This window comes from Ruegeria sp. EL01, assembly GCF_900313035.1.
In the GTDB taxonomy this organism is placed as follows: Bacteria; Pseudomonadota; Alphaproteobacteria; order Rhodobacterales; family Rhodobacteraceae; genus Ruegeria.
Map to the genome: position 1 here is coordinate 1 of NZ_OMPS01000046.1, position 55,790 is coordinate 55,790.

58 protein-coding genes, 1 pseudogene and 1 riboswitch (1 of these 60 running past the window's edge) are annotated in these 55,790 nt (G+C 56.7%); of the genes and pseudogenes, 27 read left to right on the plus strand and 32 right to left on the minus strand.

The genetic code is table 11. The features are described 5' to 3' along the window. The 4 genes and pseudogenes from D9K61_RS20430 to D9K61_RS20445 all read right to left on the minus strand — a co-directional run. Positions 1-221: pseudogene (locus D9K61_RS20430) on the minus strand (IS21 family transposase); the annotation flags it as partial. A 119-nt stretch (positions 222-340) separates the two neighbouring features. Beyond that, the gene (locus D9K61_RS20435) at positions 341-1,555 is read right to left on the minus strand and encodes an MFS transporter (protein WP_120635063.1); all 1,215 of its coding nucleotides are present in this window, start codon (positions 1,553-1,555) and stop codon (positions 341-343) included. Positions 1,556-1,579: 24 nt separating this feature from the next. Next, positions 1,580-1,972, minus strand: coding sequence for a carboxymuconolactone decarboxylase family protein (locus D9K61_RS20440; protein ID WP_120635064.1), 393 nt, complete (start codon positions 1,970-1,972; stop codon positions 1,580-1,582). Beyond that, positions 1,969-2,952: an aldo/keto reductase gene (locus tag D9K61_RS20445; RefSeq protein ID WP_120635065.1), complete on the minus strand. Its 984-nt coding sequence runs from the start codon at positions 2,950-2,952 to the stop codon at positions 1,969-1,971. Before D9K61_RS20445 ends, D9K61_RS20440 begins: the two co-directional genes overlap by 4 nt. A 47-nt stretch (positions 2,953-2,999) precedes the next feature. Between D9K61_RS20445 and D9K61_RS20450 the strand changes: the two genes are divergently transcribed. The 6 genes from D9K61_RS20450 (at position 3,000) to D9K61_RS20475 (ending at position 7,435) form a co-directional block, all read left to right on the plus strand. Further along, positions 3,000-3,944, plus strand: a complete 945-nt coding sequence (locus D9K61_RS20450) for a LysR family transcriptional regulator (RefSeq protein ID WP_120635066.1) — start codon at positions 3,000-3,002, stop codon at positions 3,942-3,944. 189 nt (positions 3,945-4,133) lie between these two features. After that, positions 4,134-4,745 carry a hypothetical protein gene (locus D9K61_RS20455; RefSeq protein ID WP_120635621.1) on the plus strand — a complete coding sequence of 204 codons (612 nt, stop codon included), beginning with the start codon at positions 4,134-4,136 and terminating at the stop codon, positions 4,743-4,745. A 46-nt stretch (positions 4,746-4,791) separates the two neighbouring features. Next, the gene (locus tag D9K61_RS20460; RefSeq protein ID WP_120635067.1) at positions 4,792-5,577 is read left to right on the plus strand and encodes an AfsA-related hotdog domain-containing protein; all 786 of its coding nucleotides are present in this window, start codon (positions 4,792-4,794) and stop codon (positions 5,575-5,577) included. A 126-nt stretch (positions 5,578-5,703) separates the two neighbouring features. Continuing rightward, a complete protein-coding gene (locus D9K61_RS20465; RefSeq protein WP_216825838.1) occupies positions 5,704-6,483 on the plus strand; it encodes a hypothetical protein in 780 nt (259 codons plus the stop codon). Between the two features lie 29 nt (positions 6,484-6,512). Beyond that, a complete protein-coding gene (locus tag D9K61_RS20470; protein WP_120635069.1) occupies positions 6,513-6,746 on the plus strand; it encodes a tautomerase family protein in 234 nt (77 codons plus the stop codon). After that, positions 6,743-7,435: an HAD family phosphatase gene (locus D9K61_RS20475; RefSeq protein ID WP_120635070.1), complete on the plus strand. Its 693-nt coding sequence runs from the start codon at positions 6,743-6,745 to the stop codon at positions 7,433-7,435. Before D9K61_RS20470 ends, D9K61_RS20475 begins: the two co-directional genes overlap by 4 nt. A gap of 806 nt (positions 7,436-8,241) precedes the next feature. Here the strand turns inward: D9K61_RS20475 and D9K61_RS20480 are convergent. The 9 genes from D9K61_RS20480 to secG all read right to left on the minus strand — a co-directional run bounded on the left by D9K61_RS20480 (position 8,242) and on the right by secG (position 15,010). Next, a complete protein-coding gene (locus tag D9K61_RS20480; protein WP_120635071.1) occupies positions 8,242-8,967 on the minus strand; it encodes a transporter substrate-binding domain-containing protein in 726 nt (241 codons plus the stop codon). Positions 8,968-8,999: 32 nt separating this feature from the next. Beyond that, entirely contained in the window at positions 9,000-9,776 is a 777-nt protein-coding gene (locus tag D9K61_RS20485) for an ABC transporter ATP-binding protein (protein ID WP_120635072.1), read from the minus strand. Positions 9,777-9,901: 125 nt separating this feature from the next. Next, positions 9,902-10,654: a phosphate/phosphite/phosphonate ABC transporter substrate-binding protein gene (locus D9K61_RS20490; protein WP_254055836.1), complete on the minus strand. Its 753-nt coding sequence runs from the start codon at positions 10,652-10,654 to the stop codon at positions 9,902-9,904. Continuing rightward, a complete protein-coding gene (locus D9K61_RS20495) occupies positions 10,651-11,088 on the minus strand; it encodes a TerB family tellurite resistance protein (RefSeq protein ID WP_120635073.1) in 438 nt (145 codons plus the stop codon). Before D9K61_RS20495 ends, D9K61_RS20490 begins: the two co-directional genes overlap by 4 nt. A 20-nt stretch (positions 11,089-11,108) precedes the next feature. Then, entirely contained in the window at positions 11,109-11,558 is a 450-nt protein-coding gene (locus tag D9K61_RS20500; protein WP_120635074.1) for a TerB family tellurite resistance protein, read from the minus strand. 42 nt (positions 11,559-11,600) lie between these two features. After that, entirely contained in the window at positions 11,601-11,894 is a 294-nt protein-coding gene (locus D9K61_RS20505) for a DUF1330 domain-containing protein (RefSeq protein ID WP_120635075.1), read from the minus strand. A gap of 70 nt (positions 11,895-11,964) precedes the next feature. Then, on the minus strand, positions 11,965-12,741 hold the full coding sequence (locus tag D9K61_RS20510) for an isocitrate lyase/phosphoenolpyruvate mutase family protein (protein WP_120635076.1): 777 nt from the start codon (positions 12,739-12,741) through the stop codon (positions 11,965-11,967). A 100-nt stretch (positions 12,742-12,841) separates the two neighbouring features. Then, positions 12,842-14,485, minus strand: coding sequence for a CTP synthase (locus D9K61_RS20515; RefSeq protein WP_120635077.1), 1,644 nt, complete (start codon positions 14,483-14,485; stop codon positions 12,842-12,844). Between the two features lie 159 nt (positions 14,486-14,644). Continuing rightward, positions 14,645-15,010, minus strand: a complete 366-nt coding sequence (gene secG, locus D9K61_RS20520; RefSeq protein ID WP_120635078.1) for a preprotein translocase subunit SecG — start codon at positions 15,008-15,010, stop codon at positions 14,645-14,647. Positions 15,011-15,160: 150 nt separating this feature from the next. On the opposite strand from secG, the gene nthA reads away from it, so the two are divergent. The 5 genes from nthA to D9K61_RS20545 all read left to right on the plus strand — a co-directional run bounded on the left by nthA (position 15,161) and on the right by D9K61_RS20545 (position 18,522). Beyond that, the gene (gene nthA / locus D9K61_RS20525; RefSeq protein ID WP_120635079.1) at positions 15,161-15,775 is read left to right on the plus strand and encodes a nitrile hydratase subunit alpha; all 615 of its coding nucleotides are present in this window, start codon (positions 15,161-15,163) and stop codon (positions 15,773-15,775) included. Then, positions 15,772-16,446, plus strand: a complete 675-nt coding sequence (gene nthB, locus D9K61_RS20530) for a nitrile hydratase subunit beta (RefSeq protein ID WP_120635080.1) — start codon at positions 15,772-15,774, stop codon at positions 16,444-16,446. The genes nthA and nthB overlap by 4 nt, the downstream gene beginning before the upstream one ends. Then, positions 16,443-16,778 (plus strand): nitrile hydratase accessory protein, encoded by a 336-nt coding sequence (locus D9K61_RS20535; RefSeq protein ID WP_120635081.1) that lies wholly within the window; start codon positions 16,443-16,445, stop codon positions 16,776-16,778. Before nthB ends, D9K61_RS20535 begins: the two co-directional genes overlap by 4 nt. 212 nt (positions 16,779-16,990) lie before the next feature. Next, positions 16,991-18,286 carry an adenylosuccinate synthase gene (locus D9K61_RS20540; RefSeq protein WP_120635082.1) on the plus strand — a complete coding sequence of 432 codons (1,296 nt, stop codon included), beginning with the start codon at positions 16,991-16,993 and terminating at the stop codon, positions 18,284-18,286. Then, positions 18,286-18,522: a DUF2842 domain-containing protein gene (locus tag D9K61_RS20545; RefSeq protein ID WP_120635083.1), complete on the plus strand. Its 237-nt coding sequence runs from the start codon at positions 18,286-18,288 to the stop codon at positions 18,520-18,522. Before D9K61_RS20540 ends, D9K61_RS20545 begins: the two co-directional genes overlap by 1 nt. Before the next feature lie 494 nt (positions 18,523-19,016). Here D9K61_RS20545 and D9K61_RS20550 read toward each other — a convergent pair whose 3' ends face one another. Beyond that, entirely contained in the window at positions 19,017-20,570 is a 1,554-nt protein-coding gene (locus tag D9K61_RS20550) for a hypothetical protein (RefSeq protein WP_120635084.1), read from the minus strand. 122 nt (positions 20,571-20,692) lie between these two features. On the opposite strand from D9K61_RS20550, the gene D9K61_RS20555 reads away from it, so the two are divergent. Then, positions 20,693-21,400 carry a thiamine diphosphokinase gene (locus tag D9K61_RS20555; RefSeq protein ID WP_120635085.1) on the plus strand — a complete coding sequence of 236 codons (708 nt, stop codon included), beginning with the start codon at positions 20,693-20,695 and terminating at the stop codon, positions 21,398-21,400. On the opposite strand, the gene D9K61_RS20560 is transcribed toward D9K61_RS20555, so the two are convergent. Genes D9K61_RS20560 through D9K61_RS20570 form a run of 3 tightly spaced genes read right to left on the minus strand, consistent with a single transcriptional unit; the run spans position 21,345 to position 24,386 of the window. Then, positions 21,345-22,259, minus strand: a complete 915-nt coding sequence (locus D9K61_RS20560) for a DMT family transporter (protein ID WP_120635086.1) — start codon at positions 22,257-22,259, stop codon at positions 21,345-21,347. The two genes, D9K61_RS20555 and D9K61_RS20560, sit on opposite strands and share 56 nt — an antisense overlap. Before the next feature lie 50 nt (positions 22,260-22,309). Beyond that, positions 22,310-23,683 carry an L-serine ammonia-lyase gene (locus D9K61_RS20565; protein WP_120635087.1) on the minus strand — a complete coding sequence of 458 codons (1,374 nt, stop codon included), beginning with the start codon at positions 23,681-23,683 and terminating at the stop codon, positions 22,310-22,312. Between the two features lies 1 nt (position 23,684). Then, positions 23,685-24,386 (minus strand): glutathione S-transferase family protein, encoded by a 702-nt coding sequence (locus D9K61_RS20570; protein WP_120635088.1) that lies wholly within the window; start codon positions 24,384-24,386, stop codon positions 23,685-23,687. Between the two features lie 166 nt (positions 24,387-24,552). Between D9K61_RS20570 and rpiA the strand changes: the two genes are divergently transcribed. From rpiA to D9K61_RS20600, 6 genes are all read left to right on the plus strand, one after another. Beyond that, positions 24,553-25,341: a ribose-5-phosphate isomerase RpiA gene (gene rpiA, locus D9K61_RS20575; RefSeq protein WP_120635089.1), complete on the plus strand. Its 789-nt coding sequence runs from the start codon at positions 24,553-24,555 to the stop codon at positions 25,339-25,341. Between the two features lie 128 nt (positions 25,342-25,469). Then, positions 25,470-26,828, plus strand: coding sequence for a glutathione-disulfide reductase (gene gor, locus D9K61_RS20580; RefSeq protein ID WP_120635090.1), 1,359 nt, complete (start codon positions 25,470-25,472; stop codon positions 26,826-26,828). Positions 26,829-26,900: 72 nt separating this feature from the next. Continuing rightward, a complete protein-coding gene (hflK, locus tag D9K61_RS20585) occupies positions 26,901-28,046 on the plus strand; it encodes an FtsH protease activity modulator HflK (RefSeq protein ID WP_120635623.1) in 1,146 nt (381 codons plus the stop codon). Then, positions 28,046-28,942, plus strand: coding sequence for a protease modulator HflC (gene hflC / locus D9K61_RS20590; protein WP_120635091.1), 897 nt, complete (start codon positions 28,046-28,048; stop codon positions 28,940-28,942). The genes hflK and hflC overlap by 1 nt, the downstream gene beginning before the upstream one ends. After that, complete coding sequence (locus tag D9K61_RS20595; protein ID WP_120635092.1) at positions 28,942-29,136, plus strand: DUF2065 domain-containing protein; 195 nt, start codon at positions 28,942-28,944, stop codon at positions 29,134-29,136. The genes hflC and D9K61_RS20595 overlap by 1 nt, the downstream gene beginning before the upstream one ends. A 175-nt stretch (positions 29,137-29,311) precedes the next feature. Further along, positions 29,312-30,751, plus strand: coding sequence for a Do family serine endopeptidase (locus D9K61_RS20600; RefSeq protein ID WP_120635093.1), 1,440 nt, complete (start codon positions 29,312-29,314; stop codon positions 30,749-30,751). 405 nt (positions 30,752-31,156) lie between these two features. On the opposite strand, the gene D9K61_RS20605 is transcribed toward D9K61_RS20600, so the two are convergent. The 5 genes from D9K61_RS20605 to D9K61_RS20625 form a co-directional block, all read right to left on the minus strand. Beyond that, positions 31,157-31,825, minus strand: a complete 669-nt coding sequence (locus D9K61_RS20605) for a Crp/Fnr family transcriptional regulator (protein ID WP_120635094.1) — start codon at positions 31,823-31,825, stop codon at positions 31,157-31,159. 140 nt (positions 31,826-31,965) lie between these two features. Further along, on the minus strand, positions 31,966-32,571 hold the full coding sequence (locus tag D9K61_RS20610; RefSeq protein ID WP_120635624.1) for an inner membrane-spanning protein YciB: 606 nt from the start codon (positions 32,569-32,571) through the stop codon (positions 31,966-31,968). Between the two features lie 16 nt (positions 32,572-32,587). Continuing rightward, the gene (locus D9K61_RS20615) at positions 32,588-33,490 is read right to left on the minus strand and encodes an EamA family transporter (RefSeq protein WP_120635095.1); all 903 of its coding nucleotides are present in this window, start codon (positions 33,488-33,490) and stop codon (positions 32,588-32,590) included. An 87-nt stretch (positions 33,491-33,577) separates the two neighbouring features. Next, a complete protein-coding gene (gene ftsY / locus D9K61_RS20620) occupies positions 33,578-34,720 on the minus strand; it encodes a signal recognition particle-docking protein FtsY (protein WP_120635096.1) in 1,143 nt (380 codons plus the stop codon). 58 nt (positions 34,721-34,778) lie between these two features. Beyond that, positions 34,779-35,417, minus strand: coding sequence for a lysoplasmalogenase (locus D9K61_RS20625; protein ID WP_120635625.1), 639 nt, complete (start codon positions 35,415-35,417; stop codon positions 34,779-34,781). A gap of 161 nt (positions 35,418-35,578) precedes the next feature. Between D9K61_RS20625 and D9K61_RS20630 the strand changes: the two genes are divergently transcribed. Next, a complete protein-coding gene (locus tag D9K61_RS20630) occupies positions 35,579-35,959 on the plus strand; it encodes a hypothetical protein (RefSeq protein WP_120635097.1) in 381 nt (126 codons plus the stop codon). Between the two features lie 7 nt (positions 35,960-35,966). Here D9K61_RS20630 and D9K61_RS20635 read toward each other — a convergent pair whose 3' ends face one another. Then, positions 35,967-36,608 carry a glutathione S-transferase family protein gene (locus tag D9K61_RS20635; protein WP_120635098.1) on the minus strand — a complete coding sequence of 214 codons (642 nt, stop codon included), beginning with the start codon at positions 36,606-36,608 and terminating at the stop codon, positions 35,967-35,969. 3 nt (positions 36,609-36,611) lie between these two features. Continuing rightward, positions 36,612-38,096: an exodeoxyribonuclease VII large subunit gene (gene xseA / locus D9K61_RS20640; protein ID WP_120635099.1), complete on the minus strand. Its 1,485-nt coding sequence runs from the start codon at positions 38,094-38,096 to the stop codon at positions 36,612-36,614. 75 nt (positions 38,097-38,171) lie between these two features. Between xseA and purD the strand changes: the two genes are divergently transcribed. Continuing rightward, a complete protein-coding gene (gene purD / locus D9K61_RS20645; protein ID WP_120635626.1) occupies positions 38,172-39,434 on the plus strand; it encodes a phosphoribosylamine--glycine ligase in 1,263 nt (420 codons plus the stop codon). A gap of 106 nt (positions 39,435-39,540) precedes the next feature. On the opposite strand, the gene D9K61_RS20650 is transcribed toward purD, so the two are convergent. From D9K61_RS20650 to D9K61_RS20670, 5 genes are all read right to left on the minus strand, one after another. After that, a complete protein-coding gene (locus D9K61_RS20650; RefSeq protein ID WP_371688489.1) occupies positions 39,541-40,302 on the minus strand; it encodes an FG-GAP repeat domain-containing protein in 762 nt (253 codons plus the stop codon). A gap of 20 nt (positions 40,303-40,322) precedes the next feature. Continuing rightward, positions 40,323-40,646, minus strand: a complete 324-nt coding sequence (locus D9K61_RS20655; protein ID WP_120635101.1) for a 2Fe-2S iron-sulfur cluster-binding protein — start codon at positions 40,644-40,646, stop codon at positions 40,323-40,325. Between the two features lie 304 nt (positions 40,647-40,950). Further along, positions 40,951-41,655, minus strand: a complete 705-nt coding sequence (locus tag D9K61_RS20660; RefSeq protein ID WP_162946981.1) for a creatininase family protein — start codon at positions 41,653-41,655, stop codon at positions 40,951-40,953. A gap of 306 nt (positions 41,656-41,961) precedes the next feature. Continuing rightward, on the minus strand, positions 41,962-43,140 hold the full coding sequence (locus D9K61_RS20665; protein WP_120635103.1) for a peptidase S41: 1,179 nt from the start codon (positions 43,138-43,140) through the stop codon (positions 41,962-41,964). A 69-nt stretch (positions 43,141-43,209) separates the two neighbouring features. Further along, positions 43,210-43,908 carry a glutathione S-transferase N-terminal domain-containing protein gene (locus D9K61_RS20670; RefSeq protein ID WP_120635627.1) on the minus strand — a complete coding sequence of 233 codons (699 nt, stop codon included), beginning with the start codon at positions 43,906-43,908 and terminating at the stop codon, positions 43,210-43,212. 121 nt (positions 43,909-44,029) lie between these two features. Then, positions 44,030-44,107, plus strand: a riboswitch (SAM riboswitch). 61 nt (positions 44,108-44,168) lie between these two features. Between D9K61_RS20670 and metZ the strand changes: the two genes are divergently transcribed. Both metZ and folE2 read left to right on the plus strand, forming a co-directional pair. Continuing rightward, positions 44,169-45,359, plus strand: a complete 1,191-nt coding sequence (gene metZ, locus D9K61_RS20675) for an O-succinylhomoserine sulfhydrylase (protein ID WP_120635104.1) — start codon at positions 44,169-44,171, stop codon at positions 45,357-45,359. A gap of 223 nt (positions 45,360-45,582) precedes the next feature. Beyond that, a complete protein-coding gene (gene folE2, locus D9K61_RS20680) occupies positions 45,583-46,686 on the plus strand; it encodes a GTP cyclohydrolase FolE2 (protein WP_120635105.1) in 1,104 nt (367 codons plus the stop codon). A 310-nt stretch (positions 46,687-46,996) separates the two neighbouring features. Here folE2 and D9K61_RS20685 read toward each other — a convergent pair whose 3' ends face one another. Further along, entirely contained in the window at positions 46,997-47,524 is a 528-nt protein-coding gene (locus D9K61_RS20685) for a hypothetical protein (RefSeq protein ID WP_120635106.1), read from the minus strand. Between the two features lie 209 nt (positions 47,525-47,733). Between D9K61_RS20685 and D9K61_RS20690 the strand changes: the two genes are divergently transcribed. Beyond that, a complete protein-coding gene (locus tag D9K61_RS20690) occupies positions 47,734-49,182 on the plus strand; it encodes a TrkH family potassium uptake protein (protein WP_120635107.1) in 1,449 nt (482 codons plus the stop codon). Continuing rightward, positions 49,182-50,756 (plus strand): thiamine pyrophosphate-binding protein, encoded by a 1,575-nt coding sequence (locus D9K61_RS20695; RefSeq protein WP_120635108.1) that lies wholly within the window; start codon positions 49,182-49,184, stop codon positions 50,754-50,756. Before D9K61_RS20690 ends, D9K61_RS20695 begins: the two co-directional genes overlap by 1 nt. A gap of 58 nt (positions 50,757-50,814) precedes the next feature. On the opposite strand, the gene D9K61_RS20700 is transcribed toward D9K61_RS20695, so the two are convergent. Beyond that, positions 50,815-52,554 (minus strand): serine protease, encoded by a 1,740-nt coding sequence (locus D9K61_RS20700; RefSeq protein WP_120635109.1) that lies wholly within the window; start codon positions 52,552-52,554, stop codon positions 50,815-50,817. A 206-nt stretch (positions 52,555-52,760) separates the two neighbouring features. On the opposite strand from D9K61_RS20700, the gene D9K61_RS20705 reads away from it, so the two are divergent. Beyond that, positions 52,761-53,690 carry a glycine--tRNA ligase subunit alpha gene (locus D9K61_RS20705; protein WP_120635110.1) on the plus strand — a complete coding sequence of 310 codons (930 nt, stop codon included), beginning with the start codon at positions 52,761-52,763 and terminating at the stop codon, positions 53,688-53,690. Between the two features lie 8 nt (positions 53,691-53,698). Here the strand turns inward: D9K61_RS20705 and D9K61_RS20710 are convergent, their stop codons facing one another. Further along, positions 53,699-54,331 (minus strand): MarC family protein, encoded by a 633-nt coding sequence (locus tag D9K61_RS20710; RefSeq protein WP_120635111.1) that lies wholly within the window; start codon positions 54,329-54,331, stop codon positions 53,699-53,701. A gap of 91 nt (positions 54,332-54,422) precedes the next feature. On the opposite strand from D9K61_RS20710, the gene D9K61_RS20715 reads away from it, so the two are divergent. Further along, positions 54,423-54,947, plus strand: a complete 525-nt coding sequence (locus D9K61_RS20715) for a DUF6446 family protein (RefSeq protein WP_120635112.1) — start codon at positions 54,423-54,425, stop codon at positions 54,945-54,947. A gap of 7 nt (positions 54,948-54,954) precedes the next feature. Continuing rightward, positions 54,955-55,790, plus strand: the 5' portion of a protein-coding gene (gene gltS, locus D9K61_RS20720; protein ID WP_120635628.1) for a sodium/glutamate symporter. 379 nt of this gene lie beyond the right edge of the window; 836 of the gene's 1,215 nt are visible here — the first part of the coding sequence; it begins with the start codon at positions 54,955-54,957; its stop codon lies off the right edge, out of view.

Sequence of the window (55,790 nt, forward strand, 5' to 3'; positions counted from 1 at the left end):
TCACGCAGTCGCTCGCAGATCCGCTTGGCAGTATGCCGCTGTTTGCGCGGTCGTTGCCGATCTTCCGACAACCATTGATCAATGATCCCGGTGAACCCATCCAGCTTGGGCCGCCGGATCGGTGCTGACCGCCGGTAGCCGGGCGGGACCGAAAACGCCAAAATCTTGCGAACGCTGTCACGAGATATCCCGAAATGCCGGGCCGCTTCTCGCTGGCTCATGCCCTCGGCACAGGCCAGACGAACTTTACGATACAAATCCACGGAAAAGATCCTCCCGCCCCCCTCCGTTACGAAAAGAAGGGCAAAGATGGACGACTTTTACGCCGCCCGCAGCAGGGTCATCCCGCCGCTTCCGTGGTCGACTTTCTCACCGCCGTTCTCACCTGAGGTTCGCGCAGCGCAGCGATCGATATGAACCCAATGCAAACCAACACCGCAGAGCAGAGAAATAGGCTGGATAGGCCAGTGGTCTCTAGCAAGCCTGCTCCGAGCGCCGCGCCAAGGCCAATTGCACCATTGAAGAGCGCCACATAGATTGCGGATGCTTGGAGGGCGTCTGCGCCCGCTTCCTTCAATACCCAGGTTTGCAGGCCGACAAGGATCGCTGCGATGGCTCCGCCCCATATGATTAGTACCAAGGCGATGCCCATTACGCCGATGCTGGCTCCGAGTAGGGTCAGCGCACTCAGCGCTCCGCAGGCCAGAAGCAGTGAGACCATCACAATCGTCTTGAGCCAGGAATCGATCAGTGCACCGGTCACCATGTTCGCTGCGATTCCAGCGGCTCCGAATGTGAATAGCAAAGGCGCGACTGCGCGGATCGAAACCTCCTCTGCTCCCGTGAGGAAAGGTTCGATGTAAGTGTATGCCATGAAATGTGCCGTGACGGCAAAAAGCGTGGCCGCAAATATTCGCTGGAAACGACTATTTGACAAGATGCGGATCAGCGGTCGCACTCCGACGTTACCGGTGCCTTGCACGACTGGCACGGTGATCCACATCGCGAAGGCTACGCCCAATGATAGCACCCCAATGGCCAGAAATGCGATGCGCCAGCCCGCCCCGACTCCGATCAGGTTGGCAAATGGTACGCCCAGCACGCTAGCGACTGACACGCCGCCAAAGATGATGGAGGTCGCCAGGCCTACTTGCCGAGCGGGCACAATCTGGGCTCCGAGTGTTCCGATCATCGCCCAGAATGCGCCATGGGCGATGGCCCCCAGAACCCGAGCGCCCATGAGCCAGGCAAAACTCTCCGACAGGCCTGCAGCAAAGCCGGATGCCGCGAGAACAACCATTAGCCCGATCAGCAGTGGTCGCCGCGGCACGGCGCCAAGCCAGACTGCCGAGGAAATTGCTGCTGCTGCGGCAATCCAGGCATAGAGTGTCACGATCAGGCCGACCTGTCCGGTGGGTACCCCCAGATCGCCGCCGATCTGGGAAAGAAGCCCAATCGGCGCGAGCTCAGCGGTAACAATGGAAAAGCTGCCGGTGCCGAGTGCGGCAATAGCCAGCCAGGCGCGGTAGTCGGCGCGCTGAACATCTTGGGACATAAGTTGGGGACTCCGTTTCTAGGATCAAGTTTCGGTGGTCTCAAACGCTTTTCTGGCCGAAGCGATGGCGTTCATCGCTGCAGGTACTCCGGCGTAAACAGCGATTTGATAAATGATCTCGACAATTTCCTGTCGGCTCACGCCGCAGTTCAACGCAGCGCGTATGTGAAAATCGAGCTGACTGGGTGCGGTGCCTTTGGCGCCGAGCATCGCCACCGTCAGCATCTCACGCGTCTTCAGATCTATTCCATCCCGACCAACCACATCGGCGAAGGAAAACCCGAGGATTAGCTCGACCGCATCTGCATCGAACGCATCGAGATTGCTGGCCACACGTTGAGCTGCGCTGGGTTCCAACCGCTCGAGCAGGGCCAACGCACTGGATCGGCGGCTGGCATCATGGGTGCTGTGGGTCATGCGTCCACCCCCTTCATGCCTTCGGGAGTGTACCGCTCACCGACCACTGGCACCTGTTCGATCGCTGTTTCGAGCCGGATGCAGTCCCGGGCTGTAAGATCAACCGATGTGGCGCTTGCATTCTCGCTAAGGTATTTGCGGCGTTTGGTCCCCGGGATTGGGACGATGTCGTCACCTTTCACCAACAGCCAGGCAAGCGAGAGTTGCGCCGAAGTACAGCCCTTTTCGGCGGCCATATCAGCGATCACATCGGCAACGCGGCGGTTTTGATCGATCGCTCTTTCTGCAAAGCGCGGCAGCGAGGCGCGAAAATCGCCCTCTTCCAGTTCGTTGGTTGACTGGAAGCGGCCGGTCAGGAAACCGCGGCCAAGCGGCGAATAGGGCACGAAGCCCACACCCAACTCACGGCATGTTGGCAGAACTGAAGCTTCAGCTTGTCGCGACCAGAGGGAATACTCGGTCTGGACAGCCGTGACGGGATGAACCCCATGCGCTTTGCGCAAGGTTTCTGCGCTGACTTCGCAGAGGCCGATATGGGAAATCTTGCCCTCTTTGATCAGCGTCGCCAAACCTTCCATCGTTGCCTCAATCGGCTGTTTCGCGTTGACCCGGTGCACATAGTAAAGGTCTATGCAATCAACCCCCAGCCGTCGTAGCGACGCTTCACAGGCAGCACGAGCGTAGTCCGCACCGCTGTTCAGGCTGCGCTTGTATTCACCGGGATTGCGAACGATCCCGAACTTCGTGGCCACACGGACATCCGCACCGCTTTCATGTAGGAATGTTCCGATAAGTTCTTCGTTATGATGCGGCCCGTACATGTCGGCTGTGTCGAAGAAATTGATGCCCAGTTCGACGGCCCGCGCCAGAACATTCAGCGATTCAACGTCATCGCGCGGCCCGTAGAACTCGCTCATCCCCATACAACCGAGCCCGATGGCCGACACCTCAAGGCCTTGACCAAGTTTACGTTTCTGCATGATAGACCTCCTTGAATGTCAGGGAATGAGCATGGCATACCCCTTAGATGGAAAAACTAGAGAATAATGAGAACACGATTTCCATAATCGGAAAGCTCGATGTAAAGGGATTGGTTTGGGACGACGCGCGGGCGTTTCTGGCCGTGGCCCGACATGGCACGCTAAGTATGGCAGCCAACGCTCTGAACATTGGCATCGCCACACTTTCGCGTCGGATCAACCGGCTGGAAGAAGCTCTGGATGTACCCTTGTTTGTACGGCACCAGACGGGCTACCAGCTGACCGAAGATGGCAGCGATCTTATCGAGAAAGCCGAAGCGATGGAGGCGGCGGCGCTGGCTTTGAGCAGTGGTGCGAGACAGCAGGCGCAGTTGACCGGCAAGATCCGTTTGGCGACGGCGGAAAACCTTGCAAGCGGGTTGATCATTCCGGCGTTGCCCGAATTCCAATCCAAACATCCTGGCCTGATGGTCGAGATCGTGACCGACATTACGACTGTAAACGTGCATCGTCGTGACGCCGATCTGGCGCTGCGTATGGTCAAGCCGCAACGCGGCAATGTTACACTCAAACGTTTAGGCACTCTTGGTTATGGGCTCTATGCAAGCAAAGACTATGTCAAACGTCGTCAGGTCGGTGCCGACCACGGCAGCTATGAGACGGATGCGTTCGTTGCTTGGGGCGAAGTGCAAGCACATTTGCCCGCCGCGCAATGGGTTGAGCGCGTGCTTCGCGGTCGATCACCGGCGATCATCACAACGTCGCTCTCAACGCAGGTATCGGCCACAGCAGCCGGATTGGGTCTTGCTGTCCTGCCGCATTTCCTGGCGACGGATGCAAATCTGACCTGTGTCTCTTCTGACATTGGAATCGATCAACCAATCTATCTGGTAATTCAATCTGATCTGGCGCAATCCCGACGAACGCGGGCCCTAGCCGATTTTCTAAGCGAACTGGTGGTTTCCAATCGGGCACGCCTTCGCGGGTACTGACGTTCAAGTCCAACCAATCGCGCAGCTTTATGTTTTCCGATTCCGGAAAACATGTTTGCATTTTTCTCCAATGATTCCGATTCAGGAAAACGCTATCCCCGTCTATACAACGTTGAGATGTAGACTGGCTGCATGGCTCCCCTCAATTCTGGCCAGCTCGCTCCAGCGTTATGAAACAAGGAGATGGATATGCCAACTGAACTTCTATTGATTTCCCGTTACCCCACGAAACCCGGTGCTGCATCGAGCCTTGCGGCCGTATTGAAACCAACAGTTGACGGCCGCACTTTGGTTGCGCTTGACGCTGATGAAGTCGTAACCTTGGAACAATTGGATGCGGCTGAAGCACTCGATGCCCTTCGCGAGCGGCTGGGCCCCGTGGCAGCTGATTTCGCCCATCATTTGAGCGGCGACATTCGCCGTGAAATTCTTGATTTTGTAGAGGCCCCTAAAACAGGTGGCAGCATGCTGCCGGACACGCCTTACATCCAATTGCGACATGTAGAGGTGAACCCCGACGAACACGCCGCCTACCTCATCTGGCGCGACGAGACGATCTTCGAAGTTGTCCGCAACGCGGACGCTGTAGAGAGTTTCGTTGCCTTTCACTCGGTAGTCAGCGGCCAACCCGGGGTTATGTTTGTGTCGGGTTTCTCGGTTGATCCCGCAACCTATAGCGCAGTCTTTTCCTCTGAGCGCTACAGCACCATCGTGCAGCAGGCCGGTGATCGCTTTATCACTGGCGGAACCAGCGGTCTCTACACAAAGATTTACGCGGAGACCACCAGACTCGCGGCCTGATTCGGGCGAGCAGACACTTTATCACAACTCATTTTGGAGACTTGCAATGACCGATAAATTTTTGACCTTCGATACACTGATCGTTGTTGCCGACAAATTCGCTGAGTTCACATCAGGCAAACCCGCGGTGACGTTGAGCCAACTTCGCGCGATGTTGGTGTTGCCCGAACATATGGTGTCCGGCCCGGTGCAATTACTGCCCGGCCAGGGTCTTTCGGACCTTGAGATTGCCGATCTCCTCAAACAGATTGCGGCACTCGACCCGACTGGCAGCCGATGGGATCTGACTTTGTTTCAAAATCTGTCAGATCGCGCCGACGCAGAGTTTTCACACAAGCGAAAGTCCTGCAATACACTGATCGGTAGCCCGACAAAGGTCGCGAAGGATACCTATTTTCTTGATCTTCGGATCGACCAAGAATGTGAATTGATGGGCGATCACCAGACCGGACAGCACGTACAGGGGATGTTGTTGGTCGAAGCCGCGCGGCAGTCTTTCCTCGCCGTGACCGAAAAATACCTGCTGACCAGCATGGCGGAGAAGACGTATTTCGTCATCACGTCCATAACAACCGAGTTCAAGGGATTCGTTTTTCCGCTGCCGGCGCACATTGAGTATCGAGTCTTGTCGAGTAACGTGAACGAGCGGCGTCACAAGTATCAGGTCGAAATGGATTTCGTCCAGGGTGGCGAATCACGAACACGCGTTGGCTGTGCCTTCACGGTCTATCCGCATCAGGTCATTACACAAAAAGAAGCCACGCTGGCGCTGGACGCAGCAAAATGTGCCCTCGCGAGCACAAGCGCCAAAGTGCCCGCACGTGCTGCCTAAACCGTTCATTTGCTCGGCGCCTCCTCCGAGAGCGCCGAGCAACGATCAGGCTGAACCGATATGATTCAAACAACCTATGACCTTTCAGTGACCACGCAAGGGCCACTTTACCCTCCAAGCGAAGTCATGGACGAAGATGGCAATTTCATTGTCATCGGCGCTGTAAACCAAGCGTTCGGCGACCGCGTCGAAACGAAATGGACGGGCGCAATCGTGTCACCCGAAAGCCCGGTGCCGGTTTTTGGCGATAAGGCACCTCACACCATCCTCGAGCACTTTTCGCCCGATGCTCCGTTACTGCCGCATCTTGCCAATAAAATGCTCCATACGTTGCCACTACCGTTGCCTTGCAACAACTACCCGATGTTGTTCGCACCCCAGCAATACCCCGACGCGAACACCGACACGCGGCCAAGCTATCCGTTTCACAAAGCACCCATCCCGGATTTTCTTCCTGAACATGGACGGCAACTCCAGCGTCCCGTTAGACTCCACGATTGGGTTGAGGCGAGGGGGCGGATTCGCGTCGCGCTCGAAGATGAAGCGCGCGTTGCCCGTTTCACTTTTAAGTTCGATGCTTTGCTGCCGCGCGCGCTCTACACGATCATGACGCTGCGCGAGCACGATCTTGATCCGTCCGGCCCTACACGACCGGGTCCCTTGGGTGTGCCGAATGTATTCGTGACCGACAGTTCAGGCAGAGCAAGCTTTGAAGCGGTACTACCCGACCCTTTTCCGGGGCCGGATCGCCCTGGTGGAAACCGCGTTATCAACGTGGTCGTGCTGTGGATGAGCAGCCAGATGAGCTATGGTGGCGCCATTGGTCGCTATGGCTTGGGTGGCGATATCCACGCGCAACTGAAATTTCCCACACCAATGTTTCAAGACCTCCAGACGCGGGCTTAAGTCGCGTTGCCGATCTGAAAGGACCAATCATGCCAGTCATTCAAATCTCGACATTCAAGATGGAAGACCCACAAAAAGCCGCGATGCTTCTAGAGGAGGTAACGGCGGCAATGCACCGCGTTACGGGCGTTCCGCTGGATAAGATCAGCGTTTTCCTGAACGAGGTCGAGCCCTCCCGCTGGGCAGACGCCGGAGTGGTGGGCTCGCATCCTGATTTTCAGACTCTGAGCCGTAGGAAGACCTATGAGGAGGAAAAAGTGTGAAGCGCTTTGCCTTTTTTGATGTCGACGACACCTTGATCTCGGTGAAAAGCATGTTCGATTTCTACCGGTTCTGGACACTGGATTGGCGCGATGATCCTGCCAGTCTGGAGATGTTTGAAACAGACTTCGCCGAATTGAGAACCAATGGCGCGTCGCGCGAAGTTCTTAACAGAGCATATTACCGTTACTTCACCGCAGTTGATCCGGAGGAGCTTAGCAAAGCGGCTCAGACTTGGGCTGCTGCTCGGCTCGACAAACCCGAACGTTTCTTCTTAGCAGAACCGGTGGCTGAGCTCAGGGAGCTAAAAGCAAATGATATTGAACCGGTTTTCGTTTCCGGATCGTTTAAAGCTGTATTGGACCCAATCGCGAATTACCTTGGCGTAGACTGGATTCTAGCGACCAAAATGAAACGGGGTGCAAACGGGTGTTTCACAGGCAAAATAGGAGTGCCGCAGACAATTGGAGTCGGCAAGGCTGAGGCGATCCGGACTTTCCTGACTTCGCAAGCCGCTGACGCTGCAAACTGTCTTGCATTTGGCGACGACATTTCGGATCTGCCGATGTTGCTGTCCGTTGGCACACCGGTTGTCGTCGGGTCACACGCCGAACTTGCGGCACACGCTAACGCTGGTCGGTGGCGCAGGCTTCAGGCTTTGCCAATTCAACTGGAAACCAATGCAACATAGCACCCAATGCCGGCGCAGCGACATTACCACACCCCGCTCGGTTCAAGCCCTTAAGCCAGATTTCATGATGTCCTTTGCCCACATTCACGCAGCCGCAGCGAATTGGCGCGCTATCCCGCATGATGTAAATCTCGGACCTGTTTCCGAATGTCGGCTTTGACGATTTGGGCAAATCCCGAGCCTTCAACTCGTGACCGGCTCTGTCCGGACGCCGGCGGCACCGGCCCTCGGCCGGAAACAGAATGACACATTCTCCCTGCGGCCCATGTGCTATGAAACCTCTCTCGTCCCGAGCCAGCTTGTCAGCGCGTCCGCAAGTCGATGTACGCCCCGTTCCGTCCCAGGGGGTCACGATCCCTGTTGCGGGGATTGACACTAGGGCAAGGATTATGCCGCCAAAAAAGGAAATTCAGATGCTCCGATCAGAAATGCCGCCTTTGATTTCATTCGAAAACTGATAACGCCAAAGGAAGTTTTTTTGAGGGGAATTTCACATAATTTGTTTCATGCCAATAGCTTACCGGATTCACACAGATGGGCTGGCAAGGCCATACTGGCCGATTGCCCCAAATTTCCAACCGGACCACTGGCTTAGGTCTCATGACAACTGAGTCGAACCGCTTTTCCTCTGTCGTCGCCGCAAAATCCCGGGCTCCTGAATATACCTTCCGGGTTCCGCGTGCATGGAGTTAAGCGTTACGCTTAAAGTGGACACAACGCCCCTCCCCTTCGGGCAACAGACGAACTAGTTGGCCAACCCATAGACAGGCCTGCATCCTGATTGGGACACAGGCCCGCATACAGTCTTAGTTGTAAATGACGGCGCCCTCACCGAACCATTTAATGATCATAGTATTCAGCGAACCATCTTCTTTCATCGAGGTAATGGCCGCATCAAACTTGTCGCGCAACTCGCCATCGGATTCGCGCACGCCCAGGCCAACGCCATCGCCCAGCGGAACGTCTTCTCCGATAACGACCAACTCGCCACCGGATTCTTCGACGATCGGCACAAGATAATCTTTATCCGCAAAGGCGGCATCTGCTTCGCCGTTACGCACGGCTGCGATTGTTTCCTCCGGGGTCGCAAATTCGACCAGAGTTGCGCCGGATTCTGCCACATGACCCGCCTGAATAGTCGAGGTTTGGGCTGCAACAACACCGCCAGTCACATCGGCCGCGTCAGACGTGGCGACATATGCAGATGCGGTCGGTGGAAAATAATCCTGAGTGAAGTCGATGACCTCGTCGCGTTCGTCGGTGATCGACATCCCGGCTGCGATGGTGTCGTAGTTGCCCGAGACCAGGTTCGGAATGATCGAATCCCAGTCATTCTTGACCCATTCGCAGTCCAGTTCGGCGCGTTTGCACAGCTCATCACCCAGTTCACGCTCGAACCCGTCGATCTCACCGGCGTCATTGATGAAGTTGTACGGAGGATAGGCACCCTCGGTCCCCATGCGGACGGTGTCCGCCATGGCCATGCCAGCGGTCAGCGCCAGGGCTGCAGTGGTCAGAATCAGGTTTTTCATTGGTTACTCCCCAGTTTGTTTCTTCCTGAAAATTATGCCGCCTGAGTGGCGGAGAGAAAGCCCCGAAGCCGTTCGGATTCGGGGGACGTAAAGATATCTTCGGCAGTGCCTTCTTCTTCGATCAGGCCGTGGTGAAGAAACACAACATGGCTGGAAATATCCGCGGCCATCTGCATGTCATGGGTCACGATGATCATGGTGCGGCCCTCAGCCGCCAGATCCTTGATCACCCTGATCACTTCCTGTTCAAGCTCGGGGTCCAGCGCCGAGGTGGGCTCATCAAACAGCAACGCCTCAGGCTCCATGCACAGACCGCGGGCAATCGCCGCCCGCTGTTGCTGGCCACCGGACAATTGGGCTGGATAGACATCGCATTTATCGCCGATGCCAACTTTTTCCAGGTACCTGCGGGCGCTGTCCTCAACCTCGGCCCTGTCACGGCCCAGAACCGTGACCGGCGCTTCCATCACGTTCTGCAAGATGGTCAAATGCGCCCAGAGATTGAACTGTTGAAACACCATCGACAGGTTGGTGCGGATGCGCAGTACCTGTTTGGGATCGGCCGGGCGGCGATGGTGGTGGCTGCCAGTCCAATGCACCGGTTCGCCCTTGAACATGATCTCGCCTTGCTGGCTGTCTTCCAGCAGATTACAGCAGCGCAGCAGGGTCGATTTGCCCGAGCCCGACGAGCCGATCAGCGACACCACGTCACCCCGATGGGCCGTAATGTCGACCCCTCTTAACACTTCGAGATTGCCAAAGCTTTTGTGAAGGTCCTTGATCTCGATAACGGGGGCGGATTCTGTCACGGATGGTCCAGTAGTTTGTGGTGTTGGTGCGGTACTAGGGCTTAAAAATCAGAGCAATGCAATGCGCAAATCACCAAACCAAGCCCAGAATCCACCAAAGTGACCAGACGTTTTCGTCAAAACGGTCAGCTACCGTGCCGCAGCACCTGTGGCGTACGCGGAGTTGGGACGGCAAGATATTGATCCGCACCTATCGGGATCAACCCTCGGATGTGCAGCATCTGTTTGTCTTCGTCAGACAAGTCACAAATGGCCGCGCGAACCGCGCCCGTAATGCGGGCCACATCTTGCCCGAGCGCAGTAATGTAAGGCAACGCCGGGGTCGGCGTAGTGGCCGCTACCTCACGCAACTTACCCGCCAAATCAGTATGCTCTTGTAGCAAAAGCCAGGTCAGGGCATCCAGAGAGGCGAAATCGGCCGCCCCATCTGCAACCGCTTTAGCAGACAACGCATGTCCGCCTGTCTCCAGCAGCGTCGCGGGTGTCAGGCTCATCTGGGATAGATGGGTGATTGGTGCAGCCCAACCCGATTGGGAAAGAGCTTCGTTATAAGCAAAAACCCCTTGCACAAGCTCCTGCAGATCACACTGATCTTCTGACCGGGCTACAATCACCGAGCGGTAATATCCCGGCGGGCATCCGGGCAATCCGTAGTCCGGTGTGCCGACCAATTGCACGTGACCATGCAGCTTGGTTCTGTAGGGCATTCCGCAGGTTTGGGCGAAGATCAGGTCGGGGTTTAGCCAGATGTCCCACATGTCGCAATCACGGGTCAATTGTACCGGACCCTCGTTCAGTCGGGTGCGAATCAACTGCCAGAACCGGTCATTTGCTGGCCGTACAGCAGGCATGTCGTACATGCCCAGCAAGGCTGTCACGATTTCGCCACCCTCTGCCGGGCCATTGCAGAATCCACGTCGCTGACGCCCAATAGGCTGACCACCAAACGCAGCAGAGAGTCTTCTTCGCCGGTGCGATGACCGTCAGCCAAGGCAACCGACCAAAGCGCCTGAACCACGGCCAGCCTGTCCTCATAGGCAACAGCCTCTTTGATCGCGCGGGTAAAACGGACGGTATCCGGTGCTTCTGACTCCAGGTCTTCCGCCCGGGCGCGCAGGGCCGCTGATTCGAAAGGGGACAGGCCGTACCGCTCGGCCGATATTCGGTCGATCCGGGCCATTTCGGAATCAGCATAGTCGTTGTCGGATCGTGCAATGCGCACCAATAGGGCCGTCAGGGCCAGGCGGGCATCGTCATCGACCAGCGGATCGGGCTGAGGCTGGGTCAGCCGGGACAGAAAATCACTAAACATGAGACAGTTATAGACCCAGCTTAGCCGGCATCCAAGCGAGATTGCACACGCTCGCGCGCAGCCTGACTGTCGTTGAAGCTCAGACCCATTGCGATTCGAGCTTCTTCGACGATCTTCACTTCGCCTTCATCCATGTTGCCATCTGCGACGACGACTTCCCAAAGGGCCTCTAGCGCAGCCAGACGTTCTGTCAAATCGGTGGTTTCGCGGATCAGCTTTCCAAACGTATCGGTTTCAGGGGCTGCAGCGTGAAGTTTTTCACAAGTTGCACGAACTTTGGCGGCTTCGATTGCGTTGTGCTGATAAAGGCGCGCAAGGATGCGATCGATCAGGCTGATCTCTTCCAGCTTGTAGTCCCGATCCGCCTGAGCAACGCGCACCATCAGCGCCCCCAAAGCCAGTTCGGCATCCGGGTCGGGCAGGTGATCATGTTGCGGCGGTCGGAACGCCTGAAAGAGCTTTTTCAACATCGGGTCAGTTTAGTCCATATTTTGTGGTCCGCCAAGCGCGGACTACCCGTCATAGCCCTCAATGATCACAAGATCGCCGGTCGAGACCGGGTCACGCAGGGCTTTGGCCTTTTGATAGGCTTCGCTTTCATAGCAGGCCTGTGCATCGGCGTAGCTTGGGAATTCGACGACAACCGTGCGGGATCGGGCCTGACCTTCGGGCTCGACCCGCTCACCTCCACGCACAAGGAACTTAGCGCCGTATTTGGCAAACGCGGCACCATTGGCGACGATGTAGTTCTTGTATGTCTCCATGTCGTGCACATCGACATGGGCAACCCAGTAGCCTTTGGCCATGGCGTGTCCTCCTGTGGCTTCCCGCGCAAGGTGCGAAGGAAACCAAAAAAATGCAATCCCCTAAAGGTGGTCAGGCCGACGGGTTAATCGCCTTATGCGCATTGTCCTGCAGCCAAGCGAGCATTTGCCGATAGGGCACGGGCCCGTAGCTGATCCGTGCCACGCCAAGCCCAGCGAGAGTAGGTGTGTCGGGCGTTCCAGGCAGGGCGATGATGTTGACGGGCAACTCGGTCGCGTCGCAGAGGCGTTTGATCAGGGTTTCGTCCTTCAGACCAGGGGCGAAGAAACCGCTGGCCCCGGCATCGGCATAGGATTTGGCACGGGAAATTGCGTCGTCGAGCATCGCGTCAGTATGAGTGTCGGGCGCGGCTTTCAGAAAGATATCGGTGCGTGCGTTGATGAAGGCAGGGATGCCCGCTGCATCGCAACCTTCACGCATTGCAGCGACCCGGGCCGATTGGGTTTCGGTGTCATACAGGTCTTTGGTGCCAATGATTTGGTCTTCAAAGTTGAAGCCGATGACCCCGGTTTCAAGAGCGCGCTGAACGTTGACTGCGATCTCAGTCGGATCCTCTGCGTAGGCGCCTTCCAGATCCAACGAGACTGGCAAATCTACCGCCGCGACGATCCGGCGGGCGTTGTCCAGCGCGTGATCGAAGGGGATGTTCTGGCCGTCAGTAAAGCCCTGCGCCATCGCAACAGGTGCACTGCCCGTGGCCAGCGCCTTGGCCCCGGCATCACGTACGGCACCGGCGCTGCCTGTGTCCCAGATATTATAGAGGACAATCGGATCGCCCTTTTTATGCAGGGCGGCAAAGGTTTCTGCGCGGGTGATTTGATCAGTCATGGCCGGTCTCCTGTCAGCGTGTTGAAGACAGTTATCCGTGTGACCGGCCATCAGGTACAGAAAATTTTACGCATTCTGTCACATTGCAGTGATTTCAGGCTTAGACCAGACGCGAGGTTTCCTTGGCAGCGCGTACGAAATCACGGAACAAAGGGTGCGGATCGAAAGGTTTGGATTTCAGTTCCGGATGGTACTGCACGCCGATGAACCACGGGTGATCTGACCATTCGACGATTTCGGGCAGGCGACCATCGGGCGACATGCCTGAAAAATTCAGGCCCGCTTTTTCTAACTGCTCGCGATACTTTATGTCGACTTCATAGCGGTGGCGGTGGCGTTCCTCGATGCTGGTGCCGCCATAAACCTCGGCTACTTTCGAGCCTTCGGCCAGAACCGCGTCATAGGCACCCAGACGCATGGTGCCACCTTTGTCATCACCGACCTTGCGTTCGACCTTGTGGTTGCCCTGCACCCATTCCTTGAGGTGGTAAACCACAGGTTCAAAACGCTTTTTACCGGCTTCATGGTCGAATTCTTCCGATCCCGCTTCGGCAATTCCTGCCACATTGCGGGCGGCTTCAATCACCGCCATCTGCATTCCCAGACAGATGCCGAGATAGGGCACCTTGTGTTCGCGCGCGTATTGCGCGGCTTTAATCTTGCCCTCGGTGCCGCGTTCGCCGAATCCGCCGGGCACGAGGATCGCATGGTAGCCCTCCAGATGTGGGGCGGCGTCTTCCGTGTCGAAAATCTCGGCATCGACCCATTCGACTTTGACACGGACGCGGTTCGCCATGCCGCCATGAGTCAGCGCTTCGGCAATCGACTTATAGGCGTCTTCCAACTGGGTGTATTTGCCCACAATGGCGACTTTGATCTGACCTTCGGCGTTGTGGATGCGGTCGCTGACGTCTTCCCATTTGGTCAGATCGGGCTTGGGGGCAGGGCTGATCCTAAACGCATCCAGAACCGCCTGATCCAGACCTTCGCGGTGATAGGCCAACGGGGCGTCATAGATGGTGCTGAGATCCTGCGCCGCGATCACCGAATCCGGGCGGACGTTACAAAATAGCGCCAGCTTTTCACGCTCCTTGGTCGGGATGGGACCTTCGGATCGGCAGACCAGAATGTCGGGGGCCAGACCGATGGACCGCAGCTCTTTCACCGAATGTTGGGTCGGCTTGGTTTTCAACTCACCCGAGGCCTTGATGTAGGGCAGCAGTGTCAGGTGCATAAACAGGCACTGGCCGCGCGGCTTGTCCTGGCTGAACTGGCGGATGGCCTCAAAGAAGGGCAGGCCCTCGATATCGCCGACGGTGCCGCCGATTTCACAGAGCATGAAATCAACTTCATCCTCGCCAATGGCGATGAAATCCTTGATCTCATTGGTGACATGCGGGATCACCTGAATGGTCTTGCCGAGGTAGTCGCCGCGGCGCTCTTTTTCGAGCACGTTGGAGTAAATCCGGCCTGAGCTGACCGAGTCGGTCTTGCGTGCAGCTACGCCGGTGAAGCGCTCGTAGTGGCCGAGGTCCAGATCGGTTTCAGCACCATCATCGGTGACGAACACTTCGCCATGTTCAAAGGGCGACATCGTTCCCGGATCGACGTTCAGATAAGGGTCCAGCTTGCGCAGACGCACCGAATATCCCCGGGCCTGCAAAAGCGCGCCAAGGGCCGCCGAAGCCAGCCCTTTGCCCAAGGACGAAACCACACCACCAGTGATGAAAATAAAACGCGCCATGTTTTTCGGCTGCTCCCGTGAGACGTCAAAATCAGCTGCCCGGCGGCTTGAAAAAACCGCTGCACCACGGGACTTCACATATAAAGGATTCGCGCGCGCAGCGCAAGAGAACCGCAAGATGCTGTTGCAGCTCTCTTTCAGATTTCTAGGTTTTGTGGCTTAGTCGGCCTGCGGGATCAGTGGCGCATTGTCACCCTGAGTGGGTGGCAATAGATCATCCGCCGACGGAACGGCCGGGGTGCTTTCTTCGGTCGATGCAGGTGCTGGAACGCCCAAACGGTCGATAACCGAGCTGCCCGAGGATTTCTGCGCTGCCAGAATCGTCAGAGTAATCGAAGTGACGATAAAGCACGCAGCCAGCACCCAGGTGACCTTGCCCAAAGCGGTCGCTGCCGACCGGCCCGCCATGGCACCGCCACCGCCGCCGCCCATGCCAAGGCCACCGCCTTCGGACCGCTGCATCAGAACAACGGCAATCAGGCCCAAGGCCAGGAGGAGATGGATGATGAGAACGACGTTTTCCATGGTGTTCCTGTGCGGCGTAGCGTGTATCGCGTGGTACTTATGCAAGTTTGTTGCTGGGGGCAAGGGACGAGTTGGCATCACGAGACGTGATATCTCATATCACGGCAAAGGGACTGGACAGCCAATTGATCCGTGACGCAAGTTGAGCCCATGCCACATGATGATCACGACCACCCGCACGCCCTGTTACCACCTGAACCTGCGCTTCGTGTCAAAGCGTTGGAAACGATTCTGACCCGCAAAGGATTGATCGATCCGGCTGCTCTGGATGAGATTATCGACACCTATCAAAACAAGATCGGTCCAAACAATGGGGCCCGAGTCGTTGCCAAGGCGTGGGCTGACTCGGCCTTCAAGCACGCTCTGCTGCAGGACGCGACCGCCGCCGTTGCGGATCTGGGGTACTACGGCCGACAGGGCGAACACATGGTCGTGGTCGAGAACACGCCCGAACAGCACAACATGGTCGTCTGCACCTTATGCAGCTGTTACCCGTGGCCGTTGCTGGGTATCCCGCCGGGGTGGTACAAATCTGATGCGTATCGCGCGCGCGCAGTGCGGGAACCTCGCAAGGTATTGTCCGAATTCGGCGTCAGTTTGCCCAAAGACACCTCGGTACGCGTATGGGATTCAACGGCTGAGATTCGCTATCTCGTTTTGCCGATACGCCCAGACGGAACCGAAGGGCTGAGCGAGGATGAACTGGCGGCTCTGGTTACCCGCGACAGTATGATAGGCACGGGATTACCCAAGGTGCGTTCATGACCCGGGTTCATGACATGGGTGGACGGTTCGGTGACGGAGCAATCCGCCCCGAATCCGAAGACGACCCGGTCTTTGCAGAGGATTGGCACGCGCGGGCGCTGGCCGTGACGCTGGCCTCGGGTTTCTTGGGGCAATGGAACATTGACGTCTCGCGCCACGCCCGGGAACGTTTGTCGCCCAAGGACTACACGCGGTTTTCTTACTATGAAAAGTGGATATCGGGCCTGGCCGACCTGCTGGTCGACAACGGCGTCCTGACACTGGATGATCTGCGAGATGCAAGTGAGGGTGACCACCCTTTGTCGGCCCGAATGTTGAAGGCCGACGCTGTAGCTGGCGCTCTGGCCAAAGGTGGACCGGCAGATCGCCCTTCAAACATTGCGATCAAATTCGAGATTGGTCAGGACGTCCGCACCGCACACCCAACTGCAAATCGGCTGGTGGACGGAGGTCACACTCGGTTGCCGATTTATGCCGCAGGTGCCAAGGGGCGCGTTCTCAGGCTGCACGGCACCCATGTTCTGCCGGATTCAAACGCACACGGGCTGGGCGAAGCGCCCGAGCCACTCTATGCGGTTGTGTTTCCGGCATCCGAACTCTGGGCAGACCCGGAACACCCAAATGACGAAGTTGTGCTGGACCTGTGGCAGAGCTATCTGGAACCGCTATGACCGACTGTGAGACGCATAGCGCGCCCGAACCAGTGTTTGCCGAACCCTGGCACGCACAGGTCTTTGCTGTGACAGTGGCGCTGAACGAAGCCGGGCGGTTCACGTGGTCAGATTGGGCGGTACGATTCTCGGACACCCTAAAGCGTCATGGCTTGAACAAAGATCTGGATGGCGGTGACGACTACTTCCACGCTTGGCTCGAAACCCTCGAACGCTTGTTGGCAGACCAAGGCGAAGCCGCACCGGAAGATGTTCAGAGCCTGCAAAGAGCCTGGGAAGTTGCCTACCTGACGACACCGCACGGCCAGCCCGTTCGAATATCATTCACGTAGAGGGGGCGCTGCCCCCGCCACCCGTTCCGGGCGCCTCCCCCGGGATACTTGGGGCCAGATGAACAAGGGGGCCATCTTCATCTGGCTAAAATATCCCCGCCGGAGGCAGCGCGCGCAGCGCGATTGCGGGCTGCGTCGAATTACCGGTTTCCCTGCCGCCTGCGCCCGGCTATATGACCCGAGTTTGATAACTCAGCGCAAAAGGACCGGATATGGCCAATGTGGTTGTTGTCGGCGCCCAGTGGGGTGACGAAGGAAAAGGCAAGATCGTCGACTGGCTCAGCGAGCGAGCAGATGTGATCGCGCGTTTTCAGGGCGGGCACAATGCCGGTCATACACTGGTCATCGATGGTGAAGTCTACAAGCTGAATGCTCTGCCTTCAGGCGTAGTGCGCGGTGGCAAACTGAGCGTGATTGGAAACGGGGTTGTTCTCGACCCCTGGCATCTGGTGGGCGAGATTGCTTCGATCCGTGAACAAGGCGTCGAGATCACGCCCGAGACGCTGATGATTGCCGAGAACACGCCGTTGATTCTGCCCATTCATGGTGAGTTGGATCGTGCGCGCGAGGAAGCCGCGAGCAAAGGAACCAAGATCGGAACCACTGGTCGTGGTATTGGACCCGCTTATGAAGACAAAGTTGGTCGCCGTTCCGTTCGTGTTGCCGACCTTGCTGACGAAGCGACACTTGAGGCGCGTGTTGATCGGGCGCTACAGCACCATGATCCTCTCCGCAAAGGGTTGGGGATTGAGGCGGTTGATCGCGATGCGCTGGTTGCCCAGTTGAAAGAAATTGCGCCACAGATCCTTCCTTTTGCCGCTCCCGTTTGGAAAGTTCTGAACGAGAAACGCAAGGCTGGCAAACGTATCCTGTTTGAGGGTGCTCAGGGCGCGTTGCTGGATATCGACTTTGGAACTTATCCGTTTGTGACGTCGTCGAACGTGATTGCTGGGCAGGCCGCGACCGGGGTTGGCATTGGTCCGGGCTCGGTGGATTTTGTCTTGGGTATTGTAAAAGCCTACACCACGCGCGTGGGTGAGGGGCCGTTCCCGACCGAACTGGATGATGAAGACGGGCTGCGCCTGGGAACCCGTGGACACGAATTTGGCACGGTCACTGGTCGAAAGCGCCGCTGTGGTTGGTTTGACGCCTGCCTGGTGCGCCAAACCTGCGCCACCAGTGGTGTGAACGGGATTTCATTGACCAAGCTGGATGTCCTGGACGGCTTTGAGACACTTAAGATTTGCGTGGCTTATGAGCTGGACGGTGAACGTCTGGGCTATTTGCCGACCGCCGCGGATCAACAGGCGCGTTGCAAACCCATTTACGAAGAAATGCCGGGTTGGAGCGAATCCACAGAAGGCGCACGCAGTTGGGCGGAACTTCCCGCCAACGCGATCAAATATGTGCGTCGGGTCGAAGAACTGATCGAATGCCCCGTCGCACTTCTGTCAACCAGCCCGGAACGGGACGACACCATTCTGGTGACCGACCCATTTGCCGACTGATGAGTGGTGAGGGCAAACCCGGTCTCAGCTATAAGGCGCGTCGCCGTTGGTCGCTGGTGGTCCTTTTGGTTGGGCTGCCGCTGTATATCGTGGCGGTGGTAACAGTATTGAACTGGCTGGACCGTCCACCGATCTGGTTGGAGTTGCTGGTTTATATCGTTCTGGGCATACTTTGGGCTTTGCCATTTAAATTTGTGTTTCGGGGCGTCGGTAAAGAAGACCCAGATCAACCCTGAAACACTCTCGGACTGCTGCCTGAAACCGACCCACTTGACACTTTGTCCGAGTATCAGCGCTTTGGCGTGATCGGATCCGGGAAGCTCTAGTCACGAACAGCTCTGGTTTGAACATGACGGCGCTTGTCATGTCGGGATTTGTTGCTGGTGCCACGCCGCCAAGTGACTTGGAATACACCGTCGCACCCTATGTGTAGGGACCGGATTCTCGAACGTCGTTGGATATCGGACGGACTCCACCGGTTGATGGCAGTACATCCATCTTCAACATATTGAACAGCGCCTGTCTGATTGCTGGTGGGAATCACACATCTAAGTGTGCATTTCAAAGAGGGCGGGAACGTTATCGATCTGATTCTAACCGGCCCTCAAGTCGCTCTGGCATTTCAGCACCCAAGTTGCAATTCGTGCATCTCTCGGCGGCAACAGAGTTACGCAAAAAACAAAGCGCCGAGAGGAACTCTCGGCGCTTGTGGTCAATTTCCGTGAGTGTGTTAGCCCGCAGCGCGGGCATCGTCTGGGCGGAACCCAATCAGATGTGAAGCCGCGAAACGTCCGCCACCCGCCTTTTGGATTTTGCCGTCGCGCAAGAGCTGACCAAAAGAACGCAGGCTTTCTTCGCGATCAAACTCATCTTGTTTAAACGACCGCACCTTGTTCATCAGCTGCGGGCGTGAAAACTGTTCCTGACCTTCAATGAAGGACAGGTATGCAGCCGCAGCTTCAAGAAGATCCGGCAGGGACTGTGCCTCTTGTTCGCGGGCGAACTGGGCAAAGCCGCCTTCTTCTTCGACTGTATCTTCCAACTGTGTGCTTACGCGGCGCGGCGAAATCGGGCCAGCCTCTTCCGTCTGATCATTAATACGCTGTTCTGCAACGAGCTTGAGGGGCGCGGCGCTATCGTATTCTGGTCGCGCACTGGTCGTATTGGTATCCGGACGGCGGGGGCTGACCACCGAGGCGAGATCGCCGCGATAGTCCTGATCCTGTGATTTTCGTCCGGCGTCACCTTCATCCTTGCGCTCGGCTTCGGTTGCGGCAACTGCTGTGCGCAAGTGCGAATAGGTCTCGCGCTTGTTGTTGTTGGCCGGGTCGTCCATCTGAGCCCCGGCTTCTTCCATCAGGCGAAAGACGTCTTGATCTGGGTCGGCCTTTTCAGCCAACTCGATGCTTGCCGGATCCGAAAGCTCTGCTTCGACTTCCGAAATCTCGTCCAGCAGGTCAGCTTCGTCCTCGGCGGTGATGATGCCTTCGGGGGTCTGACTCGGCGTTTCTTCCCGCTGGCTTCCCACTTCCTCATCGCTCAGGATGTTGAGTATGCCGTCATCTTCCAATTCAGCCTCGGACGTTTCGTCGAGGTCCGAAAAGAGAATTTCGTCAACTTGAGGCTGTTCGTCCTGCTCCGCCTCGATCACCGGTTGGGGGTCTTTCACTGAAAACGGGCTTTGGACACTTGCCGGCTGCGCGGGCGATAAATCTTCTGAACTCAGCGCACCTGCTTCGAAAGCGGCGGTAAGTGCGTCGGCCGGTGCCTCTTTGCTTCTCAGCAACGAGGTGTCTTCATCTTCGGTATAGCCCTGGGGGTTCGCATCCGAATGTGAGACAACGGCGCGGATGCGTTGCAACTTGGATGCTATGCTATCGGCAGGTGGGGCCGGTGCGTCAGTTGGTCGTTCCGTTTTGGCGATATCGGGTTCTGCCCGTGTTTCAGGGACTGGCGTTCCAATCATGTTAAGCTCGGTGGATTGTTGGGTCGGTTCTTCAGAGACAGCCGCAGTTGGGGCCGCAGCGGCTTCTGTGGCGCGCAGCACAAGACCGGTTTCGCTTTGACTAGCTGCGATCTGCTGGGCGGGATTGCGCTGCGCGATGCGATTTAACATCTCCGCATCTGGCTGGGGCGGTTCTGAACCAAAATATCGGTCATCCGCTGCGAGTTCACGAAAGTAATCGGCAATGGCTTTCAAGGTTTCAAAGGAATCATCAAATCCTTCTAATGTGCAGGAAAAGGCCCCATAAGAAACGGTTAATACCTTGTTGTTCTGTACCATCAGACACACGTCCTCTACAAACTACGAACCAACTTGCCCAGGGTCCGGGCACACCTGTTGGCTTAAAACTTTTTGTATGAACCTATCATTTTGTGGTCTCAATGTGTCCAAATCCGGGAAATATGGTCAATCTTAGAAAAAATGGGACAATTGTACGTTCAAATGGCCCAATTGGGTTGTTTGGAGGGGGGCGGATTGGGCCGGATGACCTGAATCTGGTGCTAAATCGCGTCACGTCGGTCGTTGCGGCGGATGGCGGTGCGGCTGTTTTGGTAGATTCGGGCCGGCTACCGGATGCCGTCATCGGCGATTTTGATTCGTTAGGGGACAAATTCAAAGACAAGATACCTGCGAACCGCTTGTTTCTCATACAGGAACAAGACAGCACGGATTTCGACAAAGCTCTTCGCAACGTGCAGGCACCCTTGATTCTGGGGGCGGGATTTTTGGGCGGGCGTCTGGATCACCAGATGGCGGTGCTCAACACTTTGATCAGGTATCAGGATCAAGCATGCATATTGATAGGCGAACACGAGGTGGTCTTTCACGCGCCGCCTAAGATTTCGCTGGCAATCGCTCCTGGTGACATCGTTTCTTTGTTCCCGCTTGCGCGGGTGACCGGCCGCAGCAAAGGGTTGGAGTGGCCCATCGAGGGTTTGGTTTTCGAACCGGATGGGCAAGCGGGCACATCTAACCGCGCCTTGTCCGATGTCGAGCTGCACATGGATGGGCCGGGCCTGTTGGTCATGATGCCCCGCGCGGCGCTGGATCAGGTCATGCAGGCGTTTCTGTCGGGGCAGACCGGGCTGTGGCCCGCTCGCGTAGAATAACGTAGAGCCCGGCGAGGATGGTGATGAAAATTCCAAGAGCGGCAAGCCCGTCGGGGAGATCGTTAAAGATCATCCAACCAATGAGGGTTGCAACCGGGATTTCCAGATACTGCATGGGGGCCAAAGTGGCCGAAGGCGCGTAGCGCAACGACCAGGTCATCAGCAGATGCGCAATGGTGCCCAGAATGCCAATGCCCAACAGCAGCCAATGAGAATTGCCAGTTGGCACGATTACCGAGATCTCCCAGATATCAGCACGCGTTCCGATCAATAGCACCGGCAGCAACAGGATTGTCGCGAATACACCAGACACGGCCTGCAAGGAAACCGGATCGGTTTCCTTTGCGATCTGCCGCGTGACCAACATGAAAAGCGCAAAAACCACTGCGACGATCAAGGGCAGTAACGCAGGCGCGCCGACTTCGGCAAAGCTGGGTTGGATGACCAGCAGCGTACCAGCAAACCCAACGATACAGGCGATCAGGCGCCGGGCGCCAACTTCTTCGCCCAGCACGTATTTCCCCAACAGCAGCATGATAAACGGCATCACAAATGCGATCGCGACGGCATCCGCAAGCGGCAGAAACTTCAGGGCACTGAACATTGCCGTAATCCCAACGATATGCAGCACGGTACGGATCAATGTCAGTCGTAGAATACGCCCGCGCATCCGCCAGGGGCGGCCGGTGGCGGCGATCAATGGAATCAGGATCAACGCCTGAATCGCGAAACGCACCAGCACCAACAGGCCCAATGGCGTGGTTTCCCCCAACAGTTTGGCCATCGCATCCCCAAGGGGCGCGAGCACACAAAAACCAAGCATCAGAATGATGCCAAAGACGGGGCGATCCTGGGTCATGCCCGGCACGCTAGGTCAAGCCATGCCGGGGGGGAAGAGCAAAACGCCGCTCAGCAGTTGGGAACGTTTACCGCGAGACCACCAAGAGAGGTTTCCTTGTACTTCTCATGCATGTCGTGGCCGGTCTGCCGCATGGTTTCGATCACCGCGTCCAAAGGCACAAAATGTTGACCATCGCCACGCAAGGCCAGCGACGCAGCCGAAACGGCCTTGATCGCGCCAAGCCCATTGCGTTCGATACAGGGCACCTGAACAAGGCCGGCCACCGGGTCACACGTCATTCCGAGGTGATGTTCCAATGCGATCTCGGCCGCATTTTCCACCTGTTCCGGAGTTCCGCCCATCACTGCACACAGACCCGCGGCGGCCATGGCAGACGCGCTGCCAACTTCGGCCTGGCAACCGGCCTCGGCCCCCGAGATCGAGGCATTGTATTTTACCAGCCCCCCAATGGCGGCTGCGGTCAGAAGGAAATCTTCGATATGGCTTTCTGATGCGCCGGGGACATGATCCAGGTGGTAGCGCAAAACAGCAGGCAACACGCCTGCCGCGCCATTGGTCGGTGCCGTCACGACCTGACCACCGGCGGCGTTTTCTTCGTTCACGGCCATGGCATAAACGCTCATCCAGTCGTTGATGGTGTGTGGCGCTGTCAGGTTCATGCCCCGCTCAGCCATCAGGGCATCGTAAATACCCTTTGCACGACGGCGCACACTCAGACCTCCGGGTAGAATGCCATCCGTAGATAGCCCGCGTTCGATGCAGTCGTTCATCACTTGCCACAGACGGGCCGACCCTTTGGCAAAGCTGTTTGCACACCCGCGCGCGATTTCATTGTCGCGTTTCATATGGGCGATGCTTTTGCCGCTGGACTTAGACATCTCTAACATCTCGGCGGCAGATTTGAAGGGAAACGGAACCGGCGCTCCTTCGTCAGTCGCTTTGCCTTCAGCCAGTTCTTCCTCGGTCATCACAAAGCCGCCACCGATCGAATAGTACACCTGACGCAATATGACGTCGCCTTGTGCGTCAGTCGCCATCAGGATCATACCATTGGCGTGACCGGGCAGGTTGTTGTCATAGTCAAAGATAAGATCGGCCTTGGGATCGAAATTGAGTGTCGGCAACCCTTCTGGCGTAACGGTATGGGTCTCGGAGATCGCTGCCAATGCGGCCTCGGCCTTGGTGTTATTATAGGTGTCCGGCACAAATCCGGCCAGTCCCAGGATCGTCGCCCGATCTGTCGCATGGCCGACGCCGGTAAAGGCCAGCGAGCCATGCAGCGAACCGCGAAGACCCGCGAATTCAAATGGCGAGGCGCGCATCATATCAAGGAACCGCGCAGCGGCGACCATCGGCCCCATGGTGTGCGACGAGGATGGGCCAATGCCCACTTTGAACATATCAAAGACAGAGAGAAACATGTCAGATAGCTGAGCCTTCAGGAGGAGTGGCGTGAGTTGGGGATGTGAACGGTGTGACCCCGAGACCTTCAGCCGCAATGGCTGCACGTGTTGCAGGGCGGGTTTCAAGTTGCATCAGGATCCTCTGCAGATAGGGCGTGTCGGCCAGTTGATACCAGCTGCGATCCGTTCGCGCTGGATAAATAGCCATCCACCGCATCATGCAGGCCAGGTAATAGGTCAGGATCGATGGGTGATCTGCATGCAGCCATTCGGGTGATTGTTTTGCCACCGTATCCAGCGCGTTCAGGTGTCGACGCAGGCGAGGGCGAATTCCGGCGCGCAGTTCCGCTGCCTGCGCAGATTCAATGTACTGGTCCGCGTAAAACAGGATGCGCAGATCTGCATGCAGCGTGTTTGACGCAAAGAACAGCCATTTCAAGAGATCGCCTCGCTCCGGGCTGGCTGCAGATGGCGCAAGTTGGTTGTGCGTATCAGCCAGCCACAACAGAATCGCGGATGTCTCAAAAATGGGGCCGTGCGGTGTCTCGAGAACCGGAATCAAACCGTTCGGGTTCAGCGCGCGATAGGCCATGCTTTCCTGTTCGTTTCGGCTGCGATCGACAAGCACTGTTTCATAGGGCAGGTCCATTTCTTCCAATACCAGCCGGATCACCAGCGAGGCGTTGTCAGGAGCATAGTGGAGGCGATACGGCGTCGTCATGCTGTCTACTTATAGCGCTACGTGGAAACAGGAAGACTTGATTGCGACGTTTCCGATAGGAAACGCGTATTTTTGCGACATGATTCGTAAGCGCTTATGCGATTTCGGGCTCGCAGTCGTTTAACGCCTTCCGTATAAGATCGACAGAAAACAAAGGATAGCTGCCATGACCGGAGAACTGTCGCCCATCGATATGGCAAAATACGTTGCAGCGCGCCGTGCAGCCGACATGGTTGAAGACGGTATGCGAGTCGGTTTGGGGACCGGATCCACCGCCGCCTGGCTGGTGCGCCGCTTGGGCGAAAGGGTTCAGCGAGAAAACTTGCGGATCAAGGGCGTTCCGACCTCGACGCGTACAGCTCAGTTGGCCCGCGAGGTTGGTATCGAGGTGGTCTCACTGGATCAGGCCGGTTGGCTGGATCTGACCATTGACGGAGCGGACGAGTTTGACGGCGATCTGAACCTGATCAAGGGCGGCGGCGGTGCGCATTTGCAGGAAAAGATTGTGGCCACCGCCAGCGATCAGATGATCGTGATTGCGGATGCGGGCAAAGAGGTCGAGACACTGGGCGCATTCCCGCTGCCGGTTGAGGTGATCCCTTTTGGGTGGCAAACCACACGCACTCTGATCGAAGAAGCGCTGGACACACTGGACGTGCTTGGCACTTCGGCCGCGCTGCGCATGAATGGTGAGGCGCCATTTGTGACGGATGAGGGTAATCATATTCTTGACCTGCATCTGCAACGCATTGGCAACGCCCGGCAAATGGCCTTGGTGCTGAATCAGGTGCCGGGTGTGGTTGAAAATGGCTTGTTCATCGACATATGCGACAAGGTTGTTATCGGGCATGGCGATGGGCGGGTCGAGCTGCGCGACATCAACGAAGGCACAATCGAGCTGGATCAATTGGCCGAAGGGTCCGGCGAAAACCTGTTCTCTGATTTGTCGGACTGAGCCATTTGATGTGTTGTCGCGCAAACGTCAGAAGAAAAGCAGATGTTTCCTATCCAAAGGGGTTGGCAGGCGACTTTATGCGCCCAGATATCCAGAGAATTCTTGCAAGTTGAGCGAAGGAACCCGGCATGAGCTTTGACTATGATCTATTCGTCATCGGTGGTGGCTCGGGCGGGGTCCGCGCGGCGCGCGTCGCGGCTGGCGAAACCGGCGCCAAAGTGGCGTTGGCCGAAGAGGATCGCTATGGCGGAACCTGCGTCATTCGGGGCTGCGTTCCGAAGAAGCTGATGGTTTTTGCCAGCGAGTTCGCAGACACCGTCGGTGATGCGCAAGCTTATGGTTGGGACATTCAACCCGGTGCCTTCAATTGGGAAACGTTCCGCGACAAGCTGCATGCCGAGCTGGATCGGTTGGAAGGTATCTATCGCGGTATCCTTAAGAACAACGGTGTCGAAAGCTTTGATCAACGCGCCCATCTGGTGGATGCGCACACGGTGGAACTGGCCGATGGTACGCGCAAAACGGCCAAGCATATTCTGGTGGCCACAGGCGGTCGTCCGGTTGTGCCACAGTTTCCGGGGTCAGAGCTGGCGATTACGTCGAATGAGATCTTCCATTTGGAAAAGCTGCCCGAGACGATGCTGATTGTCGGCGGCGGATACATCGCTTGCGAATTTGCGGGCATCATGAATGGGCTTGGCGTCAAGACCACTCAGTTCTATCGCGGTGCGCAGATTCTGCGTGGCTTCGATGACGAGGCGCGCGGGCTGATCAGCGAAGAAATGTGCCAGAACGGGATCGATGTTCATCTGGGCACAAACGTGCTTGAGATGAAAAAGCAGGGCGACAAGATCTGGGTCAAGGCGACTAACGGGTCGGAACAACTGTTTGACACGGTTATGTACGCGACGGGCCGTGCGCCGAATGCCGATGATCTGGGGCTTGAAGCTTTGGGTGTCGAGCGAGGGCGCAAAGGTGAGATTGTCGTCGATGACTACAGCCAGACAGCAGTTCCTTCGATCTTCGCCATTGGCGATGTCACCGACCGGGTCAATCTGACGCCGGTTGCGATCCGCGAAGGGATGGCTTTTGTCGAAACCGTGTTTAAAGGCAACCCTACGCCGGTAGATCATGAGCTTATCCCAACAGCGATCTTTACCCAGCCGGAAATGGGTACGGTTGGTCTGAGCGAAGAGCAAGCGGCCGAGCAGGAACCGATCGAGGTGTATGCCACGTCGTTCAAACCAATGCAGAAAGCATTTGCCGGTGGAACACAGCGTGTTTTGATGAAACTGATTGTCAGCCAGGCGACACGAAAGGTGCTAGGCTGTCACATCGTCGCGCCGGGCGCAGGTGAGATGATTCAGTTGGCAGGTATTGCCGTAAAGATGGGCGCAACCAAGGAAGATTTTGACCGCACGGTCGCGGTTCACCCGGTCATGGCCGAGGAACTGGTGACAATGCGGCAACCTGTGCGCACTGCTTGATTTGCAAGCACGCGCACACAAGTTACAAGGGACCCCGTGATCACACGGGCCAACACGAAGGAAATGATAAACATGGCGGGCAACAGCGGTGGCCCCTGGGGGGGCGGAGGCTCCTCGGGTGGCGGAGGAAATCGGGGTAACAACGGGGACGGGCGCAAGCCCCCCGAAAGCGACGGCCCGCAGATCCCCGAGATCGACGAGTTGATGAAAAAAGGCCAGGAGCAGCTGCGTGTCCTCATGGGTGGACGTGGCGGCGGTGGCCGCGGGTCGAATGGTAAGGGCGGCGGCGGTGGCGGCCCCATCTTCACCAAAGGCACTATTGCTATTGGTCTGGTGGTCGCGGCTGGCCTGTGGGCGGCGGCAAGCTTTTACACGGTCAAGCCGGAAGAACAGTCCGTTGAGTTGTTTCTGGGCGAATTCTCGGCTGTAGGTAACCCTGGTTTGAACTTTGCGCCTTGGCCGCTGGTAACCGCCGAGGTCATTCCGGTGACCCGCGAACAGAACGAAGACATGGGCGGTGCTCGCGGCAGCGATGACGGTCTGATGTTGACCGGCGACGAAAACGTGGTCGATATCGACTATCAGGTTGTCTGGAACATCAACGACCCCGCCAAGTACCTGTTTAACTTGCGGGATCCCAAGCAAACCATTCAGGCCGTATCGGAATCCGCCATGCGTGAGATCATTGCGCAATCAGAGTTGGCTCCGATTCTGAACCGGGACAGGGGTGTTATTGCGGATCGTTTGCAGGAGCTGATCCAATCAACGATGGACAGCTATAACTCTGGTGTGAACATCGTGCGGGTGAACTTCGACAAGGCCGACCCACCGCAAGATGTGATTGCCGCGTTCCGCGACGTTCAGGCCGCCGCGCAGGAGCGGGACCGGTTGCAGAATGTTGCTGACGCCTATGCGAACCGGGTTCTCGCCGAGGCACGTGGTGAAGCTGCGCAAATTCTGGAAGAATCTGAAGGGTATCGTGCCCAACAAATCAACAGTGCACAGGGTGAGGCCAGCCGTTTTAGCGCGGTGCTGGAAGAATATTCCAAAGCGCCGGATGTCACCCGTAAGCGTCTTTATCTTGAACGGATGGAACAAGTTCTGGGCGACGTGGATAAGATCATTCTGGACCAGAACTCAGGCGGGCAAGGGCAGGGTGTGGTACCCTATCTGCCGCTCAACGAGCTGCGTCGTAGCCCTGCCGCGGAGAGCAACTGATGCGTAAATCACCTATTATCCTGATCCTCGTTTTCATTCTGGCGGTTGCGGGCCTGTCCTCGATCTTTATCGTGGACGAACGCGAACGCGCGCTGGTTCTGCAATTTGGTCGCGTCGTTGCAGTCAAGGAAGACCCCGGTCTGGCCTTCAAAATCCCTGTTATTCAAGAAGTTGTCCGTTACGACGACCGTATCTTATCCATCGATGTTCAGCCGCTTGAGGTTACACCTTTGGATGACCGCCGTCTGGTGGTTGATGCGTTTGCACGCTATCGGATTTCCGATCTTGAACAGTTCCGTCAGGCGGTTGGTGTCGGTGGTATTCCGGTTGCCGAAGATCGTCTGGACCGGATCCTGCGCGCCGAAACACGTGAAGTTCTGGGTTCGGTATCGTCCCGCGATATCCTCAGCTCGGATCGTGCCGCGTTGATGCTGCGTATCCGCAACAGCGCAATTGCCGAAGCGCAGGCGCTGGGCGTCAGTGTGATTGACGTTCGCTTGAAGGCCACTGATCTGCCGCAAGCCAACCTCGAAGCAACGTTTGATCGGATGAAAGCCGAACGGGAACGGGAAGCCACCGACGAACGCGCCCGCGGTAACGAGGCTGCGCAGCGTGTGCGCGCACAAGCCGACCGTACCGTGGTGGAACTGGTATCCGATGCGCGCCGCGAGGCCGAGATCATCCGCGGTGAGGCCGACGCCGAGCGCAACGCCATCTTTGCTGAAGCATACGGCGCGGACCCGGAGTTTTTTGAATTCTATCGCTCACTGACAGCATATGAGAATGCGCTGCAGGGCGGAAACAGCTCGTTGATACTGAGCCCGGATTCAGAATTCTTCAACTACCTCAGCTCTCCCACCGGACGGCGAGCTCCGGCTGCTGCGGCAACCGAGTAATGGGTCTGATCCTTCTGGCCTTCGGGTTGGTATTGATAGTCGAGGGGCTGGCCTATGCGCTGGCCCCTTCTCTTATTGAGCGCATGTTAGAGGCGCTCCGGGCCCTGCCGGAACCAGCCCGTCGCCTGATGGGGCTGCTTTGTGTGGTCAGCGGGTTTGTCCTTTTGTGGGGCGCGTATCAGTTGGGATTTTGATCTGGTGATGTCACGTGCTGGTGATTTCCCCCCGTTCCCGAGTTGCGGGCAGACCCAAACTGACTACATTGGTAACAAATACCGACATATCCGTCGGAATAGTTTGTCGACAAGGAGACCCCAAGTGCAGGCAAAAGCGCGCAGTGTGTCCGTCCGTTGGGACGATGTTAGTGTTATGATGCGGCTGATGTGGCTGGCCTTTGCCAGCATGCTGCTGGTTTTGGCGCAGACGATGGCTGCGCATGCGCGTGGAGAAAGCCTGGCGCCGCTGGCTGAACAGATCAGCCCTGCGGTCGTGAACATCACCACATCCACCCTGATCGAAGGGCAGACGGGCCCACAGGGCATCGTCCCTGAAGGGTCACCATTCGAAGACTTCTTCCGCGATTTCCAGGATCGCAACGGCGATGACGAAAACCGTCCCCGCCGCAGCAATGCGCTGGGGTCGGGTTTCGTGATTTCCGAAGACGGCTATATTGTCACAAACAATCACGTCATCGCCGAAGCAGATGAAATCCTTGTGGAATTCTTCCCAGGCGATGGTCAGCCCAAAAAAGAACTGCCCGCCAAAGTCATCGGTACTGACGAGAAAACCGACATCGCGCTTCTTAAGGTCGAGGCATCTGGTCCCCTGAAATACGTGATCTTCGGCGACAGCGACAACGCTCGGGTTGGCGATTGGGTCATTGCAATGGGCAATCCGCTGGGGCAAGGTTTTTCGGTTTCGGCGGGGATTGTTTCGGCTCGAAATAGGGCGCTTAGCGGATCGTATGACGACTACATTCAGACCGACGCAGCGATCAATCGGGGCAACTCAGGCGGGCCGTTGTTTGACATGGACGGGCAGGTCATCGGTGTAAACACTGCGATCCTGTCGCCCAATGGCGGCTCTATCGGTATCGGATTCTCAATGGCTTCCAACGTTGTGATCAAGGTCGTGGACCAACTCCGTGAATTCGGCGAAACGCGCCGCGGTTGGCTGGGCGTCCGCATTCAGGACGTCACAGAGGACATGGCCGAAGCGATGGGGCTGGACAAGCCCGGTGGGGCGTTGATTAGTGATGTACCCGAAGGACCGGCGAAAGAGGCTGGCCTCAAAGCAGGTGACGTGATTCTCAGTTTTGATGGTGTCGAAGTTGAAGATACACGCGGCCTTGTGCGTCAGGTTGGCGAAACCACAGTGGGTAAATCCGTGCGGGTCGTTGTTCAGCGCGACGGCAGCACACAGACCATTTTGGTTACGCTTGGACGCCGTGAAGATGCTGAAAGCAGCGAAACCGACGAGGAAGAAACACCTGACGCCGAGGATGGCGAAAACGCTGATATCCTGGGTCTGACCATTTCACCGCTTACAGACAAATTCCGGGAAGATCTGGGTCTCGACGCTGATGCAGAAGGGCTGGTTGTCGCCGATGTGGATGAGGCGTCCGAGGCTTATGCCAAGGGGCTTCGCGCGGGAGACCTGATCACAGAAGCTGGTCAGCAAAAGGTCGAAACAATCGAAGATCTCGAAGGACGGATGGAGGAGGCCCGCGTAGCTGGGCGCAAATCCCTGTTGCTATTGGTGCGCCGAGGCGGTGATCCGCGCTTTGTTGCACTGAGCCTGGAAGAATAAACTAGAAGAGCCCATGTATCTAGGGCTACGCCTACAGGTGGCTACAAAGATGACCGTTAAGGAGGCTCTTTTTGGGCCTCCTTTCTTTTTCAAGGCTTGGCTTTGGTCAATCGGCGCTGACGCACCGCATACCAAGTGTTTAGTTCGCGAACTGAATGTCGGGAAACAAAACGCTTCTTAGAAAAATGGAAATGCCATACTTGGCCAACATCCTCCTGAAACAACGCAAGCCATCGGTGATGACAATGTCGAGAAAGAAAATGAGCCACATGCCCGTGGGCATATGGCTCAGATACAGGGAGAGGTCAGTGGACAGATATCGGGGATGATTCTCTGACCTCCTACGGTAACAAATCCAAACTAGCTCAAGTTTTAATCTTGGTATGTGAAGCAGTTCACACCGGGCTAGATTAGATCGGAATCGGCCAGCTCTTGCAGAGCATCGAAATCCTGTATCAGCAGACCGCCCCGGGACGCTTCGACGACATTGTCGCGCTTCCACGTTGCAATTGTTTTGGAAACGGCTTCGCGTGTTGCCCCGACAAACTCGGCCAATTCGCTTTGCGACAACGTAATCCGTTCTGTCGGATCGTCCTGGAGGCCCGACAAATGCAAGAGTTTCCGCGCCAGTCGTATCGGCATCGGAAGAAAGACCTGCTCGTTCAACTGCGAGCCCATCCACCGCATCCTCAGGCCGGCCAAGCGGACCATATCCACTGCGAGATCAGGGTGTCGGCGGATTTGGTTCATGACGTCGCTGCGACGGACGCGCAAAACGCGCGAGGGTTCTGCAGCCGCGACAGTGGCCGTGCGGGGACCGCTGTCGAACAAAGCAATCTCGCCAAACACTTCGCCGGGGCGCATCAGTGTCAGTGTCAGTTTTCTGCCGCTCATGGCGAGAAATGAAACTTCAAGCGTGCCGTCCAGAATGGCGTACAGCGCGTCGCCTTCGTCGTCTTGTTCGAACAGGACCTCGCCCTGAGCCAAAGAAATTTCGGATGCTTGGTCAGCAAGCATGTCTCTCAGCCCGTCGGATGCTTCGGACAGGAATCCGCTGGTTGGGAAGGCCGTCATTCGGGCACAAGTCTCCGGAATTGGAAGGTGAGTGGTGGCCTAAGATTTCACAGCTTGTGCATTAAGCCAAGGTTTTTTGTCTGATTTTTATCAGTCTGCGGTCTATTGCCGGTGCAATCAGCCAGTCTGGTCCATTTTGGTTACTGGTGGTCGGGATCGTCCATGAAGTTTTGCAGCAGATTGAATTGCAGCATCAGGAAAACCATCAATGCGAGGGGGAACCCAAAAGTTTCGATCTTGACCCACAGATCAGTGGACAACGTCCTCCAGACCAATTCGTTTGCGACCGCCAATACGACGAAACAGGCGCAGAGGCGACGGGTCAGGATCATCCAGCCTTCATGGCGCATGGGCAGCATCTCGTCCAGCACGTAGGCCAGATAGGATTTCTTCTGTAGCAGCCCGATGCCTAGAATCAGCGCGAAAAAACCGTAAACCAGTGTCGTCTTCATCTTGAAGAATCGCTCGTCATTGAACCACGCTGTGAGGCCGCCAAAGAAAATTACCATGAACGCGGTGAAGATCTGCATTCGACTAAGCTTGCCGGTCAGAAACCAGAGAATACCCATCGCGCCCAACATCAGGGGAACAAAAATAATCGTCGCAACGATAAAGCCAGAATACTCGGTATTGCCGAATTGAAAGCTGTCATCACGCAAGCGCAAGTAGATGAAAAAGAACGCAAGGGGCGGGCCCAGTTCCAGAGCTTGCTTTAGAAACGGATTGATTTCTTTTTTGTCGGTCATGATGTCGTCCTGCTGCTTACCCGCCCATTTCAACTATTACAGCGCCGAGTGCAATCAATGCCATCAACGCAATGCGCCTTGGACCAACCGTTTCTTTCAGAACCAGCCACCCGATCAAGGCTGCGAATACGGTTGACGTCTCGCGTAGCACCGCAGCTTCCCCGACTTTGTCCAGACGTGTGGCCAGCATGATCGCTCCGAAAGACAGCGGAGCAATGATGCCTCCAACCAATCCGCGCAACATTAGCGGTCCGATGGTCGGGCGATGGATCATGGCGCGCCACCTGAGGAACGCGTAGATCGGCATAGTTGCCCCATCTATCATGAAGAACCAGGCCAGGAAGGTGAACGGATCAGCCGTGGCGCGGATGCCGTAGGCATCATACGTGGTGTAAATCGCAACGAACAAACCTGTGGCCAGTGCCAATGCCAGCGCAATTCCCAGCGTGTCGCGGTTGGTTTCAAGAAACCGGAGGTTATAAGCGGCCAAGCCGAAAATGCCTACCAACAAGACCGCTACGCCGAACCATTGCAGACCGGTGAAGGTTTCACCGAACAACAAATAGGCTCCGATAACCGTGAACAGCGGACCGGTTCCGCGGACGACCGGATAGACGACAGTGTAAGAGCCCTTGGTATAGGCCATGGCCTGAAGTGTTTTGTAAGCGATGTGGATCAGCCAAACCGTTGCAAAGATCGGCCACATATAGGGTTCCGGCCATGGCACTACAAAGAAAGCAAAAGGCGCGGCTATAAGACAATAGCAGGCGTCGATTGCGCCACGTGACAGCCACGGGTCATGGCGGCCCTTTTGCAGGGCTCCGAATACGGCGTGCAAGAAGGCTGCCATCAACGCGAGGCCGAGGGCGAGTTGGTGGCCTGCCTCCGTACCTTCCAGTGAGATCAGCCAGTCACTCAAGTCTCAGAGCTTTCGCAAGTACAGAGGCCGGGGGTTGCCTGCCCCCCAGACCCCCCGAGGATATTTGAGGCCAGATGAAGATTTGGATCAGCTCTGTTCCAGGCCCGTTAGGGCGGCGGCAAATTCTTCCGGGTCGAAGGGGGCCAGGTCGTCGATCTGCTCACCCACTCCTATGGCATGGATGGGCAGGCCGAACTTGTCGGCCAGCGCCACCAGCACACCACCCTTGGCCGTGCCGTCCAGCTTGGTCATGACAAGGCCCGAGACATCGGCCAGATTGCGGAAGGTTTCGACCTGGTTCAGCGCGTTCTGACCGGTGGTTGCATCCAGCACCAGCAGGGTATTATGCGGGGCGGTTTCGTCGACTTTACGAATGACTCGGACGATTTTTGCCAATTCTTCCATCAGGTCAGCGCGGTTTTGCAAACGGCCAGCGGTGTCGATCATTAGCAAGTCTGCGCCGTCTTCCTGCGCTTTGGTCAAGGCATCGAAGGCAAGCGATGCAGGGTCAGACCCCTCGGGTGCCGTCAGTACAGGAACGCCAGCACGATCACCCCAAACCTGCAGCTGTTCTACCGCTGCTGCGCGGAACGTGTCGCCAGCCGCAATGACTACTTTTTTGCCGGCCGATTTGAATTGGCTGGCCAGCTTGCCGATGGTGGTGGTTTTGCCTGAGCCGTTAACACCGACGACCAAGACCACCTGGGGGCGTTTCGGGTAAATCGGCAGGGGTCTCGCGACAGGCTCCATGACACGAGAGACTTCCTGCGCCAGCAACTGTTGGATTTCACGTGTTGAAAGTTTGCGACCATAGCGCCCCTCGGCCATGTTGGCGGTGACGCGCAGGGCTGTGTCGACGCCCATGTCGGATGCGATCAGCAGCTCCTCAAGCTGTTCCAGCATGTCATCGTCCAATGTGCGCCGAACTTCGGTGCGGGTGTCGCCACGGCTAAACAGGCGACCCAATACGCCTTTGGAGCTTGGCACCTCGGGCGGTGGCGCTGCGGGGGTCGGATCAGCGGGCATAGGAGAGGGCGTTTCAGCTGGCTGTGGAACAGGCGCGGGTTCCGGGACTTCCGGGACGGGTTGCGGTTCCGGCTCGGGTTCCGGGATGATCGGATCCGGGGTGGCGGTTTCCTCGCCGCCTTCCTCGACAATCGCATCAAGCCCTTCTTCAAGGCGCGATGAGGATTTGAACAGCTTGTCCTTCAGCTTTGAGAAAAACGCCATATTTGGTCTCCGCAGGTGTTCCCCTCACCTAATGCGGATTGGCGGCAGTTGCAAAGGGTCACGAAAAGGCGATCAGAAAACCGGCTTGTGCGCCCCAATAAAGCGGCCAGACCATATAGGGCGTGAGCCTCAGGGACGGATGTTCTGCAGGCAGTAGAAACTTCTCGGTCGCCAGGATCAGATCCGATGCAATGAAGGCTATGGCGGCCGGCAAAGCCCATCGCAGCGCACCGGTTTCAGGCAAGGTCAGAACCGCTACGCCCATCCCGAGGATGATCGGGATGTACGCCAATACCGGCCCTTTCAAATCCCCAGCGCGTGGTGCAAGCAATGTCGCCATTACAATCCCAAGAATGATCAGCGACCAGAAGATTGCAGGGGATGCAAGGATCAGCGCTGGATCGCTTTCGGGATGGGTCAAGAACAAAGCGATATAGGCCAGATGCCCGGCGGCGAAGGCTCCGATTCCGGCCATGAAGGTTGTCTCGGTCTCGCGCGACAACAAGGCGTCACCCACGGCACACAGAGTCAAAGCAAGAACCAGCATCCAGGGGGTCGACAGCATCAGAGCGATCAATGCGAGTATGGCGACGGACGATGTTTTCAGAACCGTGCGAATAGGGCTGGCTGCGCGTGCTGTAATGGCCAGATACGCCAAGGCGCATCCGAACGCGGCCCAGAATAGGATTGTCGTCATGTCACGTCCCGGATGAATAATGTTCGCGGCCATGTCACTTCGGTTCCGGTTCGGGCGCAAGCAGTGACGTCGAGGCACGCGGATGAGACGATCCAGATGCCAAAGCTTCTATAGCGTGGGCGCACGGCATCTGACAAAATGCGGGCATGTTGAGATGTCTGATGATTCCGTTGGTGTTTTTGAGCAATGCAGCCGCCGCGCAGTCACCGTTGTCGGGCTCAGAATTTGACAGTTATACCCGCGGTAAGACCCTCTATTATGGCAATGGTGGTCAAGTTTATGGGGTTGAGCGTTATTTACCCAATAAGCGGGTTATCTGGTCTTTTCTTGATGGCAAGTGCCGGGAAGGCATCTGGTATCAGCAGGGCGAACAAATCTGCTTTATCTATGAGGATCGCCTGGACCCTCAGTGTTGGGTGTTTACGCAGTCAGGCGGTGGCCTGATCGCCCAGTTCGAGGGCGATCCGCAAGCAATAGAACTGTATGAGGCAGACGACTTAGGAGAGGATATGGTCTGTTATGGGCCAGAGGTCGGGGTCTGACGCCGGATCAGGTCACTTTAAGGTCGTCATAGCTGATCATGACATGTTCCTGGAATGCCCGTCGTTGGCTCAGATCGTCGTAGTATCGGCGGATATGTTTCAGAGGTGCGCGTGGAATTCCAATATCGTAATAGCGGAAAAGTATATGGCCAAGTTGAATATCAGCCAAAGTCAGGTCGGGCCCGGAAATGAATTGGCTTTGTGCCAGTTTCGAATCTGCAATTGTCAGTCTGCTTTCGAGTGCGCTGGCAGCGGCTGAAATGGCCGTCTCGTCCCGAGCTGACGGAGCCGTGCGCATAACGCGCCAAAACACCGGTACCGTGAACGTCATTGCGACATTGATTTTCGCCCATTCAGCCCACATATCGACCTCAGCCCGCTGAACAGGGTCTTGCGGCCAGAACGTACCTTCTCCGTATTGAGCGGCAAGGTAACGCAGGATCGCCCCGGTTTCCCAAATCGGTGGGGTGTCGCCGTCCTGTAAAACGGGGATTGTTTGGTTTGGGTTCAATTGTTTGAACGTATCAATGTCCAAACCACCGAAGTGATGTCCCAAATCATGGCGTCGATAAGGAAGGTCAAGTTCACCAACACACCACATCAGGGCCTGAACATTCGATGAAGTTTTGCGGCCCCAGATGGTCAGCATGGTTTAGAACAACGATCCCTGATCGGGGGTGTCCTGCTTGGATTTCTTGACGGGTGCTTTGCCTGTCGCACCGGTATTCAGACGACCATCGGAGAATTCGATTTCCAGCACCGAATGCTCTGCGGCTTGTGACTTGGACGTGATAACCTCGCCATCGGCATGGATAACGGCATAGCCACGCTCTAGCGTTGCCTTGTAGCTGAGTGTTTCGCGCAGGCGGTCCGTTGCCTCAAGCTGCTGACGGACGCGGTCCAACCGCGTCATTTGGGCGGTGTTGAGCCGTTCGTTCAAACGGGACAGTTTTTCGCCACGAGTTTCGAGTTCACGTTGGATCGGTCGTAACGACAGGCGTGAAGACAGATTGCGCCAGCGGTCGCGTCGTGTTTCGACCAGCCCTCGCAATGTCGAAGGACGAAGGTGCGCAGACGTATCCAGCAGTTTAACCCGGCGATTTTGCACACCGCGGATCAGGGCATTGGGGAGCCGTTCCGAAATCTGGTCTAACCGCTGTCTGGGGGTGTCCAGCAGCGTCTCGGCCCGGGGCAGAGCACGTGACAGATCGCGCAGGCGCTGGGCCCGCCGTTGGACAGCGTCGCTGGCAGCCCGTGACAGGCGCGCGCCTTGTTCGCCAGTCCAGGCCAGCAGTTCCATGCGCACCGGTACCGCCAGTTCGGCCGCCGCCGTGGGCGTGGGCGCGCGACGATCCGAAACAAAATCGATCAGCGTTGTGTCCGTCTCGTGCCCGACGGCCGAGATCAGCGGGATGTCGGACGCAGCCGTGGCACGGGCCACGGTTTCTTCGTTGAACCCCCAGAGGTCTTCGATTGATCCGCCACCACGCGCAACAATGATCAGGTCGGGGCGGGGCAGCGCGCCACCGGGTGTGAACTGGTTGAACCCGGTTATGGCCTTCGCGACTTCGGGTGCACAATTCGAACCCTGAACGGCCACAGGCCAGATCAACACCTTGCGAGGGAAGCGATCACGCAGGCGATGCAGGATATCCCGGATCACCGCACCCGACGGCGAAGTCACAACGCCGATGACTTGCGGCAGATAGGGCAGGGGCTTTTTGCGTTCCTGCGCAAACAGACCTTCGGCCTCGAGCTGTTTTTTGCGCTTTTCCAGCAAGGCCATCAACGCGCCTTGCCCGGCGACTGTGACCTCGTCGACATTCAGGTTGTATTTCGACTGCGCGCCAAACGCGGTCAGGCGACCGGTTACTACAACTTCCAGCCCTTCTTCGGGAACAACAGACAGGCTGGAAACCTGTCCTTTCCAGGTCGTGCAGGCCAGTACGTTCCGATCATCCTTTACGTCGTAGTACAGATGCCCCGACCGTGCTTTGAAGACGCGCCCAACCTCGCCCCGCACGCGGATTCGCCCGAACGAGCCTTCGAGCGTGCGTTTCACCTCGCCCGAGATTTCCGAGACGGTGTATTCGGGTGTGTTTTGGCCCGGAACCGGGTCGTCAAGCAGGTCGGACATTTCAGCGCCTTGTGTCAAATGCGTGCCCAGCTTAGAACGCCCGGAAGGCAAGGCCAAGCAGATCGGAGCGCATTCATGAATATCCTCATTCTCGGCAGTGGTGGGCGCGAGCACAGCCTGGCCTGGGCCGTGTTGCAAAACCCCAAATGTGACCGATTGATTGTGGCGCCGGGCAATGCCGGGATCGCGCAGATTGCCGATTGCGCCGCGCTGGATATCGAGAATGGGGGCGCCGTTGTCGGCTTTGCCGAGGAAAACGCGATTGACTTCGTGATCGTCGGCCCCGAAGCCCCGTTGGCTTCAGGTGTCGCAGATCGTCTGCGTGAAGCCGGGGTCTTGGTTTTTGGACCATCGGCGGAGGCGGCACAACTGGAGGCGTCAAAAAGCTTTACCAAGGAGGTCTGCGATGCGTCGGCTGCACCAACTGCGGCCTATGCGCGGTTCACCGAGGCGGACCCCGCGAAAGCTTACATTCGGGAACAGGGTGCGCCGATCGTGGTCAAGGCCGATGGTCTGGCCGCTGGTAAGGGCGTTATCGTGGCCATGGACGAACAGACGGCAATGGAGGCTATTGACGACATGTTCGGCGGAGCCTTTGGTGGTGCCGGGGCTGAGGTTGTGATCGAAGAGTTCATGGAAGGCGAAGAGGCATCCCTGTTTGTGCTCTGTGACGGCGAGGAGATACTCTCGATCGGAACCGCGCAGGACCATAAACGCGTTGGTGAAGGCGACACCGGGCCGAACACCGGTGGCATGGGCGCTTACTCCCCTGCGCCAGTTTTGAGTGCCGAGATCGAAGCACGCGCGATGGAAGACATCATTCGTCCAACAATGGCAGAAATGAAGCGCCGGGGCATGCCTTTTCAAGGTGTTCTGTATGCAGGTCTGATGATCAAGGACGGACAACCCAGATTGGTGGAGTACAACGTTCGTTTTGGTGATCCTGAGTGTCAGGTTTTGATGATGCGCTTGGGAGCGCAAGCGATGGATCTGATGCATGCGGCAGCCGAGGGACGGTTAGGCGAAACACAGGTCAATTGGGCAGATGATCACGCGATAACCGTGGTCATGGCCGCCTACGGGTACCCCGGGTCCTATGAAAAAGGAACGATAATCAATGGCTTGTACGACATTCCTGAAGACAGCAGGAACATGGTATTCCATGCAGGGACCAAGACCGTTGACGGTCAGACCACGGCCTCAGGCGGGCGCGTGCTGAACGTTACAGCACGTGGTGACACCTTGCAGCAGGCGCGCGACCGCGCCTACGCGATGGTCGACGGGATCGATTGGCCAGGCGGGTTTTACCGGCGTGATATCGGCTGGCGGGCGCTTTGATCTGATTGCCGGGCAGAGCCCGTCTTACCTGTTTTGGTTTAGGGGGCGTTGCCCCCTCGGCCTGCAGCCTCACCCCCAGGATATTTCTGGCCAGATGAAGGCCGGATCAGCAATTTAGGGCCAACGTCAGGTCTTCGCGGCTTTGGAGTGGGCCGAGGTCGGTTGTTTGCCAGCCGTTGCGAAAGACGACAGAGATGATCCGGGACCAGTCAGCGCTAGCGAGGATCAGTTCGGGGCCGTTATTGCAGTGGCGCAGACCGCCGGAAATGAAGTCCTCTCCGATGCGGTGGTTGGTCAAGCTTGGTAAAGAGGCAACTTCGGTTAGCTTGCTGTTTTCATAGCGCCAGATGCGAAGGGTTCTGGCGAGATGAGGGCGATCGATATAGGCGATCTCGATATGGCCATCGCCATCCAGATCAGCGGCGCCAATCGGGGCGAGCCAGCGAAAACGGCTGCCGATATGCGGGGTGGCGGCGATCTTGTTGCCACTCGCATCGTAGATCGCCAGTTGCGCGCCCGCGTGAATGCTGGATTCGACAACGATGACTTCGGGAGTGCCGTCCAGATCCACATCAACCGTTCGTGGCTCTAAGTCCTCGAAGACCCGATCGAGCGGTAGTTTGACAATCAGAGTCGTGCGTTTGGAGAGGTGGCTCGATTTCGGTTTCGATGTCGCGTTGTGAACTGTTATTTTAAGCGCGCCATATTCGATATCGTCGCCCAAAACCCCATGGGCGTAGCGTGTTGTTGGCTGAGTAAATTGGGCGACTACGTTCATCTCGGCAATTGCGGGAGTCACGCCCATCAACCAAGCACACAACGCCAAAACTGCGCCGCTTACCCGGCGCAACCAGGTGCGAGCGGGCAAGCGCGGCGCTTTTGGGTGCATCAGATCTGTTTTTCCGGCATCTGCACAACCAGACCGTCCAGATCATCCGTGACCTTGATCTGGCATGTCAGACGCGAGCGAGCCGGGTCTGGCTCGTAAGCAAAGTCCAGCATGTCTTCTTCCATGTCATCCTTGCCGGGAATTTTCTCGACCCAGTCAGGATGGATGTAGACGTGGCAGGTCGAGCAGGCACAGGCACCACCGCAATCGGCTTCGATGCCGGGGATGTTGTTGTCACGAGCCCCCTCCATGACGGTCAGTCCGTTGGCGACCTCGACTGTATGTTCGGTACCGCCATGCTCGACATAGGTGATCTTTGCCATTGCGTGCGTCTTCCTTCTGCGATGTTCGAATTCTTCCTTAGTCAAGGCAGTTGGGTGTTTCCAGTCTCATTTACGACTCTACTCGCCGCCGCTGGACTTTCCCTCCATTTGTTCCCCTTGTGTTCTCATACTGCACACCCGCCAACCTGCTGGAGGCCCCTCTGAAGGTGTGCTTGTGGCAGTGGGAGGGCGCGTGAACCCGTGGCAGAGGCCAGGTGCGACCAAGCGGGTGATCGGTGTCCCGCCCGAGGATGAAACCGGGATGGTGACGGGGCGATGCCGCAACACTGGCGTCTTCGTGTTATTAGCGTGCGTTTCGAAGGTGATGAATTTGTGCCAACGCAGCATCGATCTTTAGCTGGATCAAAGCTTCACCAATTTCCGAAGAAGCAAGATCAGGTTGGCCGTCAAATCCCGAATGCCAACCTGAGGGTACAGGCAGAGGTGTGCGGTCTGCCTCATCCGGTTTGACGAATAGAAGCTCAGACGTATCGCGAAGTCCGGCGTGGGTTCCGATCAGGTCTTGGTCGAACCCCAAGTTTTCAAGATACGCAACTTGACCGTTCTTGTCGTAATAGTCGGAGATGTGTTGAACAACGACGCCAGCAGGTGCAAGTTCACGGGTCATGGCAGCGGCTACACGGGATTGGGCAGCCTGATTTCCACCGCTATCTCCGATCAAGAGAATCTCATCAAACCCGTGGACCGCAAAGCTGCGAACCGCAGCTTCGAGCAGTTGTTCAAAAACAGAATCAGGGACGGAAATGGTTCCTGGCCATTGCATGTGACCAGTGGGTGTCGCGCCAACATCACCTTCCGGCACATAGGTCACAACCGGCGCGACCAGTGCGTCGCCTAACGTGTCGGCAATTTGCTTGCTGGTGCGCGCTACAACAAAATTGTGCTTTCCAAGAATGGCGTGAGGTCCATTCTGTTCTGTGCCGCCAGTTGGAATGATGACCGTTGTATATCCCGCTTCAAGCGCTGCATGAACTTCTGGCCAGGTCATTTCTTCCAGAAAAAGGCGATTGGGTCGAAATGTTGAGGACGCGGCCTGAATATAGGTCAAAACCGCGAATGCTGATCCAACGAGGAAAAGGATCCAAGCATTTCTGCCAAACAATAACCGGCGCACGTGAAATCCTTTCTGATTTTTCTTCGCTGTAAAAGATTAGTGGGTCGTCGTTCTTTGCACCAGTCACCGCCGTAAGATGCCACTTGGGACTGTGACATCTAGCGGTAGGCGCCACGCCGGATGTAGAGTGTGCGCTCGGTGATCTACGCGATGCCAAGACAACTAAGCAATCGCCCGACTTCAATTCAGTTCCCGGAGAATTCTCAGATAGGTTTCGCCTAGCGATTCCACGCGTTGAGGAGGTACTGTCCACTGGTGATCAATTTCCAGTTTTCCCACTTCAAGTATGTGCTCTGCGATTTCAGGCGGGGTAGTTTGATCAATGGAACCCGTCGCCCAATCGTGAAGCGCCGTTGAGTAGCGCACGACAGCCCCGCTACATGGCAGATCAACCGATCCGCCTTCGGCGAAGAACTTCAACCCATCACCCATCTCTTCTCCAATAAGAATGAGGTTGCGTCCTAGCCGATGCTTTAAAATAGCCACAAAAACAATTGCGGCAGAAAAGGTAAATTTATCAACAAGTACAGCGCAATGACGGCTTTGCGCGCTTGCTGCGATTGCGTCAATTAGGGGCAAGGTTTTTATGAAATCGCCCCCAGTATTTCCCCTGACGTCGATCAGCAAAGGGGTGGACGCACAGGTTCGTAGTCGCGTAGCTGCAACTGCGATTGATTTGGCTAGTCGGTTGTCTTCAGTTTCCAAGAAACTTGGCAGAGACACAGAAATTCCGATCCCCTGCCAATCCCTAACATCTACGAGCTCGTCGAAGGCCCACACCGGATCAACCTGCCCATGTTCATTTCTCGGATACAATTGCAACGCAGGAATGGTGTTTGAGTTGTCCACTGTTATGTTTTCGACCCGCCCTTCAGAGTCTTGAATTAAGTAGTCTGTTTTGCTGTCGGTTGAAGCGAATCCTAGATGCGCCAGGGCCCTCGGCCATGACAGGAGGAGAGGGCCAATCACCCGTTTTCTTTGCCACGTTCCAGCAAGATAGCTTTGTGAGGCAGCTTCGATCTGATCGACTGGCGTGCCATTTACTGCAATCAGTTTGCTGATTGAGTTGCTGGCAAGGGTCGCCTCTGACTTCGTCAGAAATACAGATTCTCTCATGGCGACGAACCGGAATGGCAGCACTGAGATTGCATCATTTGGGATCAGGCGCGTGTGTCCGTTTTCTGGTAACGCCAGTAGGCGCATTGTTGAAAGCAAGAACGCGCCTTCAGAGCCCGCCAGCGCGTTCCTTCGAGCATCCTTGATACAGGCTTCGATTAGACTCGGTCCGACCGCTCGAAAGCTGGGATCATCCCGGACCACCACGTCTAGAATTCGTTCAAGGTCTTCAAGCAACGACACAGTTTAGATTTAACCTAACGAAGAAATGAATGTCCATCTTCGCTCAAAATGGACATTGAACAAAGCGCTCTACCGCCGAAACAAAACCCCCTGCGACTGCTTGTCCCCGTGATCTCCACGCAACTCCGCGTGTAGTGCGCGTCCGGACTGAACGGCCGGTCGGGCGCTGACCGCCTCCAGCCAGCGGGCAAAATGGGGTTTATCCTCCAATACCTGCTGCTGCCCTTCCCACAAGCTCGCCCAGCCCCAGATCGACATGTCCGCGATGGAATAGAAATCGCCTGCGACATACTCGTTTTCAGCCAGCCTGCGATCCAGCACGCCATAGAGACGCGCGACCTCGGCTCGGTAGCGGTCTTTGGCGTAGGACAGATCCTGTGGCGGGTCCAGCTGCGGGGCGTATTTCAGGAAGTGATGCGCCTGACCGGCCATCGGCCCGACGCCGCCCATTTGCCACATCAGCCACTCTTCAACCGCGATCCGGTCGCGTTCGGTTTCGCCATAAAACCGCCCGGTCTTGCGGGCCAGGTACATCAGAATTGCACCGCTTTCAAAAACCGAGATCGGGGCGCCACCGGGACCGTCGGGATCGACGATGGCGGGCATCCGATTGTTGGGGGCGATCTTCAGAAAGTCGGGATCAAATTGATCTCCCTTGCCGATGTTGATCAGATGAGTGGTGTAGGGCAGGTCCATCTCTTCCAAAGCGATGGACACTTTCCAGCCGTTCGGCGTGGGCCAGAAATACAGGTCGATCGGGTGCGTCATATATCCTCCGCTTCCTGAGGTGATCATGCGGTTTTCGCCGGGATCGGCAAGGTTGGTTACGAAAGCGTGACAAAATTATCCCCGGACTTGACGACCAAACACCGGGGGCGTATTGCCGTTTCAGAAGCTACGTGGCGATTTGTTACCGGATTGCGGGCCACGCTAAACAACACCGCTAAAAGGTCAGGATGAAAGACCCCTTTCGCTTGGCCGCGTCTGGGGTTTTTTGTTTGCCTCCAACGGAGGCTGAAAGGATTGAGATGAGCGAGAACTGGAACAAACGCACCCAAGCCGTCCATGGCGGTATCCGCCGGAGCCAATACAATGAGGTAAGCGAGGCGATCTTCCTGACACAGGGGTTCGTCTACGATACTGCCGAACAGGCCGAGGCCCGGTTTCTCGAATGTGGTCCGGATGAGTTCATCTATGCCCGCTACGGCAATCCGACGGTGGCGATGTTCGAGGAACGCATTGCAGCGCTTGAAGGTGGCGAAGATGCATTTGCCACGGCGTCGGGCATGGCTGCGGTCAATGGTGCGCTAACGTCTATGCTTAAGGTTGGCGATCATGTTGTGTCGGCCAAAGCGCTGTTTGGCTCGTGCCTGTACATCCTTGAGAACATTCTGACAGGCTATGGCGTCGACGTGACATTTGTCGACGGCACAGATTTGCAGCAGTGGCAGGCGGCAATCAGACCCGAAACCAAGGCCGTGTTCTTTGAATCCATGTCAAATCCGACGCTGGAAGTGATCGACATCGCTGCTGTGGCCAAGCTGGCGCATGCCGTCGGGGCCGTTGTCATTGTCGATAATGTATTCTCGACCCCGGTGTTTTCGCGCGCCATCGAGCAGGGCGCCGATGTTGTCGTCTATTCGGCGACCAAACACATCGACGGGCAGGGGCGTGCGTTGGGTGGGGTCATCATCGGCACTAAGGAGTTCATTCGCGGCACGGTCGAGCCTTATCTGAAACATACCGGTGGCGCGCTGAGCCCGTTTAACGCGTGGATCATGCTCAAAGGGTTGGAAACCATAGCTTTGCGGGTCAATGCACAGGCCGAGAGCGCGTTGAAGATCGCCGAAGCGCTGGAAGGGCACGCGGCGTTGGAGCGGACCCTATACCCGGGCCTGAAAACCCACGCGCAGAATGGCTTGGTTCAGGAACAACTGGGCGGCAAGGGCGGCACAGTTCTGTCATTGGACATCAAAGGCGGCAAGGATGCTGCATTTGCGTTCCTGAACGCGATGTCCATTCCGGTGATTTCGAACAATTTGGGGGATGCAAAATCGATCGCGACCCATCCTGCGACAACAACCCACCAGCGTTTGAGTGATGATCAGAAAGACGAATTGGGGATCACACCTGGTCTGGTCCGTTTGTCCGTTGGGTTGGAGGATGCCGGCGACCTGTTGGCTGATATCCGGCAGGCACTGGATGTCTCGCAAAACTAATCTGCTGCGACCTGCTCCTATCTAGGGTCGCAGTGGGGTCATTTGCGAACAGACACGCGTTCCTTTTGTGGCATTTTTTGCTTGTGAGAGACGCTTTCAGGTGCAAGGCGACGGTTTTGCGCCGCTTTTTTCGATCCGGGATGCAATACAGCACGTATAGGGTTAGACTGGAAAAAGAACTGCAGTCGTATATATTCCTGCGACCAATCAAGGAACCCTGCCAATGAACGTTCACCCGCGCGACATTGACGAAACCCCTGATCGCGAACAGGCCGCTGCAGCCTTAAAGGTTCTAAAGGACTGGGCGCAGTCAGCATCCGCGGCCGAAATCAGTCAGCTGGACCCGGCCGTTGCCCGGTTGATTCCAGATTTGACGCCGGTGAACTACCCGTCATTGACGCGGGAATATCCCGAAGATTTCACTGTTGATACCGCCTATCGTGCGTCTTTGCCCGATTTGCAGAATGGCCCGTCCAGTCTGATCCGCGGCGCAAAGCAGCAGATTCAGCATGTCGGTATCTCGAACTTCCGCCTGCCGATCCGATTTCACCGCAAAGAAGACGAAGATCTGACTCTGGAAGCCTCGATCACGGGCACTGTCAGTCTTGAGGCTGAGAAAAAGGGCATCAACATGTCCCGGATCATGCGGTCTTTCTACAAGCACGCAGAGCGCACCTTTAGTTTCGAGGTGATGGAAGCGGCACTGAATGACTATATGACCGATCTGGACAGCTTTGATGCCCGTATCCAGATGCGCTTTTCGTTTCCGGACAAGGTGACAAGTCTGCGGTCCGGTCTGGAAGGGTATCAGTACTACGATATCGCGCTGGAACTGGTGGAACAAAATGGCGTGCGCCAAAAGATCATGCATTTGGACTATGTCTATTCTTCGACCTGTCCTTGTTCACTTGAGTTGAGCGAACATGCACGGTCGATGCGTGGTCAACTGGCGACCCCACATTCACAACGGTCCGTGGCCCGGATTTCCGTGGCTGTGGATTGCGATGCCGATTGCCTGTGGTTCGAGGATCTTATTGCCTTGTGCCGTCGTGCGGTGCCGACCGAAACGCAGGTCATGGTCAAACGTGAAGATGAACAAGCCTTTGCGGAATTGAATGCAGCCAACCCCATCTTTGTCGAAGATGCGGCACGCTTGTTCTGCTCGGAACTGCTTTCAGATCACCATGTGGGGGATTTCAGGGTGATCGCCAGCCATCAGGAAAGCCTGCATAGCCATGATGCGGTTTCGATTCTGACAGAAGGGCCAACATTTGAGGCGTCCAGCCTTGATCCAAGGTTGTTCACGACGTTGTTCCACGTCGGCTAAGCGGCACGTAAGCCACTATAATCAAATCGGATATCTCAGGTACTGATATCTTTTGCCGCATCGCAGCAAAAAATGCTGCAATTGCGTAGTATCTGCGATAGGATTTCGGCGAATGTAGCTGCAGCACGCGTGCGCCGGGTATGGCGTGTTGCCCCGAAAGGACGCCGAGACGTGAAACCCCTTGGACTGCAAGACCTTAACATCCGCCCGAGCAATCGGAGCGGGCAGGGCGCTTCACTCGCAAGCTTCAGGCCGCGTCGCGATTACAGGAGAAACACCTTATGAACCCGATTTCCCAACAGCTAGAGCTTCAGGCCGCTGCCGTTCGTGTTGCAGGATATGCGATGGTGAGCCAGCTGAAGATCATGCAGATCATGACCAAATCTGCAATTGAGCTGCCGATGGCATCGGTCAATGCCCTGAAAACATCAACTTCCGTGGAACCTTCCGCGCCCAAAAAGCCCGCTGCAAAACCTTCGGCTGCGGTGAAGCCGACCGTAAAACGCGCGAAGCCGGTGGCTGCCAAAGCCGCTCCGGCCATTAAGAAACCTGCGCCAAAGCCAAAACCGAAGGCAGAACCAGTCGTCGCGTTTTCTGCCAAGCCGCGCGCCGCCACAGCTACACCGGCGCCGAAGACAAAGGCGCAGCCTGCAGCCGTTGCAAAAATCGAAACGAAACCTGCTGAGGTGCCAGCCAAACCTGTGGTTAAGTCTACGAAATCAGTCGCGCGGAAAGCCGCTGCGCCGAAAGCACCGGCAGCTAAAACTGCCGTAGCCAAAGCCGTTGCAGCAAAGACCACACCAGCAGTGGCACCAAAAGTGACGACGGTGCAGCCCAAACCTGCGCCTCAAGCAGGCCGAAGCGCTTCCGCCAAAGCTGCCCTAACGACCAAGCAGGTCCCGACGGCAGAGCAAGCAAAACCACAATCCCGCCGGACGCGCGCACCTTCGAAACCACCTGTGTTGCCAGCAGTGAACGCCAAAACTGACAAGTAATCGCCGATCATCTGCTTGACACGGTCGGGCTGCCACGCCAACGCTGCCCGTCATGATGGATCTTCGCCCGGTCGGATATGTAATTGGCCTGCTGGTCGCCATTCTTGGGGCGACCATGATGCTGCCTATGGTTGCCGATATGATCGAAGGCCGGGGTGAGTGGCACGTCTTTCTCGAAAGCGCCATCATCACGACGCTGGCCGGTGCGGTCCTGGCGATGAGCTGTGCAAATGGCGTCGGTGAAGGGCTGACCATCCGGCAGACCTTTTTGCTGACCACCGGCGTCTGGGTCGCTCTACCAGTTTTTGGTGCAATCCCGTTTTTGTTGGGCGAAACCGAACTGCGGTTTGTAGATGCGTATTTCGAGGCGATGTCGGGCCTGACAACAACTGGCTCGACCGTGATTTCAGGGCTGGATGCACTGCCCCGAGGGTTATTGCTGTGGCGCGGTATCCTGCAATGGTTGGGCGGTATCGGCATCATTGTCGTAGCCATGGTGTTCCTGCCTGAACTGCGCGTTGGCGGGATGCAGATCTTCCGTTCGGAAGGATTTGAGACCATGGGTAAAATCCTGCCGCGCGCGCAGGAGATTGCCGGCCAGATTTCCCTGATCTATGTGTTCCTGACAGTCGTTTGCGTCCTGGTCTATACCGGCTTCGGGATGAGCTTTTTTGACGCCCTCGTGCATGCGCTGACGACGATTTCGACCGGCGGGTTTTCGAACTACGACGCCTCGTTTGGAACATTCTCGGGGCCTGCGGAATACGCGGCCTCGGTCTTCATGATTTTGGCAGCTTTGCCTTTTGTCAGATACGTCCAGTTGGCAAACGGACATACCAGCCCCTTATGGAAAGACAGCCAGATCCGCGCGTTTCTGGCGACCATTCTTGTGCTGGTGATCATCATGTCTGTCTTTTTGACGTCTGTCTTCCCGCATCATTGGGAACAGGCCTTTCGGGAATCTCTGTTCAATATCACTTCGATCATTTCGGGCACAGGATATGCCAGTGTCGATTACATGGGGTGGGGCAGCTTTCCTATCATGTTGTTTTTCCTGATCGGCCTGATCGGGGGGTGCGCCGGTTCCACCGCATGTTCCATCAAAGTGTTCCGCTATCAGCTTCTGTTCGCGTCGATCAAAACTCAGATTCGGCGGATCCGCTCGCCGCACGGTGTGTTCATGCCGCTCTATGACGGGCGTCCCGTCGGGCGGGACGTTCTGACTTCGGTCATGAGTTTTTTCATGTTCTTCGTTGTCACGATGGGTGTTTTATCTTGGGCCCTGGCTTTGACCGGCTTGGATTTCATCACGTCGGTGTCAGGGGCCGCAACGGCATTGGCAAATGTGGGGCCCGGTTTGGGGGATCAGATCGGACCGGCTGGCAACTTCGCCGGTCTGAATGACACTGCAAAGTGGCTGCTGACAATCGGCATGCTTGTCGGGCGTTTAGAGCTTTTGGCTGTCTACGCCATCTTTACCGTTCAATTCTGGAGAGGCTGATGAAACGACCCCTTGGTGCGCAAATTTCGCACATGCTCAGGGATCGCGGTGTTGACGTGATTTTTGGCATTCCCGGCGTGCACAATCAGGAAATGTATCGTGGCATTGAAGAGGCCGGGATTACCCATGTTCTCGCCCGTCATGAACAGGGTGCGGGGTTTATGGCTGACGGCTACGCCCGCGCATCTGGCAAGCCCGGGGTTGCCTATGTGATTACGGGACCGGGCCTGTGCAACATCATGACACCCATGGGGCAGGCCTACAGCGACTCGGTTCCTATGTTGGTTCTGTCGTCTTGTTTGGACGAGGCACAGGCCCAAAGGGGTCAGTTGCACCAGATGAAAGACCAGCGTGCTGCTGCAGACGCCGTGGCAGACTGGTCTGCGCAGGCCAACACGGCCAACGCGGCGTATGGTTTGCTAGAACGCGCCTTCGAAGAATTCGAGCTGTCACGTCCACGACCCAAGCACATACAGGTGCCCATTGCTCAGCTTGAGGCTGACGCCGACCCTGCGCCATTCCCCAATCAACCGGCCTTACGGACCCAAGTCCTGCCGCCTGACGTTGCGCCGGTGGTATCTTTGCTGAACATCGCGCGCAGGCCCTTGTTTATCTTGGGTGGCGGATGCCGGTCCAATCATTGGCGGCAAATTCTAACACAGCTAGGTGCGGCTTGTTTTACAACCTACGCCGGGCGGGGAATGGCCGGATTGGACTATGCGTTAGATTTCGGTGCGATGCTGCCCCGACCAGGCAGCGCCGATGTGATCGCTTCGGCAGATCTGGTGATCGCCGTCGGTGCAGAGTTGGGAGACGTCGATCTGTGGCGCAGCACCTTGGGCCATACGGCCAATCTGGTGCGCGTCGATTTGGACCCTGAGGTATTGTCGGACCATCACCGCGCAGCGGTAAAGATACAGGCCGATAGCGATAGCTTTGCCCGTTCACTATGGGCTGCAACCGAAAGCACAAAGCCAGCCAACGGTTGGACACCAGAAGAGGTTGCCGAGGCGCGTGAACGCTGGCGGGCTGAGGTCGATGCAGAACGGCCCGGCATTGTTCCGGTCGCGGATGCGCTGCGCACTGCAATGCCCGCTGACACGTTGATTTATTCGGATATGACCCAGTTTGCCTATGTTGCAAAAGAGGTTTGGAACAGCGCTTATCCTCATCACTGGCACCACCCGACAGGGTTCGGGACATTGGGTTACGCATTGCCTGCCGGGATTGGTGGGGCTGTTGCGCGGAGGGGCAAGCCAACAGCCGTGATCGCTGGCGATTATGGCTTTCACTATACGATGCAAGAACTTGGGGTCGCGGTCGAGCTTGGGCTGTCGATTCCAATTATCCTTTGGGACAATGGCAAACTAAAAGAGATCGAGGACAGCATGGTGCGGGGACAGATTGCACCAAACGCGGTTGTGGCCCGCAACCCCGATTTTTGCAAACTTGCCGAAGCGTTCGGGGCGCTATCTGCCGCGCCGACGAATCTGGATGAGATGCAGAATGCGGTTCGTGCTGCCTTCGATGCGGCAGGGCCGACCCTGATCCACGTGACGCCGGATATTCTGTAGTTAGATGAAGAAAGCGCCGCAGTTCTGCGGCGCTTTCACGAGTTGATTTGGAACCGATTCAATCCCAGCAATTCACCAGAACGGTCATACCTGCCGCACGGCGGTTCAGTTCATTGGGCGAGATCTGTGCGGTCTCTTGCCCGGATTGACCCGAAACACCTGCCTGGGTCAAGATATCCGTCAACCGCTCTACCGACGCTGACAAACTGACAGAGTCGGGCAGGGTGCGGCCTTCGGATGGAGTTGGCAGCAGCATTCCAACCACGTTCCCGCTGTCATTGAAGACGGGTCCGCCAGCATCACCGGGTTGCGCGCTCAGCGCCAGCCGCTTGATGCCCTCTTCACCATTCAGGCCACGGATATCGGCGATTTTCCCATAAGTCAGTGTTGGTGCACCCAAGGCCCCTTGATACGAATAACCCGATACGGCCACTTCGGACTGAATGCGGGGACGGTCTGCGCTGAACTCTGCCACGCTTATCGGCGCCAGCGTCTGGCGTGGTCGCAGAACCGAGACGCCCAGATTGGCATCGGTCCACGCCACCTCAACCTCCTGATCGCCATCAAGGGTGATACGTGCGCAACTGTCGGCAGCCTCGGATACGGTAAGCACCGTTCCGTTGGCATCTGCAAAGAAACCTGACCGCGACAGGCGCGGTTTGCGCACCTGAAGGCCCGACACCAAGTCGATCCGCTGTTCGACATCTGCTCCGGCGGCGGCGTCCAACACAGCTTCTGTGGTTTCAAAGCTGGATGCCATCGCGGCCAGAACTCTGATCCGGCGGTCGTCGTCGCCCTCGGGCCAGACCAGGGTGAACCCTTTGATCTGTCCGTTTAGCAGTTTGGCTTGAGTGTACGAGACGATACCGTTTCCGCGCCCTTCCAGCGTGAAACGATCCCCTTTCAATTCGCGGGGGCCATTCAGCGGCACGATTTCCAGCGACTGCATCACGTCATACAGGGCGCGCAGTGTGGATTTGTTGCCGTCCTGGCTGATCAGAAGTGCCTTTGCCCCCAGATCGGTCGAGCTTTGGAAATGCGCAAATGGGGCCTTGTGCTGGTCGAACTCAATGGCACCCAGCGGCATGTCCATCGCGATGCCTGCCTTGTCGTCCGAATAGCGCGCCATTCCGACGCTGATCAGAGGCGCGTTGTATTCGTCCATCAACGCTTGTCGCTGCAAGGTGGTCAGAACGCCGGTTGGCTCATACCCGGTGAAACGTTGCCAATCGCCCATGGATCGGCGCGTGCCCTGACCAAAGGCTCCGTCGATTGTCGAGTTGTAGAACCCAGCCGCCTGCAACGCCGTCTGCAGGTCCTTGCGTTCCTGTGCTGTCAGCAGGCGTTCGTTTTGCAACGCCTCTGACCGGGTTTCGTCTGCGCTTTCCGGTTGGACTTCAGTCAGGTTTTGTTCCGACTGCACCTCGGATTCCACCGGAGGGGCAACCGCCCCACGGTTCAGAACATTTGCCCCGACCGGCCAAAACTGTTGTCCCAGTGTGTTGGAAAACGCAATGAAACTGTCCGACGGTATCTGACCCTCGGCGCGGTACACGCGCAAAACCTGTTCTGCATCGCCGCGCAGGTAAGGGCCAAGGACGATCGCATACCAGCCACTGTTCATGCGAAATCCGTTCACGTCGGGCAGTGAATTGGCATAGGCTTGGGCCCGGTCTTGTGCTTCTCGCAACGAGGGTTGCGCTTCGACCTGAACCCAGACGCCCGGATCCTGTTGGGCCGTCGCGGCACGCAGGCCGGACATAAGAAATAATAAAGTTACTGTTAAAATGCGTGTCATCTTCCGCCCGTCTTGTGCAGTGTTTGTTCTTTGGCGCAGAGTACGCGATTTCGCCCGGCGAAAGCCATGCCGAGATGAACGGGTTTCGCGGGTGTGGCCGCGCAGTTACAGCATTAGCCCATTGGCCCGTTGACGCCCCTTGGCCCCTTGCATAGGAAGGGCAAAACCGACCGGAACCGGGCGCAGATACGCCCAAAGGGAATGTCATGACCGAACTGTCCAGCGCACCTCGATCTTTTCAGGAGATTATCCTGCGACTTCAGTCTTATTGGGCGTCCAGGGGTTGCGCCATTCTGCAGCCTTATGACATGGAAGTTGGGGCAGGGACGTTCCATCCGGCGACGACCTTGCGCGCGCTGGGGTCGAAAGCCTGGGCAGCGGCCTATGTGCAGCCCTCACGCCGTCCCACCGACGGGCGGTATGGTGAAAACCCGAACAGGTTGCAGCATTACTATCAGTATCAGGTGCTGATCAAACCCAGCCCTCCGGATTTGCAGGAGCTTTATCTGGGCTCATTGCGGGCCATCGGCATTGATATGGATCTGCACGACATCCGCTTTGTCGAAGATGACTGGGAAAGCCCCACGCTGGGCGCATGGGGTCTGGGCTGGGAGGTCTGGTGTGACGGGATGGAAGTCAGCCAGTTCACTTATTTTCAACAGGTTGGCGGCCATGACTGTGCGCCTGTTTCGGGCGAGTTGACATATGGTTTGGAGCGTCTGGCGATGTATGTGTTGGGTATTGACCATGTGATGGACATGCCCTTCAACGATCCGCAATCCCCCAGCCCGTTGACCTATGGCGATATCTTCAAGCAAACAGAAGAGGAATACGCCCGCTGGAACTTTGACGTGGCCAACACTGAAGTTCTGTTGCGCCATTTCGAAGAGGCTGAGACAGAATGTGCCAACATTCTCGCGCAGGACCATGACGACCCTAAGACCGGCAAACGCATTGTCATGGCACATCCGGCCTATGATCAGTGCATCAAGGCCAGCCACATCTTCAACCTGCTGGATGCACGGGGCGTGATCTCGGTTACGGAACGCCAGGCATATATCGGTCGGGTGCGCGCGCTGGCAAAACAATGCGCCGATGCGTTTGTTCAGACCGAGGCCGCCGGGCATACGGCCTGATGGGCCGGTCAGGCCAGCCCCGGCAACAACACCTTGAGGCCATCAGCAATCATGCCGATCGCAATGGCCGACAGGATCATGCCCATGAACCGGCTCATGATCACGCGCGCGTTTGCCGACAACCGCTTTGCCAGCCATGCAGCATTCCAGAATGTGACCAACAGCAGCAGTACAACGCCCAGAAAAACACCTGCATAGACAATGGCTTCGGTCACTTTCGTGACGTGATGCGCATAGAGTATCAGCGTGGTAATCGTTCCCGGCCCGACCAGGATCGGAAAGGCCAAAGGGTAAAACGCGACGGTGTCAGGCGACGGGTAGGACTGTTTTTCACCTTCCGTTCCGTGATGCGAACTGCTTTCGCTGCCGTTCAACATGTTCATCCCGATCATCAGGACAACCAGGCCCCCAGCCACACGCAAATGATTGACCGTGATGCCGAACAAGCCCAGGGTCTGACTGCCAACAGACGCAAATGCGCCGCCAAGGATCAGACAATACAGGCAAGTTTTCAAAGCGACTTTTCTCTGATCAGCCGCTGGAAGGTCCTGTGTGACACTCAGAAAGACCGGCAAGTTGCTGATCGGGTTCATGATCGCAAAAAGTGCGCCGAAAAATCCTACGGCAAGGGTCGTTTCCATAAAAACAGCCTCAGCTTTACCTATTCTGCGATGGAACCTGTCCTATTTCTAAGCCACTTGAAAGAGCCTGCGTAAAAGGAAGAGCGAAAAAATGACTGGAAAGGTCCTTGCAATCATACTGTTGTTGTCTGCCGCGATTGCCGGCGCTGGCATGTATTACTTGCAGGTTTATGGCTACTACTACACCGTTCAGCCCAACCCCGGCGCGGATGTGGTGTTGCTGGCCGATGGTTCGGATGCACCGCAACCCATCCCCTATACCGGCTTTCAAGCGATTGATGCGGACAGCTCTCCGATCCGGTATCGCGCATGCTTTGAGACCGAATTGACGCTGGAGGAGCTGCAGGCCACCTACATGTCCGTCGGTGATGCAACGCCGCTGACAGCACCCGGGTGGTTTGATTGCTACGATGCTGTTTCGCTGGCCGATGCTTTAAAGACAGGTCAGGCCAAAGCGTTTATTGGCACTAAGAATATCCATTTCGGAGTGGACCGCATCGTAGCGGTAGCGCAGGACGGCCGAGGATACATCTGGCATGTTCTGAACAATTGCGGCGAAAAAGCTTATGACGGGACAGTTATAGGCGAAGAATGTCCGCCCAAACCGCAGAATTGAGATGCCCATGGCCGAGCAGATCCTCGAAATTCCGGCTTTTATTACGGTAACGCTCGGCTTTGCGGTCTACCTACTGGGTGCTGAAATCAACGCGCGCGCTGCCGTTCTGCGGCAGTTCAACATCCCGGAACCGGTCACCGGTGGCCTTTTGGCCTCGCTGGTGGTTTTGGCTTTGTACCTGCTGTTCCGCATTGAAATGAATTTCGATTTGGCGACCCGAGATTTCCTTTTGGTGGTTTTCTTTGCCGGTATCGGGTTGAATGCACGGCTTGCTGATTTGATTGCAGGCGGCAAGCCTCTGCTTTTGCTGTTGGTTTTGACACTGGCAACGATTGTCTTTCAGAACATCATTGGTGCGGCGGGTGCTGTTACGTTTGGATATCCGCCCCAGGCGGGCGTTCTGTTCGGATCGGCGTCATTGATCGGTGGGCATGGAACAGCCATCGCATGGGCCCCGGAAGTGACCGCAGTGACCGGGCTGGACGGAGCGACGGAATTGGGCGTCGCTGTTGCCACTCTGGGCCTGGTCCTTGCTGCAGTGGTTGGCGGTCCAATTGCGCGGTTTCTGATTGAAGGCCGAAACCTCAGCCCATCGCGGCCCGAGGAAGAACACACCATCGGTGTTCCGGACAAACAAGATGAAGCAGCGCCCCTGATCGACCACCTGACGATCATGCGCGTTTTGTTGTACTTGAACTTGTCGATCATCGCCGGATTTTTTCTAAGTGAGGCGATCACAGCAGCAGGCTTGAAGCTGCCGCTTTTTGTGCCGTGCCTAATCATGGGCATCGTGATCGCGAACATACGCGCGCTGTCGGCACCCAATGCCCCAGCCGTCTCGCG

Excerpts from the sequence above, each read along its gene's own strand:
- D9K61_RS20435 (WP_120635063.1), bottom strand. The coding sequence starts at position 1,555 with ATGTCCCAAGATGTTCAGCGCGCCGACTACCGCGCCTGGCTGGCTATT.
- D9K61_RS20440 (WP_120635064.1), bottom strand. The coding sequence starts at position 1,972 with ATGACCCACAGCACCCATGATGCCAGCCGCCGATCCAGTGCGTTGGCC.
- D9K61_RS20445 (WP_120635065.1), bottom strand. The coding sequence starts at position 2,952 with ATGCAGAAACGTAAACTTGGTCAAGGCCTTGAGGTGTCGGCCATCGGG.
- D9K61_RS20450 (WP_120635066.1), top strand. The coding sequence starts at position 3,000 with ATGGAAAAACTAGAGAATAATGAGAACACGATTTCCATAATCGGAAAG.
- D9K61_RS20455 (WP_120635621.1), top strand. The coding sequence starts at position 4,134 with ATGCCAACTGAACTTCTATTGATTTCCCGTTACCCCACGAAACCCGGT.
- D9K61_RS20460 (WP_120635067.1), top strand. The coding sequence starts at position 4,792 with ATGACCGATAAATTTTTGACCTTCGATACACTGATCGTTGTTGCCGAC.
- D9K61_RS20465 (WP_216825838.1), top strand. The coding sequence starts at position 5,704 with ATGGACGAAGATGGCAATTTCATTGTCATCGGCGCTGTAAACCAAGCG.
- D9K61_RS20470 (WP_120635069.1), top strand. The coding sequence starts at position 6,513 with ATGCCAGTCATTCAAATCTCGACATTCAAGATGGAAGACCCACAAAAA.
- D9K61_RS20480 (WP_120635071.1), bottom strand. The coding sequence starts at position 8,967 with ATGAAAAACCTGATTCTGACCACTGCAGCCCTGGCGCTGACCGCTGGC.
- D9K61_RS20495 (WP_120635073.1), bottom strand. The coding sequence starts at position 11,088 with ATGTTTAGTGATTTTCTGTCCCGGCTGACCCAGCCTCAGCCCGATCCG.
- D9K61_RS20500 (WP_120635074.1), bottom strand. The coding sequence starts at position 11,558 with ATGTTGAAAAAGCTCTTTCAGGCGTTCCGACCGCCGCAACATGATCAC.
- D9K61_RS20505 (WP_120635075.1), bottom strand. The coding sequence starts at position 11,894 with ATGGCCAAAGGCTACTGGGTTGCCCATGTCGATGTGCACGACATGGAG.
- D9K61_RS20510 (WP_120635076.1), bottom strand. The coding sequence starts at position 12,741 with ATGACTGATCAAATCACCCGCGCAGAAACCTTTGCCGCCCTGCATAAA.
- D9K61_RS20515 (WP_120635077.1), bottom strand. The coding sequence starts at position 14,485 with ATGGCGCGTTTTATTTTCATCACTGGTGGTGTGGTTTCGTCCTTGGGC.
- secG (WP_120635078.1), bottom strand. The coding sequence starts at position 15,010 with ATGGAAAACGTCGTTCTCATCATCCATCTCCTCCTGGCCTTGGGCCTG.
- nthA (WP_120635079.1), top strand. The coding sequence starts at position 15,161 with ATGCCACATGATGATCACGACCACCCGCACGCCCTGTTACCACCTGAA.
- nthB (WP_120635080.1), top strand. The coding sequence starts at position 15,772 with ATGACCCGGGTTCATGACATGGGTGGACGGTTCGGTGACGGAGCAATC.
- D9K61_RS20535 (WP_120635081.1), top strand. The coding sequence starts at position 16,443 with ATGACCGACTGTGAGACGCATAGCGCGCCCGAACCAGTGTTTGCCGAA.
- D9K61_RS20540 (WP_120635082.1), top strand. The coding sequence starts at position 16,991 with ATGGCCAATGTGGTTGTTGTCGGCGCCCAGTGGGGTGACGAAGGAAAA.
- D9K61_RS20545 (WP_120635083.1), top strand. The coding sequence starts at position 18,286 with ATGAGTGGTGAGGGCAAACCCGGTCTCAGCTATAAGGCGCGTCGCCGT.
- D9K61_RS20550 (WP_120635084.1), bottom strand. The coding sequence starts at position 20,570 with ATGGTACAGAACAACAAGGTATTAACCGTTTCTTATGGGGCCTTTTCC.
- D9K61_RS20555 (WP_120635085.1), top strand. The coding sequence starts at position 20,693 with ATGGTCAATCTTAGAAAAAATGGGACAATTGTACGTTCAAATGGCCCA.
- D9K61_RS20560 (WP_120635086.1), bottom strand. The coding sequence starts at position 22,259 with ATGACCCAGGATCGCCCCGTCTTTGGCATCATTCTGATGCTTGGTTTT.
- D9K61_RS20565 (WP_120635087.1), bottom strand. The coding sequence starts at position 23,683 with ATGTTTCTCTCTGTCTTTGATATGTTCAAAGTGGGCATTGGCCCATCC.
- D9K61_RS20570 (WP_120635088.1), bottom strand. The coding sequence starts at position 24,386 with ATGACGACGCCGTATCGCCTCCACTATGCTCCTGACAACGCCTCGCTG.
- rpiA (WP_120635089.1), top strand. The coding sequence starts at position 24,553 with ATGACCGGAGAACTGTCGCCCATCGATATGGCAAAATACGTTGCAGCG.
- gor (WP_120635090.1), top strand. The coding sequence starts at position 25,470 with ATGAGCTTTGACTATGATCTATTCGTCATCGGTGGTGGCTCGGGCGGG.
- hflK (WP_120635623.1), top strand. The coding sequence starts at position 26,901 with ATGGCGGGCAACAGCGGTGGCCCCTGGGGGGGCGGAGGCTCCTCGGGT.
- hflC (WP_120635091.1), top strand. The coding sequence starts at position 28,046 with ATGCGTAAATCACCTATTATCCTGATCCTCGTTTTCATTCTGGCGGTT.
- D9K61_RS20595 (WP_120635092.1), top strand. The coding sequence starts at position 28,942 with ATGGGTCTGATCCTTCTGGCCTTCGGGTTGGTATTGATAGTCGAGGGG.
- D9K61_RS20600 (WP_120635093.1), top strand. The coding sequence starts at position 29,312 with ATGATGCGGCTGATGTGGCTGGCCTTTGCCAGCATGCTGCTGGTTTTG.
- D9K61_RS20605 (WP_120635094.1), bottom strand. The coding sequence starts at position 31,825 with ATGACGGCCTTCCCAACCAGCGGATTCCTGTCCGAAGCATCCGACGGG.
- D9K61_RS20610 (WP_120635624.1), bottom strand. The coding sequence starts at position 32,571 with ATGACCGACAAAAAAGAAATCAATCCGTTTCTAAAGCAAGCTCTGGAA.
- ftsY (WP_120635096.1), bottom strand. The coding sequence starts at position 34,720 with ATGGCGTTTTTCTCAAAGCTGAAGGACAAGCTGTTCAAATCCTCATCG.
- D9K61_RS20625 (WP_120635625.1), bottom strand. The coding sequence starts at position 35,417 with ATGACGACAATCCTATTCTGGGCCGCGTTCGGATGCGCCTTGGCGTAT.
- D9K61_RS20630 (WP_120635097.1), top strand. The coding sequence starts at position 35,579 with ATGATTCCGTTGGTGTTTTTGAGCAATGCAGCCGCCGCGCAGTCACCG.
- D9K61_RS20635 (WP_120635098.1), bottom strand. The coding sequence starts at position 36,608 with ATGCTGACCATCTGGGGCCGCAAAACTTCATCGAATGTTCAGGCCCTG.
- xseA (WP_120635099.1), bottom strand. The coding sequence starts at position 38,096 with ATGTCCGACCTGCTTGACGACCCGGTTCCGGGCCAAAACACACCCGAA.
- purD (WP_120635626.1), top strand. The coding sequence starts at position 38,172 with ATGAATATCCTCATTCTCGGCAGTGGTGGGCGCGAGCACAGCCTGGCC.
- D9K61_RS20655 (WP_120635101.1), bottom strand. The coding sequence starts at position 40,646 with ATGGCAAAGATCACCTATGTCGAGCATGGCGGTACCGAACATACAGTC.
- D9K61_RS20660 (WP_162946981.1), bottom strand. The coding sequence starts at position 41,655 with ATGACCTGGCCAGAAGTTCATGCAGCGCTTGAAGCGGGATATACAACG.
- D9K61_RS20670 (WP_120635627.1), bottom strand. The coding sequence starts at position 43,908 with ATGACGCACCCGATCGACCTGTATTTCTGGCCCACGCCGAACGGCTGG.
- metZ (WP_120635104.1), top strand. The coding sequence starts at position 44,169 with ATGAGCGAGAACTGGAACAAACGCACCCAAGCCGTCCATGGCGGTATC.
- folE2 (WP_120635105.1), top strand. The coding sequence starts at position 45,583 with ATGAACGTTCACCCGCGCGACATTGACGAAACCCCTGATCGCGAACAG.
- D9K61_RS20690 (WP_120635107.1), top strand. The coding sequence starts at position 47,734 with ATGATGGATCTTCGCCCGGTCGGATATGTAATTGGCCTGCTGGTCGCC.
- D9K61_RS20695 (WP_120635108.1), top strand. The coding sequence starts at position 49,182 with ATGAAACGACCCCTTGGTGCGCAAATTTCGCACATGCTCAGGGATCGC.
- D9K61_RS20700 (WP_120635109.1), bottom strand. The coding sequence starts at position 52,554 with ATGACACGCATTTTAACAGTAACTTTATTATTTCTTATGTCCGGCCTG.
- D9K61_RS20705 (WP_120635110.1), top strand. The coding sequence starts at position 52,761 with ATGACCGAACTGTCCAGCGCACCTCGATCTTTTCAGGAGATTATCCTG.
- D9K61_RS20710 (WP_120635111.1), bottom strand. The coding sequence starts at position 54,331 with ATGGAAACGACCCTTGCCGTAGGATTTTTCGGCGCACTTTTTGCGATC.
- D9K61_RS20715 (WP_120635112.1), top strand. The coding sequence starts at position 54,423 with ATGACTGGAAAGGTCCTTGCAATCATACTGTTGTTGTCTGCCGCGATT.